The sequence below is a fragment of the Pseudomonas sp. Q1 genome, assembly GCF_009935975.1.
GTDB classification, from domain to species: Bacteria; Pseudomonadota; Gammaproteobacteria; order Pseudomonadales; family Pseudomonadaceae; genus Aquipseudomonas; species Aquipseudomonas palleroniana.
Genome location: NZ_QODI01000027.1, coordinates 1 through 57,671 on the forward strand (window position 1 = coordinate 1; position 57,671 = coordinate 57,671).

The 57,671-nt window shown below is 63.3% G+C and carries 22 protein-coding genes (1 of these 22 running past the window's edge); 10 read left to right on the forward strand and 12 right to left on the reverse strand.

Annotated features, from left to right (window positions below; translation table 11 throughout):
• The 4 genes from DK870_RS28040 to DK870_RS28055 form a co-directional block, all read left to right on the forward strand.
• Positions 1 to 9,906, forward strand: a 9,906-nt coding sequence (locus tag DK870_RS28040) for a non-ribosomal peptide synthetase (protein ID WP_161550314.1), incomplete at its 5' end; no start/stop codon positions are given.
• A gap of 309 nt (positions 9,907 to 10,215) precedes the next feature.
• A complete protein-coding gene (locus tag DK870_RS28045) occupies positions 10,216 to 31,374 on the forward strand; it encodes a non-ribosomal peptide synthase/polyketide synthase (protein ID WP_161550315.1) in 21,159 nt (7,052 codons plus the stop codon).
• Positions 31,375 to 31,495: 121 nt separating this feature from the next.
• The gene (gene macA / locus DK870_RS28050) at positions 31,496 to 32,647 is read left to right on the forward strand and encodes a macrolide transporter subunit MacA (RefSeq protein WP_060756407.1); all 1,152 of its coding nucleotides are present in this window, start codon (positions 31,496 to 31,498) and stop codon (positions 32,645 to 32,647) included.
• Between the two features lie 2 nt (positions 32,648 to 32,649).
• Positions 32,650 to 34,608 (forward strand): MacB family efflux pump subunit, encoded by a 1,959-nt coding sequence (locus DK870_RS28055; RefSeq protein ID WP_161550316.1) that lies wholly within the window; start codon positions 32,650 to 32,652, stop codon positions 34,606 to 34,608.
• 61 nt (positions 34,609 to 34,669) lie between these two features.
• On the opposite strand, the gene DK870_RS28060 is transcribed toward DK870_RS28055, so the two are convergent.
• The 4 genes from DK870_RS28060 to DK870_RS28075 all read right to left on the reverse strand — a co-directional run bounded on the left by DK870_RS28060 (position 34,670) and on the right by DK870_RS28075 (position 38,910).
• Positions 34,670 to 36,010 carry a diaminobutyrate--2-oxoglutarate transaminase family protein gene (locus tag DK870_RS28060; protein ID WP_161550317.1) on the reverse strand — a complete coding sequence of 447 codons (1,341 nt, stop codon included), beginning with the start codon at positions 36,008 to 36,010 and terminating at the stop codon, positions 34,670 to 34,672.
• A gap of 396 nt (positions 36,011 to 36,406) precedes the next feature.
• Complete coding sequence (locus tag DK870_RS28065; RefSeq protein ID WP_081087076.1) at positions 36,407 to 37,243, reverse strand: helix-turn-helix transcriptional regulator; 837 nt, start codon at positions 37,241 to 37,243, stop codon at positions 36,407 to 36,409.
• 174 nt (positions 37,244 to 37,417) lie between these two features.
• Entirely contained in the window at positions 37,418 to 38,023 is a 606-nt protein-coding gene (locus DK870_RS28070; protein WP_060756404.1) for a LysE family translocator, read from the reverse strand.
• Positions 38,020 to 38,910, reverse strand: coding sequence for a TauD/TfdA family dioxygenase (locus tag DK870_RS28075; protein ID WP_090372002.1), 891 nt, complete (start codon positions 38,908 to 38,910; stop codon positions 38,020 to 38,022). Before DK870_RS28075 ends, DK870_RS28070 begins: the two co-directional genes overlap by 4 nt.
• 188 nt (positions 38,911 to 39,098) lie before the next feature.
• Here DK870_RS28075 and DK870_RS28080 point away from each other — a divergent pair, with 188 nt between their 5' ends.
• Positions 39,099 to 40,049 (forward strand): LysR substrate-binding domain-containing protein, encoded by a 951-nt coding sequence (locus DK870_RS28080; RefSeq protein WP_060756402.1) that lies wholly within the window; start codon positions 39,099 to 39,101, stop codon positions 40,047 to 40,049.
• 16 nt (positions 40,050 to 40,065) lie between these two features.
• Here DK870_RS28080 and DK870_RS28085 read toward each other — a convergent pair whose 3' ends face one another.
• From DK870_RS28085 to DK870_RS28105, 5 genes are all read right to left on the reverse strand, one after another.
• Positions 40,066 to 41,691 (reverse strand): methyl-accepting chemotaxis protein, encoded by a 1,626-nt coding sequence (locus DK870_RS28085; protein ID WP_161550318.1) that lies wholly within the window; start codon positions 41,689 to 41,691, stop codon positions 40,066 to 40,068.
• A 123-nt stretch (positions 41,692 to 41,814) separates the two neighbouring features.
• On the reverse strand, positions 41,815 to 42,927 hold the full coding sequence (locus tag DK870_RS28090) for an alkene reductase (RefSeq protein WP_161550319.1): 1,113 nt from the start codon (positions 42,925 to 42,927) through the stop codon (positions 41,815 to 41,817).
• A gap of 47 nt (positions 42,928 to 42,974) precedes the next feature.
• Positions 42,975 to 45,212, reverse strand: a complete 2,238-nt coding sequence (locus tag DK870_RS28095; protein ID WP_161550320.1) for a molybdopterin cofactor-binding domain-containing protein — start codon at positions 45,210 to 45,212, stop codon at positions 42,975 to 42,977.
• Positions 45,209 to 45,682 carry a (2Fe-2S)-binding protein gene (locus DK870_RS28100; RefSeq protein ID WP_060756398.1) on the reverse strand — a complete coding sequence of 158 codons (474 nt, stop codon included), beginning with the start codon at positions 45,680 to 45,682 and terminating at the stop codon, positions 45,209 to 45,211. The genes DK870_RS28095 and DK870_RS28100 overlap by 4 nt, the downstream gene beginning before the upstream one ends.
• Complete coding sequence (locus tag DK870_RS28105) at positions 45,679 to 46,923, reverse strand: cytochrome c (RefSeq protein ID WP_372241742.1); 1,245 nt, start codon at positions 46,921 to 46,923, stop codon at positions 45,679 to 45,681. Before DK870_RS28105 ends, DK870_RS28100 begins: the two co-directional genes overlap by 4 nt.
• Positions 46,924 to 47,179: 256 nt before the next feature.
• On the opposite strand from DK870_RS28105, the gene DK870_RS28110 reads away from it, so the two are divergent.
• The 3 genes from DK870_RS28110 to DK870_RS28120 all read left to right on the forward strand — a co-directional run bounded on the left by DK870_RS28110 (position 47,180) and on the right by DK870_RS28120 (position 50,925).
• Positions 47,180 to 48,076, forward strand: a complete 897-nt coding sequence (locus DK870_RS28110; RefSeq protein WP_104993289.1) for a LysR family transcriptional regulator — start codon at positions 47,180 to 47,182, stop codon at positions 48,074 to 48,076.
• Positions 48,077 to 48,299: 223 nt separating this feature from the next.
• Positions 48,300 to 49,250, forward strand: a complete 951-nt coding sequence (locus DK870_RS28115) for a GlxA family transcriptional regulator (RefSeq protein WP_161550322.1) — start codon at positions 48,300 to 48,302, stop codon at positions 49,248 to 49,250.
• A 178-nt stretch (positions 49,251 to 49,428) separates the two neighbouring features.
• Complete coding sequence (locus tag DK870_RS28120) at positions 49,429 to 50,925, forward strand: winged helix-turn-helix domain-containing protein (RefSeq protein WP_161550323.1); 1,497 nt, start codon at positions 49,429 to 49,431, stop codon at positions 50,923 to 50,925.
• Here DK870_RS28120 and DK870_RS28125 read toward each other — a convergent pair.
• Positions 50,872 to 53,667 (reverse strand): winged helix-turn-helix domain-containing protein, encoded by a 2,796-nt coding sequence (locus DK870_RS28125; RefSeq protein WP_161550324.1) that lies wholly within the window; start codon positions 53,665 to 53,667, stop codon positions 50,872 to 50,874. The genes DK870_RS28120 and DK870_RS28125 overlap by 54 nt on opposite strands.
• A gap of 320 nt (positions 53,668 to 53,987) precedes the next feature.
• Here DK870_RS28125 and DK870_RS28130 point away from each other — a divergent pair, with 320 nt between their 5' ends.
• The gene (locus tag DK870_RS28130) at positions 53,988 to 54,563 is read left to right on the forward strand and encodes a flavodoxin family protein (protein ID WP_060756392.1); all 576 of its coding nucleotides are present in this window, start codon (positions 53,988 to 53,990) and stop codon (positions 54,561 to 54,563) included.
• A gap of 32 nt (positions 54,564 to 54,595) precedes the next feature.
• On the opposite strand, the gene DK870_RS28135 is transcribed toward DK870_RS28130, so the two are convergent.
• Positions 54,596 to 55,030, reverse strand: coding sequence for an AraC family transcriptional regulator (locus tag DK870_RS28135; protein ID WP_161550325.1), 435 nt, complete (start codon positions 55,028 to 55,030; stop codon positions 54,596 to 54,598).
• A gap of 328 nt (positions 55,031 to 55,358) precedes the next feature.
• Here DK870_RS28135 and DK870_RS28140 point away from each other — a divergent pair, with 328 nt between their 5' ends.
• A complete protein-coding gene (locus DK870_RS28140) occupies positions 55,359 to 56,282 on the forward strand; it encodes a LysR family transcriptional regulator (RefSeq protein WP_060756390.1) in 924 nt (307 codons plus the stop codon).
• A gap of 18 nt (positions 56,283 to 56,300) precedes the next feature.
• On the opposite strand, the gene DK870_RS28145 is transcribed toward DK870_RS28140, so the two are convergent.
• A protein-coding gene (locus DK870_RS28145) for a mechanosensitive ion channel family protein (protein WP_161550326.1) crosses the window boundary here: on the reverse strand, positions 56,301 to 57,671 show its 3' portion. The gene runs 57 nt beyond the window's last position; only the last 1,371 of its 1,428 coding nucleotides appear in the window; the start codon falls outside the window, past its right edge — the gene reads right to left on this strand; it ends in the stop codon at positions 56,301 to 56,303.

The window sequence follows — 57,671 nt, forward strand, 5'->3', positions numbered from 1 at the left end:
CCACAAGGAGAAGTGGAAACCGTACTGGCGCAGATCTGGGCCGACCTGCTCAAGGTCGAGCAAGTCGGTCGTCACGATAACTTCTTTGAACTGGGCGGCCATTCGCTGCTGGCGGTCAACCTGATCGAACGCATGCGCCGCGCCGACCTCAGTGCCGACGTGCGCGTGCTGTTCAGCCAGCCGACTTTGGCAGCGCTGGCCGCTGCGGTGGGCAGTGGGCGTGAGGTAGCCGTACCGGCCAACCTGATCACGCCCGATTGCGTACGCATCACCCCGGACCTGCTGCCCCTGGCGGACCTGGACCAGGCGGCGATCGACCGCATCGTCGCCAGCGTGCCGGGCGGCGTGGCCAACGTGCAGGATATCTACGCCCTGGCACCGTTGCAGGAAGGCATCCTGTACCACCACATCGCAGCGGAGCAGGGCGATCCGTACTTGCTGCAGTCGCAGCTGGAATTCGACGATATCGAGCGTCTGCAGGCGTTTGCCCAGGCCTTGCAGGCGGTGATCGAGCGCCATGACATCCTGCGCACCGGCGTGGACTGGGAAGACCTGGCCATTCCCGCCCAGGTCGTCTGGCGCAAAGCCGAGTTGCCAGTACAAGCAGTGGACCTGGACCCGGCCGATGGCGATATTCTCAGCCAACTGCATGAGCGTTTTGATGCCCGGCATTACCGCCTGGAGGTCAGCCAGGCGCCGCTGGTTCGTCTGGTGTACGCCGAAGACCGCGCCAACCAGCGGATCGTGGCGATCCTGTTGTTCCATCACCTGGCGCTGGACCATACGGCCCTGGAGGTCGTCAGCCAGGAAATGCAGGCCAGCCTGCTGGGACTGTCCGAGCCATTGGCGGCGCCGATCCCGTATCGCAACTATGTGGCTCAGGCGCGCCTGGGGCTCAGTGAGCAGGAGCACGAAGCGTTTTTCCGCGACATGCTCGGCGATATCGAGGAGCCGACCTTGCCGTTCGGTTTGCAGGACGTACAAGGCGAAGGCCATGCCATCCGTGAAGCCTCGCTGGCTCTGGACGCCGATTTGAGCCGGCGCCTGAGGGCGCGGGCGCGGCTGCTGGGGGTCAGCGCCGCGAGCGTGTTCCATCTGGCGTGGGCGAAGGTGCTGAGCAGCGTGTCCGACTCGCGGCAGGTGGTGTTCGGCACCGTCCTGATGGGCCGCATGCAGGGCGGGGACGGCGCTGACCGGTCGCTGGGCATGTTTATCAACACCCTGCCATTGCGGGTCGATACCGAAGGCTTGGGGGTGCAGGCCGCCGTCAAGGCGACCCATGCACGCCTGACCGGCCTGTTGGGGCATGAACATGCCTCGCTGGCCCTGGTGCAACGTTGCAGTGGGGTTGCGCAGTCGACCCCGCTGTTCAGTGCGCTGCTCAACTATCGCCATAGCCCGGCGGCCCATGCCGGCCTGACGGCCGAGATGGAGCAGGCCTGGCGCGGCATGCGCTTCCTGACGTCCGAGGAGCGCACCAACTACCCGGTCAGCCTGAGCGTCAACGATCTGGGCGAAGACTTCAGCCTGGATGCACTGACGGTTGCATCGGTCGATCCGCAGTTGATCTGCGGTTACCTCGTGACCCTGCTTGAACAGCTGGTCGATGCTCTGGAGCACGCGCCACAACGGGCGTTGGAGCAACTGTCGATCCTCTCGCCGGCCCAGACCCGCCAGTTGCTCGCGGATTTCAACGCCACCGACGCGGATTACCCACGGGACCTGACCGTGGTGCAGATGATCGAAGCGCATGCCTTGCACACGCCACATGCCGTCGCGGTGGTGCTGGGCGACCAGGCGTTGAGCTATCGCGAACTGAACGAACAGGCCAACCAGGTCGCGCATCACTTGCGCAGCCTGGGTGTGCAGGCCGATGCACGCGTCGCCCTGTGCATGGAGCGCAGCCTGGCGATGATTGTCGGGCTGCTGGGCATCCTCAAGTCGGGGGCTGCCTATGTACCGCTCGACCCCGAGTACCCCGCGCAACGCCTGGCCCTGGCGCTGCAAGACAGCCAGCCGCTGGCGGTGCTGGTCCACGCAGCCACCCGGATGGTGCTGGAGGATTCGGGTGTGGCACAGGTCGACCTGGACGCACTGTCGTTGACCGCACAGCCACGCCACAACCCGGTCGCGGTGGCCGGGCCGAATGACCTGGCCTACGTGATCTTTACCTCCGGCTCCACCGGCCGCCCGAAAGGGGTGATGGTGGAGCATGGTTCGCTGGTCAACCACATCACCTGGCAGACCCGCACGTTTGGTTTTGATGCCAACGAACGGATCTTGCAACGTACCTCGGTGGCCTTCGACGCCTCAGTCTGGGAAATCTGGACGCCGTTGGCGATTGGCGCACGCCTGGTGCTGTTGCCGGCGCAAGCCTCGAGGGACGTCGAGCAAATGGCGCAGACCCTGGTGGAACACCAGGTCAGCGTTGCGCAATTTGTGCCAAGCCTGCTGCGCCTGCTGGTGCAACTGCCGGACAGCGGCGTGCGCTGCCGTTACCTGTTCAGCGGCGGTGAAGTGCTGGAGCCGCAACTGGCAATGCAGGCCCGGGCGCTGACCACTCACGGGATCGTTAACCTGTATGGGCCGACCGAAGCCACCATCGACAGCACGTCGTGGACCTGCGACGGCAGTGCGCCGGTCGAGTCGGTGCCGATTGGCAAGCCCATCGCCAATGCCCGGGCCTATGTGCTCGACGCACGCCTTGAACCGGTGGCGCTGGGTGTGGTGGGCGAGTTGTACATCGGCGGTGCCGGTGTGGCGCGTGGGTATTTGGGCCGCGATGACTTGACGGCCGAGCGCTTCCTGGCGGACCCCTTCACCGGCAACGGGCGCCTGTACAAGACCGGCGACCTGGTGCGTTACCTGGCCGATGGCACGCTGGAGTACGTGCGACGCAATGACGATCAGGTCAAGTTGCGTGGTTTGCGTATCGAATTGGGCGAAATCGAAGCGCACCTGGCGGCGCATAGTTCTGTGCAGGAGGCCGTGGTGTTGGTGCGTGATGAGCGCCTGGTGGCGTACTGCACGCGGCGCGATGCGCAGTCGCAGATCGATATCGAAGCCTTGCGTGAGCATGTGCAGCAGTCTGTGCCGACCTACATGGTGCCGCAGGCCTATGTGGTGCTGGAGGCACTGCCGCTGAGCCCCAACGGCAAGCTGGACCGCAAGGCGCTGCCGGAGCCGGGCATGGAAGCGGTGATTGCACGGGGTTATGAAGCACCCAGCGGTGCGGTCGAGACCCTGCTGGCACAGCTCTGGGCCGATGTGCTGAAGGTGGACAAGGTCGGTCGCCACGACCACTTCTTCGAACTGGGCGGGCACTCGTTGCTCGCCGTCAGCCTGATCGGACGCATGCGCCAGGCCGGCCTCAACGCCGACGTGCGCGTCCTGTTCAACCAACCGACCCTGGCGGCGCTCGCCGCGGCCGTGGGCAGCGGGCGCGAGATCCAGGTGCCGGCCAACATCATCCCGGCCGGGTGCACGCACATTACGCCGGACTTGCTGCCGCTGCTGACCCTGGATCAGCCGAGCATCGACCGTATCGTCGCCACCGTCGTCGGCGGCGCGGCCAACGTGCAGGATATCTACCCGCTGGCGCCGCTGCAGGAAGGCATTCTTTACCACCACATCAGCGCCGAGCAGGGCGATCTGTACGTGCAGCAGGGGCAGTTCGCGTTTGCCGATCTTGCACGCCTGCAGCAGTTTGCCGAAGCCTTGCAACGGGTTATCGACCGCCACGATGTGCTGCGTACCGGGTTTGTCTGGGAGGGCCTGGAGCAACCGGTGCAGGTGGTCTGGCGCCAGGCGCGGATGGTCACCCGCGCGGTGCAGTTCGATCCGCGCGGCGGCGATATCGCCGCGCAACTGGCGGCGCACGTCGACCCGCGCCGCCATCGTCTGAACGTGACCCAGGCGCCACTGATGCAACTGGTATACGCCGACGATGAGGCCGGCCAGCGCATTGTCGCCACGCTGCTGTTCCACCACACAATCATGGACCACATGGCGATGGACGTGGTGTGGCGGGAAATGGAAGCGTTCCTGCTCGGCAAGGGCGATGAATTGATCGCCTCGGTGCCTTACCGCAACTACGTGGTGCAGACGCGCCTGGCCAGTCGCGAGCAGGAACACGAGGCGTTCTTTCGCGACATGCTCGGCGATATCGAGGAGCCGACCCTGCCGTTCGCACAGCAGGACGTGCGCGATGACGGCTACGATATCGAAGAGGTCGACCTGACCCTGGACGCCGGCTTGAGCCGACGCTTGCGCGTGCTGACTCGCCAAAATGGCGTCAGCCCGGCCAGCCTGTTCCACCTGGCCTGGGCACGTGTGCTGGGGGTGGTTTCCAGCACTGAGCGGGTGGTGTTCGGCACGGTGATGATGGGCCGCTTACAAGGCGGTGAGGGCGCCGACCGGGCGGTGGGCATGTTTATCAATACCTTGCCGCTGCGCGTCGATATCAGCGGCCAAGGCGTGCAGGAGGCCGTCAAGGCCACCCATGCGCGTCTGTCGGGCTTGCTTGCCCATGAGCTGGCCTCACTGGCCCAGGTCCAGCGTTGCAGTGCTGTGCCGCAGTCCATGCCGTTGTTCAGTGCGTTGTTCAACTACCGCCATACGCCGGACAATGCTGCTGAAATCACCGAGGCGTCGCGTCGTGCGTGGCAAGGCATGGAGTTGTTACAGGCGCGGGAGCGTTCCAACTACCCACTGACCTTGAGCGTCAACGATTTGGGCGAGGCTTTCAGCCTGAGCGCACTGGCGCTGGCATCGATTGGCGCGCAACGCCTCTGCGAGTACGTGAACCGGGTCGTCGAGCAACTGGTCGAGGCGCTGGAACACGCCCCGTACACCGCGATGAACAGCCTGTCGGTGCTGCCCGCCGAGGCGCGTCGGCAGTTGCTCGAAGGCTTCAACGCCACCCGTGTCGACTATCCCCACGGCCTGACCATTCACCAACGCTTCGAGCAGCAGGTCGAGTTGTACCCGCATACGCTGGCGGCGGTGTACCAGGGCCAAAGCCTGACCTACGTCGAACTGAACCGCCAAGCCAACCAACTTGCGCACCAGTTGATCGAACTCGGGGTGCAACCCGACGATCGCGTGGCGATCTGTGCGCAGCGCAGCCTGGAAATGCTGGTGGGCCTGGTCGCAATTCTCAAGGCCGGTGCGTGCTATGTTCCGATTGATGCGGCGCACCCGGCCGAGCGCCTCAGTTACCTGCTCGGCGACAGCGCACCGGTGGCCGTGTTGATCCAGCCGGCGCTGGCGCAGCGTCTGCCGACCCTGACCGTGCCGGTATTGGAACTCGACAGCCGTCTGTGGCAAGGCCCGTCCAAAGGCAACCCACAGATTGCCGGCCTGACCCAGGCACACCTGGCGTACGTGATCTATACCTCCGGTTCTACCGGCCTGCCCAAAGGCGTGATGGTGGAGCATCGCACTTTGGAAAACCTGGTGAGCTGGCACTGCGATACGTTTGAACTGGGGCACGGCGGCAAGACGTCGAGCGTCGCCGGTTTTGGTTTCGACGCCATGGCCTGGGAAGTCTGGCCGGCCTTGTGCGTAGGGGCGACCCTTTATATGCCGCCGGCCCATGATGGCGGTGAAGACATCGATGCGCTGCTGCAGTGGTGGTTGGCGCAACCGCTGGATGTGAGCTTCCTGCCCACCCCAGTGGCCGAATATGCCATCAGTCAGGACCTGCAACACCCGACCCTCAAGACCCTGTTGATCGGCGGCGACCGCTTGCGGCAGTTCAACAAGCCGCAGCGTTTCAACCTGATCAACAACTACGGCCCGACCGAAGCCACGGTGGTGGCGACCTCCGGGCGCGTTGACGCCGGGCAGGTGCTGCATATCGGCAAGCCGGTGAGCAATGCCCAGGTGTATCTGCTCGATGAATACCAGCAGCCGGTCCCCCTGGGCGTTGCGGGAGAGTTGTACGTGGCAGGTGCCGGGGTGGCGCGGGGTTACCTGAACCGCCCAGAGATGACCGCCGAGCGCTTCCTCAAGGATCCGTTCAGTGCGGATCCGCAGGCGCGCATGTACCGCACCGGCGACCTTGCGCGTTGGTTGGAAGACGGCACCCTGGAATACCTGGGCCGTAACGATGATCAGGTGAAAATCCGCGGCGTGCGTATCGAGCTGGGTGAAATCGAAACCCGCCTGAGCGAACAGGCCGGCGTCCGCGAAGCCGTGGTGCTGGCCCGTGACGGACGCCTGGTGGCGTATTTCACTGAACAGTCGGCGCTGGATATCGACACCCTGCGCAGCGGTTTACAAGCTTGCTTGCCGGAGTACATGGTGCCGGTCGCCTATGTGCGCCTGGACCAGCTGCCGCTGACCGCCAACGGCAAGCTGGACCGCAAGGCGCTGCCGGAGCCGGATCAGGACGCGATGCTCAGCCGCGGCTATGAAGCTCCGCAGGGCGAGGTGGAAACCACCCTGGCGCAGATCTGGGCCGAGATGCTCAAACTGGAACAGGTGGGTCGCCACGACAACTTCTTCGAGCTGGGCGGGCACTCGTTGCTGGCCGTGGGCCTGGTGGAACGTATGCGCCAGGCGGGCTTGCAGGCGGATGTGCGCGTGCTGTTCAGCCAGCCGACCCTGGCCGCCCTCGCGGCGGCGGTGGGCGCCGGCAACGAAGTGGCGGTACCGGCCAATCGCATCGACATCGGTTGCACCCGGATCACTCCGGACCTGCTGCCCCTGGCCACGCTGGATCAGGCAAGCATTGACCGGATTGTCGCCAGTGTCCCGGGCGGAGTGGCCAACGTGCAGGACATCTATGCTTTGGCGCCGTTGCAGGAGGGCCTGTTGTATCACCACATCAGCGCCGAACAGGGTGACCCGTACCAGCAACATGCGCTGTTCGCGTTCGACAGCCGCCAGCGGCTGGACCGGTTCGCCCAGGCGCTGCAACACGTGATCGGTCGCCACGACATCCTGCGTACCGGGCTGTTCTGGGAGCAACTGGAGGTGCCGGTGCAAGTGGTCTGGCGCGAGGCCCCGCTGACGATGGACGAACTCGTCCCGCAGGCCGGCGAGGTGCTGACGCAATTGCGTGAGCATTTCAGCCTCGGCCGTCATCGCATGGATATCCGCCAGGCACCGATGATGCACCTGGGCTTTGCCCATGACCCGCAGCATCAGCGCTGGATCGGCATGCTGTCCTTTCACCACCTGGTCAACGACGCGACCTCCATGGGCGTGCTGGTGGCGGAAATCGAAGCGCACATGAGCGGGCGCGAGCAGAAACTGGGCGCTTCGGTGCCGTACCGCAACTATGTGGCGCAGACCCGCCAGGGCAAGGACCGTGCGGCCCATGAAGCGTTTTTCCGCGAGATGCTCGGCGACGTCGACGAACCGACGCTGCCGTTCGGCGTGCAGCGCATCGACAGTGAGCGGGATGCCACCGAGGAGGTCGATCACTGGCTGGGCGCTGCGTTCAGCCAGCGTCTGCGGCGCCAGGCACGGCAGTTGGGGGTGAGTGCCGCCACGCTGTATCACTGGGTCTGGGCCCAGGTCATCGGCGCGGTGTCAGCCCGTGATGACGTGGTGTTCGGCACCGTATTGCTCGGCCGCCTGCAGGCCGGTGACGGCGCCGAGCGTTCGCTGGGGATGTTCATCAACACCTTGCCGCTGCGCGTGCGCCTGAAAGATGAAAGCCTGACGGCGGCGGTCAAGAACACCCATGCGGCCTTGAGTCAGTTGATGGCTCACGAGCATGCGTCGCTGACGTTGGCGCAACGTTGCAGTGGCGTGGCCGCGCCGGCACCGTTGTTCAGTGCCTTGCTCAACTACCGTCATGCCTCGGCCAGCGTCAGTGAGGCCAGCCGCGTCGCCTGGGACGGCATCGAGATGCTCGCCAACGAAGGGGTCAACAGTTATCCGCTGATTCTCTCGGTGGATGACGTGGGCGAGGACTTCCGGGTCAGTGCCCTGGCGCCGCGCTCAGTGGGTGCGCAGCGGGTCTTGGGTTACGTGTGCACGACGTTGGCCGGGCTGGTCGAGCAGTTGGAACAGGCGCCGCATTCGGCAGCCAATCGCCTGTCGATCTTGAGCAGCGATGAGCGCCGGCAGTTGTTGCAGACGTTCAACGATACGGCGCGGGGCTACCCGCAACTGCAACCGCTGCATCAGGTGTTTGAGGCATGGGTACAAGCGCATCCGCACGCCCTGGCGGCGTCGCACGGCCAGCAACAGGTCAGCTATGCCGGGTTGAACGCACGGGCCAACCGCCTGGCCCATCATCTGATCGGCCTGGGGGTAGTCCCCGGTGACCGCGTGGCGATCCTGCTGGAACGCTCCGTGGACCTGCTGATCAGCCAGCTGGCAATCAGCAAGTGTGCGGCGGTGTATGTGCCGCTGGACGTCAACGCGCCGTTGGACCGTCAGGGCTTCATGATCTCGGACAGCGGGGCGGCTCTGCTGCTGACGGCTGCCTCGATCAAGGTGCCGGAGGGTGCTCGTCGCTTGGACCTGGACAGTCTGGATCTGATTCTCGAGCCGGATCATAACCCGGCGTTGGAACAGTCCGCCGAGACGGCGGCGTACATCATGTACACCTCCGGCTCAACGGGTACGCCGAAGGGCGTGCTGGTGCCGCACCGGGCGATCACGCGCCTGGTGATCAACAACGGTTATGCCGATTTCAATCAGCAGGACCGCGTGGCGTTTGCTTCGAACCCGGCGTTTGACGCCAGTACCCTGGATGTATGGGCACCTTTGCTCAATGGCGGCGCAGTGGTGGTGGTCGATCAGGACACATTGCTATCCCAGGCCGGCTTTGCCGCGCTGTTGCAGGAACAAGCAGTCAGCGTGTTGTGGATGACTGCCGGGTTGTTCCACCAGTACGCCGAAGGGCTGCTGCCGGTTTTCCCGCAACTGCGTTACCTGATTGTCGGTGGCGATGTACTGGATCCGAGCGTTATCGCTCGGGTCATCAAGGATGGCGCACCCCAGCATCTGCTCAACGGCTACGGCCCGACCGAGGCGACGACGTTCTCGACTACCCATGAGATTACGCGGGCAGACGAGGGCAGCATTCCGATTGGCCGTCCGGTGGGCAACAGCCGTGCCTACGTGCTTGACGCCCGTCAACAACCGGTGCCGGTCGGTGTCACCGGCGAGTTGTACATCGGTGGCCAGGGGGTTGCCCTGGGCTACCTGAACCGCGCTGACCTGACGGCGGAGAAGTTCCTCGCCGACCCGTTCAGCGACGGGGCGCTGATGTACCGCACCGGCGACCTGGTGGCCTGGCGTGCCGACGGCACCTTGCAGTATCAGGGCCGTAACGACCAGCAGGTGAAGATCCGCGGTTTCCGCATTGAACTGGGCGAGATCGAAACGCGCCTGAGTGAGCACCCGCAGGTCAGGGACGCGGTGGTACTCGCCCGTCAGGACGAGCCTGGGCACAAGCGTCTGGTGGCCTACTTCACCGAACGTGAAGCGCTGGATATCGAAGTGCTGCGCGCCTATCTGCAAGCGCAGTTGCCGGAGTACATGGTGCCGGCGGCCTATGTGCGCCTGGACAGCCTGCCGCTGACCAACAACGGCAAGGTCGACCGCAAGGCCTTGCCGGCACCGGACCAGGAGGCGTTGCTCAGCCGCGTTTACGAGGCACCCCAGGGGCCGACGGAAGTGGCCCTGGCGCAACTGTGGGAGAAGGTACTCAACGTCGGGCAGGTGGGGCGCCATGACCACTTCTTCGAGTTGGGTGGGCATTCATTGTTGGCGGTGAGCCTGGTCGAGCAGATGCGCAAGCAAGGGATGGACGCTGACTTGCGCGTGTTGCTCGCTCAACCGACGCTGGCTGCAATGGCCGCGGCGGTGGGGCAGGTCGAGCATGTGGTCGTGCCGCAATCGAGCGTGCCCACGTTCGAGCGCAAACGTCGGATCTGATCGACGCACGCCTGGCAGACCGACGCGGGTGAACCGCGCCGGTCTGTCGGGCGTGCGCGTTTTTGACAGTCACGTGTCACCCCTACGTTGTCCCTGCTTCCTATGACATACACCTTTCCGTGGATGTTTTAGTTTTCCAGCCCTGTGGGAAGCCCTGGGGCACGCATTCAACCCATCACTTTTTGAACCTGACGGCGACAGCGTCGAGCCCATGCCGGGCCGCACGCTGCTGTTTGACGCCAGGTGCTCAGGTTGTAATTGAAACCGGACTTTCTCGTCACTGTTTTCGAATCTTAAGCAGGTCACACCATGCACTTCAGCGAATTGATGGCAGTTCTTTCGACTCACGCGATCCACCTGCAACGTGAAGAGGATGACCTCGTCATCCTGGGCGACGATGAGGGGCTCGACGATGGGTTGATCGACCACTTGCGCGGACACAAAGCGCAATTGCTGGAGTTGATCGCGCGCAATGGGGGGGACTGGTTGAGCCCGGCCTACCGCATTACGCCGCAGATGCTGCCGTTGACGACCCTGGACCAGGCGACCATTGACCGGATTGTCGACGCCGTGCCGGGCGGCCTGGCCAACGTCAAGGACATCTACCCGCTGGCGCCGCTGCAGGAAGGCATGTTGTACCACCATTTGACGGCGGAGCAGGGCGACCCCTATTTGCTGCAATCGCTGTATGCCTTCGACAGCCGTGCGCGGCTGGAGCACTTCACCCAGGCGTTGCAGTACGTGATCAAGCGCCACGACATCCTGCGCACCACGGTGGTCTGGGAAAGCCTCGATGAACCGATGCAAGTGGTACTGCGCAAGGCCACGTTGATCAGTGAAGAGCTGCATCTGGACCCACGCGACGGCGATGTGCTGGGCCAGTTGCGCAGCCGCTTCGATGCGCGTCACTACCGCCTGGATATCCGCCAGGCGCCGATGATGCGGGTGGCCTTCGCGCTGGATTCGCCGAACCAGCGCTGGGTGGCGGTGCTGTTGTTTCACCATATGGCCCTGGACCACACGGCAATGGAGGTGGTGCAGCACGAAATGCAAGCCTTCCTGCTGGGGCAGACCGAGCACCTGGGCGAGCCGGTACCGTATCGCAACTATGTGGCGCAGGCTCGCCTGGGCGTCAGTGAACAGCAGCATGAAGCGTTCTTTCGCGAGATGCTCAGTGACATCGATGAGCCGACGCTGCCGTTCGGTCTGCAGGACGTGCAGGGTGACGGTCATGGCATCGAAGAAAGCCATCGCATGCTGGATAACGCCTTGAGCCAACGGCTGCGCGTGCAGGCCCGGCAGTTGGGGGTGAGTGCGGCCAGCGTGATGCACCTGGCACTGGCCCAGGTACTGGGTAAAGTCTCCGGCCGCCAGGAGGTGGTGTTCGGCACCGTATTGCTGGGCCGGATGCACGCGGGCGAGGGCTCGGACCGTGCCCTGGGGATGTTCATCAACACCCTGCCGCTGCGTGTGAGTGTGGGCGAGCAAAGCGTGCGCAGTGGCCTGAAACTGACCCACCAGCGGTTGACCGCATTGCTCCAGCATGAACACGCCTCGCTGGCCCTGGCTCAGCGTTGCAGCGCCGTGGCGACGCCGACGCCGCTGTTCAGTGCCATGCTCAACTACCGCCACAGTGCAACCGGCGGCAGTGCCGAGGCGCAGACGGCGTGGGCCGGCATCCAAGCCCTGGGCGCTGAAGAACGCACCAACTACCCGCTGACCGTCAACCTCGACGACCTGGGTGAAGATTTTCATATCACGGTGCTTGCGGATGCCGGAATCGGCGCGGCGCGGATCGCGGATTATCTGCATGCCGCCCTGGAAAGCCAGGTGGCCTCGCTGGAGCACACGCCGCAGGCGGCGCTGCAAACCCTGGGCATTCTGCCGACCGCCGAGCGCCAGCACCTGTTGCACCACTGGAACAGCGGCGATGGCGTATTTGCCGACAGCGCCTTGATCCACCAACAGGTCGAAGCCCGGGCAGCGGCCGAACCCGACGCTACGGCGGTGCTGTTTGAAGACCAGCGCCTGAGCTACGGCGACTTGAACCGCCGCGCCAACCAGGTGGCGTATCGCTTGCTGAGCCTGGGCGTGCGCCCGGATGACCGGGTGGCGATCTGCGTCGAGCGCGGGCTGGACATGATCATCGGTCTGCTCGGCATCCTCAAGGCCGGCGCCGGTTACGTGCCGATCGACCCGGCGTATCCGCAGGAGCGCATCAGCTACACCCTGCAGGACGGTGCGCCGATGGCGGTACTGGTGCAGCAGGCAACCCGTGCCCTGGTGACTGAGTTATCGGTGCCGGTGCTCGAACTGGACGTCGGCGATTGCCAGGCCGAATCCACCCGGAATCCTGATGTACCGGGCCTGACTTCGGCCCACCTGGCCTACGTGATCTACACCTCCGGCTCCACCGGCTTGCCCAAGGGCGTGATGATCGAGCACCGCAACGTGGCGCGCCTGTTCAGCGCCACCGAGAGCTGGTTCCGCTTCAGCGAGCAAGATGTGTGGGCACTGTTCCACTCGTTTGCGTTTGACTTCTCGGTCTGGGAAATCTGGGGCGCGCTGATGCATGGCGGGCAGTTGCTGGTGGTGCCGCAACTGACCAGCCGTTCGCCGGACGCTTGTTATGCGCTGTTGTGCAGCGCCGGGGTGTCCATCCTCAACCAGACGCCGAGTGCCTTCCGTTCATTGATTGCGGCCCAGGGCCAGAGCGAACTCAAGCACTCCCTGCGCCAGGTGATCTTCGGCGGCGAGGCCCTGGAACCGGGGATTCTCAAGCCCTGGTACGCACGCCCAGGCAACGCCGGTACGCAACTGGTGAACATGTACGGCATCACTGAAACCACTGTGCATGTTACGTATCGTGCGCTCGAAGCGGCGGATGCGCAGTTGGTCGGCGTCAGTCCGATTGGCGGGCGCATTCCGGACTTGCAACTGTATGTGCTCGACGAGCAGAACGAACCCGTGCCGGTGGGCGTGGTCGGCGAGTTGTACGTGGGTGGCGCAGGGGTTGCCCGTGGCTACTTGAACCGGCCAGAGTTGAATGCCGAACGGTTCATTGCCGACCCGTTCAGCGGTCGTGCGCAGGCGCGCCTGTACAAGACCGGTGACCTGGCGCGTTGGCAGGCGGACGGCAGCCTTGACTACCTGGGGCGCAACGACGACCAGGTGAAGATCCGTGGCTTCCGTATCGAGCTGGGCGAGATCGAAGCCCGCCTGGCCGCCTGTGAAGGCGTGCGCGAAGCGGTGGTGATTGCCCGCGAAGATGAGCCGGGAGACAAGCGCCTGGTGGCCTATGTGATCGCCGCCGAGGGGGCCGATCCGTCGGCCGCCGAGCTGCGTGCGCAGTTGCTGGTGTCCCTGGCTGACTACATGGTGCCCGCTGCGTTTGTGCGGGTGGCGCAGTTCCCGTTGACCACCAACGGCAAGCTGGACCGCAAGGCGTTGCCGGCGCCGGATGCCGACGCCTTGGCGCGTCGCCAGTTCGAAGCCCCCGAGGGCGAGGTGGAAACCACGATTGCCGCGATCTGGCAGGATTTGCTCGGTGTTGAACACGTGGGCCGCCAGGATCACTTCTTCGAGTTGGGCGGCCATTCGCTGCTGGCGGTCAAGCTGATCGAGCGCATGCGCCAGGTCGGGCTGGGCGCCGATGTGCGTGTGCTGTTCGGCCAGCCGACCCTGGCCGCACTGGCGGCCGCCGTGGCCGATGCGAGCAAGGACGTGGTGGTGCCCGCCAATCGTGTCCCAGAAGGCTGCGCACACATCACCCCGGAAATGCTGCCCCTGGCCACGCTGGATCAAGCCGCCATCGACCGCATCGTCGCAACCGTGCCGGGCGGCGCGTGTAACGTCCAGGAAATCTACAGCCTGGCGCCGCTGCAAGAAGGGATTTTGTACCACCACCTCGCGGCGGCCCAAGGCGATCCGTACCTGCAATACATCACCTTCAGCTTTGACAGCCGCGAGCGCCTGCAACGCTTTGCCGCAGCTCTGCAAGGCGTGATTTCGCGACATGACATCCTGCGCACCGCCGTGGTCTGGGAGCGCCTCGACGAGCCGGTACAGGTGGTCTGGCGCGAGGCGCAACTGGGGATGGATGAGATTCACCTGGACCCGGCCGCCGGGGATATCGCCACGCAATTGACCGAGTGCCTCAACCCGCGTCACCACCGCCTGGATATTCGCCAGGCGCCCATGATGCGCATCGGTTACAGCGAGGATGCGCCCAACCAGCGCTGGGTCGCGGTGTTGCTGCTGCACCATCTGGTGGATGACGCCACGTCGCTGCGTATGCTCATCTCGGAAATCGAAGCTCATACCCGTGGCGAAGAGGCCCTGCTGCCACCGTCGGTGCCGTACCGTCATTATGTGGCTCAGGCGCGCCAGGGCGTGAGTCGCGAAGAGCATGAGGCGTTCTTCAGCGAGATGCTCGGGGACATCGATGAACCGACCCTGCCTTTCGGTCTGCAGGACGTGCAGGGTGAGGGCCACGGTGTCGAAGAGGTCGTCCTGATGCTCGATGACCGCCTCAGCCAGCGCCTGCGCGCGCAGTCCCGCCAGTTGGGGGTGACGCCGGCCAGCCTGTATCACCTGGCGTGGGCACGGGTGCTGGGTGGTGTGTCGGGGCGCACGGATGTGGTGTTCGGCACCGTGTTGCTGGGGCGCTTGCAGGGCGGCGAAGGCTCAGACCGTGCCCTGGGGATGTTCATCAACACCTTGCCGCTGCGGGTCAGCCTCGCTGAAGCCGGCGTACGCGCCATGGTCAAGAGTACCCATGCGCGCCTGACCGGCTTGCTCGGTCATGAGCACGCCTCGCTGGTGCTTGCGCAACGCTGCAGCCAAGTGGCGGCGTCGACGCCGTTGTTCAGTTCGCTGCTCAACTATCGCCAGCTCGGTGGCGCGGACGTTTCGGCACAAGCGCAGACGGCCTGGGAAGGCATTGCCGTGCTCGACAGCAAGGAGCGCACCAACTACCCGCTGACCCTGTCGGTCAACGACATGGGAGAGGCGTTCAGCCTGTCGGTCATGGCCGACGGTTCGATTGGCGCGGCGCGAGTGTGCGGCTACATGCAATGCGTCCTGGAGAATCTGGTCCAGGCCCTGGAACAGACCCCGCAGGCTTCGCTGCAAGGGTTGGCGATGCTGCCGGCGGGCGAGCGCGAACAATTGTTGCAACACTGGAACGCCACCGACAGCCTGTTCGCCGATACCGCATTGCTTCATCACCAGGTCGAGCTGCAGGCGGCTTTACGACCTGAGGCTACGGCGGTGCTGTTTGAAGACCTGCGCCTGAGCTATGGCGACTTGAACCGCCGCGCCAACCAGGTGGCGCATCGCTTGTTGAGCCTGGGCGTGCGCCCGGATGATCGGGTGGCGATCTGCGTCGAGCGCGGGCTGGACATGATCGTCGGCCTGCTCGGCATCCTCAAGGCCGGCGCCGGTTACGTGCCGATTGACCCTGCGTATCCGCAGGAACGCATCAGCTACACCCTGCAAGACAGCACGCCGGTAGCGGTGCTGGTGCAGCAGGCGACCCGTGCCCGGGTGGCCGAGGTGTCGGTGCCGGTGCTCGAACTGGACGGCGGCGATTGCCAGGGTGAGTCCACTCAGAATCCCCACGTCCCGGGCCTGACTTCGGCCAACCTGGCGTACGTGATCTACACCTCCGGCTCCACGGGCCTGCCCAAGGGGGTGATGGTCGAGCACCACAACGTGGCACGCCTGTTCAGCGCCACCGAGGGCTGGTTCAACTTCAACGATCAGGATGTCTGGGCACTGTTCCACTCGTTTGCATTTGACTTCTCGGTCTGGGAAATCTGGGGCGCGCTCATCCACGGTGGGCAGTTGCTGGTGGTACCGCAGCTCACCAGCCGTTCGCCGGACGCCTGTTATGCGCTGTTGTGCAGCGCCGGGGTGACCATCCTCAACCAGACGCCGAGTGCCTTCCGTTCGTTGATTGCGGCCCAGGGCCAGAGTGCCCTGAAGCATTCCCTGCGCCAGGTGATCTTCGGCGGCGAGGCCCTGGAACCGGGGATTCTCAAGCCGTGGTACGCACGCCCAGGCAACGCCGGTACGCAACTGGTGAACATGTACGGCATCACCGAAACCACCGTGCATGTGACGTATCGCGCCCTTGAAGCGGCGGATGCGCAGCGGGTCGGCGTCAGCCCGATTGGCGGGCGCATTCCGGACTTGCAACTGTATATTCTCGACGACCAGCGCGAACCGGTGCCGGTCGGCGTCGTCGGCGAGTTGTACGTGGGGGGCGCGGGGGTTGCCCGTGGCTACTTGAACCGGCCGCAGTTGAACGCCGAACGGTTTATCGCCGACCCGTTCAGCGGTCGTGCGCAGGCGCGCCTGTACAAGACCGGTGACCTGGGACGCTGGCTGGCGGACGGCAGCATTGACTACCTGGGCCGCAACGACGACCAGGTGAAAATCCGTGGTTTCCGTATCGAGCTGGGCGAGATCGAAGCCCGCCTGGCCGCCTGTGAGGGCGTGCGCGAAGCCGTGGTGATTGCCCGTGAAGACGCCCCCGGTAACAAGCGCCTGGTGGCTTATGTGATCGCCGCCGAGGGCGCTGAGCCGTCGGCCGCCGAGCTGCGTACGCAGTTGCTGGTGTCCCTGGCCGATTACATGGTGCCCAGTGCGTTCGTCCTGCTTGAGCGCTTGCCGCTGACCACCAACGGCAAACTCGACCGCAAGGCCTTGCCGGCCCCCGATGGCGATGCCCTGGCCCGTCGCGAATACGAGTGCCCTGAAGGCGAGATGGAACTTACCCTTGCCGCGCTCTGGCAAGAATTGCTCGATGTGGAGCGGGTGGGTCGCCACGACAACTTCTTTGAACTGGGTGGTCATTCGCTGCTGGCGGTCAAATTGATCGAACGCATGCGCCAGATGGACTTGAGCGCCGATGTGCGCGTGCTGTTCGGCCAGCCGACCCTGGCGGCGCTGGCGGCGGCGGTCGGCGGGCATCAGGCACTGGAGGTGCCGGCCAACCGCATTGAGCCGGACTGCCAGCGCATCACCCCGGACCTGTTGCCCCTGGCCGACCTAGACCAGGCCGCTATCGACCGCATCGTCGCGAGCGTGCCGGGCGGCGTGCGCAATGTGCAGGATATCTACGGCCTGGCGCCGCTGCAGGACGGCATGCTCTACCACCATCTGGCGGCGCCGCAAGGCGATGCCTACCTGCTGCATATGTTGTTCACCTTCACCGGGCCTGAGCCGGTGAACCTGTTCGCCAAGGCGCTGCAAAGCGTGATCGAGCGGCACGACATCCTGCGCAGCAGCATCGCCTGGGAAGGACTCGAGGATCCGGTACAGGTCGTTTGGCGTCAGGCAACCCTGGGACTGGAAGAGGTGGTGATCGACCCGGCGGACGGTGACGTGCTGACGCAGTTGCACGAGCAGTTCGACCCACGCCATTACCGTCTGGACCTGAGCCGTGCGCCGTTGATGCACTTGGCCTACGCCCAGGACAGCGCCCATCAGCGCTGGGTCGGCATCCTGTTGTTCCATCACATGGTGCTCGACCACACCGCGCTTGAGGTGCTGATCGAAGAAGTCCAGGCCAGCCTGAAAGGCCACACCGAAAACTTGGCGCCGTCGATTCCCTATCGCAACCATGTGGCGCAGTCGCGCCTGGGCGCGGATCGACAGGCCCATGAACGCTTTTTCGAAGGCATGCTCGGTGACATCGATGAACCGACCCTGGCCTTCGGCCTGCGCGATGTGCAGGGCGATGGCAGCGGTGTCGAAGAAGCCCACCTGATGCTCGACAGCCAACTGAGCGGGCGCTTGCGCGAGCAGGCGCGCTTGCTTGGCGTCAGCGCCGCCAGCCTGGTGCACCTGGCCTGGGGCCAGGTGTTGGCGCAGGTCGCGGGGCGTGACGATGTGGTCTTCGGCACGGTGTTGCTCGGCCGCCTGCAAGGCGGTGAAGGCGCCGGCCGTGCCTTGGGCCTGTTCATCAATACCTTGCCGTTGCGTGTGAGCATTGGCGGGCAGGGCGCCCGCGAGGCCGTGCGTGTCACGCATGAGCGGCTGTCGCAATTGCTCGCCCATGAGCACGCGTCATTGTCCCTGGCCCAACAGTGCAGCGGCCTGCCGGCGACGCAGGCGCTGTTCAATACATTGCTCAACTACCGGCACAGCGCGCCGGTCGAGGCCTCTAGCGCGGATATCGCCGCGTGGGACGGTATCCAGGCGGTGAGCATGGAAGAGCGCACCAACTATCCGCTGGTGTTGAACGTCGATGATTTTGGCGCCGGCTTCCAGCTCAACGCCCAGGCGCTGGTGAAAATCGGTGCACAACGGATTTGCGGCTTTATGCAGGTGGCCCTGGCACACCTGGTCAGCGCGTTGGAGCACACGCCACACCAGCCGTTGAGTCAGTTCTCGGTGCTGTCGGCCGCCGAACGGGATGCCGTGCTGGTTGACGTCAACGCCACTGCCGTCGATTACCCCGAGGCGCAGACTATCCACCGCCTGTTCGAGGCTCAGGTCGAATGCCAGCCGGATGCCACGGCCGTGCGCCAGGACGACCAGCACATCACTTATCGCCAGCTTAATCAGCGCGCCAATCAGTTGGCCCACCGCCTGCTCGAAGAGGGTGTGCGTCCGGATGACCGGGTGGCCATCTGCGCGCGTCGCAGCCTGGAAACCCTGGTCGGCCTGGTGGCGATCCTCAAGGCCGGTGCGGCGTATGTGCCGATCGATCCGGCGCACCCGCAGGAGCGCATCAACTACCTGTTGCAGGATTGCGACCCGGTGCTGGTGCTGGCGCAATCGAGCACGCGCTCGCTGCTCAGCCACACCGAACGGCCGGTGATCGAGCTGGACAGCGACCAGTGGCACCGTCGTCCGACGCTCAACCCGAGCGTGGCGGGCCTGACGCCGGCGAACCTGGCTTATGTGATCTACACCTCCGGTTCCACCGGCTTGCCCAAGGGCGTGATGGTCGAGCACCGCACCCTGGAGAACCTGGTGCACTGGCATTGCCAGGCGTTCGATCTGCACGCGGGTGGGCACACTTCCAGTGTCGCCGGGTTCGGTTTCGATGCCATGGCCTGGGAAGTCTGGCCTGCCCTGTGTGTGGGCGCGACGTTGCACCTGCCTCCCGCCAAGCAGGGCAGCGAAGACATCGACGCGCTGTTGCGCTGGTGGCTGGCGCAACCGCTGCACGTGAGCTTCCTGCCGACCCCGGTGGCGGAGTACGCGTTCAGTCAGCAGTTGCAACACCCGACCCTGAAAACCTTGCTGATCGGCGGCGACCGCCTGCGTCAGTTCAGCACGCCGCAGCGCTTCGATGTGGTCAACAACTATGGTCCGACCGAAGCCACGGTGGTCGCGACCTGCGGCCTGATTGAGGCCGGCAAGGCCCTGCACATTGGCAAACCCATCGCCAACACCCAGGTCTATCTGCTCGACGAGCACCTCAAACCGGTGCCGCAGGGTGTGGCCGGTGAGCTGTACGTCGGGGGGGCCGGTGTGGCGCGCGGTTACCTGAACCGTGCGGAACTGACCGCCGAACGCTTTTTGCAGGACCCGTTCAACCAGGACCCGCAGGCTCGCCTGTATCGCACCGGCGACCTCGCGCGTTGGCTGGAGGACGGCACGCTGGACTACCTGGGGCGCAATGACGACCAGGTGAAGATCCGCGGCGTACGAATTGAACTGGGTGAAATCGAAACCTGCCTGGCCGAGCACCCGGACGTCAGCGAAACCGTGGTGCTGGCCCGTGACGGGCGCCTGGTGGCGTATTTCACCGAACACCAGGCCCTTGACCGCCAGGCCCTGCGCAGTTGGTTGCAGGCGCAATTGCCGGAGTACATGGTGCCAGCGGCGTATGTGCGCCTGGACAGCCTGCCGTTGACCGCCAACGGCAAACTCGACCGCAAGGCCCTGCCGGTTCCCGATCAGGATGCCGTGCTCAGTCGCGGTTACGAAGCGCCCCAGGGCGAAGTGGAAACCGCCCTGGCGCAGATCTGGAGCCAAGTGCTCAAGGTCGAGCAGGTCGGGCGTGAGGATCATTTCTTTGAGCTGGGCGGGCACTCGCTGCTGGCCATGCGCTTGATCTCCCAGGTGCGCCTGCACCTCGGGGTGGAACTGGACCTCGCGGACCTGTTCGCCCATCCGCAACTGACCGCGCTGGCGCAGGTGGTGGCCAAGGCCGGGCGCAGCAGCCTGCCGCCGATTGTACCGGTGTCCCGAGAAGAGTCCTTGCCGCTGTCGTTTGCCCAGCAGCGCCTGTGGTTCCTGGCGCAAATGGAGAATGCCGGGGCGGCTTACAACATGCCGGTCGGCCTGGGCCTGCGCGGCGCGCTGGATATCCTGGCGCTGGAGCGTGCACTGGCGCGAATTGTCAGCCGCCATGAGGTGCTGCGCAGTGTCTTCGTGATGGATAACGATGAGCCGCAACTGCGGATCACACCTGTCGAAGGTTCATTTGTACTGGAACAGGCTGACCTGCGCGGGCAGGCCGATGCCGCGCAGCGCTTGCAGGTGTTGACCGAATATGAAGCGTCGACACCGTTCGACCTGGTCAACGGGCCGCTGCTGCGCGCACGCCTGGTACGCATGGGCGACGAGCACTCGGTGTTGCTGCTGACCCTGCACCACATTGCCTCTGACGGCTGGTCGATGGGCGTGCTGAGCCGCGAAATGGTGCTGTTGTATGGCGCCTTCAGCCAGGGCCTCGCCGATCCATTGCCACCGCTGACGCTGCAATATGCCGACTTCGCCGTCTGGCAACGCCGCTGGTTGAGTGGCGAGGTGTTGCACAAGCAGAACCTGTATTGGCAGCAAACCCTGGCCGGCGCGCCGGCCATACTGACCCTGCCGACCGACCGGCCACGCCCGGCGCAACAGGATTTCTCCGGCGCGGTGCTGGCGTTGCAACTGGATAAGGCACTGACTCAGGGCCTCAAGGACCTGAGTCAACGACATGGCACCTCGTTGTACATGAGCCTGCTGGCGGCATGGGGTGTCTTGTTGGCGCGTTTGTCCGGGCAGGATGAAGTGGTGATCGGCTCGCCGGTGGCCAACCGCAACCAGCTGGAGCTGGAAGGTCTGATCGGCCTGTTCGTCAACACGCTGGCGCTGCGCATCGATACCTCGGGCGAACCGACGGTGCAAACCCTGCTGGCGCGGGTCAAGGCCAGGACGCTGGGTGCGCAGGCGCATCAGGACCTGCCGTTCGAACAAGTGGTCGACATCGTCAAACCGGTGCGCAGCATGGCCTACAGCCCGGTGTTCCAGGCCATGTTGACCTGGCAGGGCAGTGAAGGCGGCGGCGCACCGGTCGTCGGCGACTTGATCATGGAGGACGGCGGCCAAGTCAACACATCGGCGAAGTTTGATCTGTCCCTGGAGTTAAGCGAAGCCCAGGGCCATATCATCGGCTCTTTGAGCTATGCCACGGCGCTGTTCGACGAGGCGACCCTCAAGCGTCACCTGGGCTACTTCGAGCGCCTGCTGCACGCGATGGTTGCCGACGATCAAGGCGTGCTGGCCCGCGTGCCCCTGCTGGATGAGCGGGAGCGCCAGCAGCAGTTGGCCGGCCTCAGTGGCCTGCACACGCCGCTCCACCCCGGCACCGTACACAGCCTGTTTGAAGCCCAGGCCATGCGCACCCCCGATGCGCTGGCGGTGCAGACGGCGGCTGTGACGCTGACTTACCGTCAGCTTAACGAGCGGGCCAACCAGTTGGCCCATCACCTGCGTGAGCTCGGCGTGGTGCCGGATGCCCGCGTGGCGATTTGCGTGGAGCGCAGCGCCGAGCTGATCGTCGGGTTGCTGGCGATTCTCAAGGCCGGAGGCGCCTATGTGCCGATCGACCCGAACTACCCGCTCGAACGCATTCATTACATGCTCAAGGACAGCGCCCCGGCGGCGTTACTGGTGCACGCTGCGACCGCGCAACTGGCCGCTGCGGGCGGCCTGCCCGTGGTCGACCTCGACCGTGAGGCGTGGCGCGGGCAAGCGCTGGACAACCCACAGGTGCCCGGGCTGAGCGCGAAACACCTGACCTATGTGATCTATACCTCGGGCTCCACCGGGCAGCCAAAAGGCGTGATGGTCGAACACCAGGGCGTGGTCAACATGCTCCACTGGTACCTCGAAGACGTCGGGCTGGACGCCGACGACGCGGTGTTGTTGCTGACGTCGCACAGCTTCGACCTGACCCAGAAAAATATCTTCGCCAGCCTGGCCGTCGGCGCTACCTTGCACCTGGCCGACAGCCCGTTTGATCCTGCGAGCATCGTGCGCCAGATCGACGCGCAGGCGATCACCCATATCAACCTGGCCCCGAGTGCGTTCTATACGTTGATCGACGCCGATCAACAGCACGTCTTGAGCCGCCTGCGCCGGGTCGTGCTCGGCGGTGAGCCGATCAAACTGTCGCAGTTGGAGAAACTGCGGGCGCCGCGTCCGCAATTCATCAACAGCTATGGCCCGACCGAGTGCAGCGACGTGGTCGCCTGGCACGGCATCAATGCGGATCTTGCCAGCTATGGAGCAGGGGATATTCCGCTCGGCCAGCCGTTGCGCAACCTGACGCTCTACGTGCTGGACGCCTACGGGCAACAGGTCCCTACCGGCAGCGTCGGCGAGTTGTACATCGGTGGCGCGGGCGTGGCACGCGGTTACCTCAATCGCGAGGACCTGACGGCCGAACGTTTCCTCGACGACCCGTTCACCGCCCAAGGACGCATGTACCGCACGGGCGACCTGGCGCGTTACCGCGCGGACGGCACCCTCGACTACCTCGGGCGTAATGATGACCAGGTCAAGATTCGCGGCCTGCGCATAGAACTGGGTGAAATCGAAGCCTTGCTCGCCGCCCATCCCGAGGTGCTTGAAGCAGCCGTACTGGTGCGCGACGAGCGCCTGGTGGCTTACTTCACCGCGCACGTGGCGGGGCAGGCGCCTCAGATCGAGGACCTGCGGACTTACCTGCAAAACGAACTGCCGGACTACATGGTGCCGTCGGCCTATGTTCAGTTGCCGGCACTGCCGTTGAGCCCCAACGGCAAGCTGGATCGCAAGGCGCTGCCGGCACCGGGGCTCGATGCGGTGGTCAGTGGGGTGTATGAAGCCCCCGAGGGCGACATTGAAACGACGCTGGCGCAGATCTGGCAAGACCTGCTGGGGCTTGAACAGGTCGGTCGCCACGGGCATTTCTTCGAATTGGGCGGGCACTCGCTGCTGGCGATGCGTTTGATTTCCCAAGTGCGCCAGCGCATGGGGGTGGAGTTGGCCCTGGCCGAGCTGTTTGCCCATCCGCAGTTGGCGGCGTTGGGCCAAGTATTGGCCCAGGCGGCACGCAGCACCTTGCCGGCGATCTTGCCGGTGCCACGGGACCAGGATTTGCCGCTGTCGTTTGCCCAGCAACGCTTGTGGTTCCTGGCGCAGATGGAAGGCGCCAGCACCGCCTACAACATGCCGATCGCCCTCGGGCTGCGCGGTCAGCTGGATGCCCAGGCGCTGGAGCGCGCACTGACAGCTATCGTGGCGCGCCATGAGGCGCTGCGTAGCCGGTTCGTGCAGCACAACCATGAGCCGCTGGTGCGTATCGAGCCGGCCGAGCGGGCGTTCGCGCTGCTGCGCCTGGAAGTGGACAGCGATGCCGATCTGCAGGTGCACGTCAGCCAAGAGGCGCTTGAACCCTTCGATCTGGAGCAAGGCCCGCTGATTCGTGCACGCCTGGTGCGGCGCGCCGACGATCACCATGTGCTGTTGTTGACCATGCACCACATCGTTTCCGATGGTTGGTCGATGGGCGTACTGACCCGTGAGTTGATGGCGCTGTATGAAGCGTTCCGTCTGGGGCAGGCCGACCCGCTGCCACCGCTGGCCCTGCAATACGGCGATTTTGCCGTGTGGCAACGGCGTTGGTTGAGCGGCGAGGTGTTGCAGCAACAGAGCCAGTACTGGCAGCAGGCGTTGGCGGATGCGCCCGCCTTGCTATTGTTGCCCACCGACCGCCCACGGCCGGCCCGGCAGGACTACAGCGGTGCGACCTTGAGCCTGTTGCTCGATGTCAACCTGACCGCCGGGCTCAAGGCCCTGAGTCAGCGTCATGGCACCACGCTGTACATGACCATGATGGCCGCGTGGGGCGCGTTGCTCTGCCGTCTGTCCGGCCAGGATGAGGTGGTGATCGGCTCGCCGGCGGCCAACCGCATGCGTGCAGAAGTCGAAGGGCTGATCGGCCTGTTCGTCAACACCCTGGCGGTGCGCATAGGGGCCGGCGAAGAGCTGACCGTGGCTGCGCTGCTGGCCCATGCCAAGGACCGCACCCTGGCGGCGCAGGCCCATCAGGACTTGCCGTTCGAACAAGTGGTGGAAGTGCTCAAGCCGGCGCGCAGCCTGGCCCACAGCCCGGTGTTCCAGACCTTGCTGACCTGGCAGAGCAGCGATGCGCCGAGCCTGGTAATGGGTGATCTGCAGTTCGAAGGGCTCGGTGAGGCCGGCAACTTTGCCAAGTTCGACCTGTCCCTGGACCTCGGCGAAATGCAGGGACACATCGCCGGGACCCTGGAGTACGCCACGGCGCTGTTCGACGAGACCACCTTGCAACGTTACCTGGGGTATTTCGAGTGCCTGCTGCAGGCCATGGTTGCCGACGACCAGGCCGTGCTGGCGCATATTCCCTTGATCGATGAAGACGAGCGCGACTACCTGTTGCACGGCCTCAACGACACCCACGTGGCCTATGCGCAGGACAGCACCATTCACCAACTGTTCGAAGCCCAGGTCGAGGCGCATCCGGATGCGATTGCCGTGGCGTTCGAACAGCAGCGCATCAGTTATGCGCAGTTGAACCGTCGGGCCAACCGCCTGGCGCACCACTTGATCGGCCTGGGCATCGGCCCGGATGACCGCGTGGCGATCTGCGCCGAACGCGGCGATGAAGTATTGGTGGGCTTGCTCGGGGTGCTCAAGGCCGGCGGCGCGTATGTGCCGCTGGACCCCAATTACCCGCCGGAGCGCCTGGCCTACATGATCGCCGACAGCGCACCGTCGGCCGTGCTGACCCAGCGCGCGTTGCAGGATCGGCTGCCGCCCCTGGCGATTGCGCAGGTGTTGCTGGACGAGCCACACAGCGGTGCCGAGCACAACCCGCAAGTGCCGGGGCTGACAGCCCGCCACCTGGCGTATGTGATCTACACATCAGGTTCCACCGGCAATCCCAAGGGCGTGATGATCGAACATCGCGGGCTGGTCAACTACAGCCTGGACGCCGCGCGCCTGTTCGGCCTGACCGCGCAGGACACGGTTTTGCAGCAGAACACCCTGAACTTCGACCTGTCGGTGGAGGAAATCTTCCCAGCCTGGCTGGCCGGCGCGACCCTGGCGCCAAGCCGTTATGTGTTTGGTACCGAGGCCGCACGGGACCCGGCGATCACGCCGACCTTCCTGCACTTGACGGCGGCGCACTGGCACACCCTGGCCGCCGAATGGCACCACAGCCCGGAGCAGGCGCAGGCGCATTTGCGCCATGTACGGTTGATCAACGTGACCGGTGATGCACTGTCGGCGCAGAAGTTGAAGCTGTGGGACGAGGTTCGCCCGGCCCATACCCGGCTGATCAACACGTATGGCCCGACGGAAGCGACGGTGTCCTGCACCACCGCTTATGTGACCCACACGGGCGATACCACGGGCAATACCACCATCGGTAAACCGATGGCCAACACCCGCATCTACCTGCTCGATAGCCAGCAGCAACCGGTACCGTTCGGGGTGGCGGGAGAGATCTTCATCGGCGGTGACGGTGTGGCACGGGGGTACCTGAACCTCGACCAGATCAGTGCCGAGCGCTTCCTCGCCGACCCGTTCAACGACGCCCCGGGGGCGCGGATGTACAAGACCGGTGACCTGGCGCGCTACCTGGCGGATGGTTCCCTCGAGTACCTGGGCCGCAACGATTTCCAGGTCAAGGTGCGCGGCTTCCGGATTGAACTGGGCGAGATCGAATCGCGCCTTGGCAACTGTGCCGGGGTCAAGGAAGCGGCGGTGATCGCTCGCGAAGACCGTCCTGGCGAGAAGCGCCTGGTGGCCTACGTGGTGCCGCACGCCGGGGTCAGCTTGACGGCGGCCGGTTTGCGCAGCTACCTGGCGCCGTTGCTGGCCGAATACATGATCCCGTCGGCGTTCGTGAGCCTCGACGCGTTGCCGCTCACGCCCAACCGCAAACTGGACCGCAAGGCCTTGCCGGCGCCGGATCAGTCGGCGGTGGCCAGCCGCGATTACCAGGCTCCCGAGGGGCGCATTGAACGCAGCCTGGCGCTGATCTGGGCACAGGTGCTGCAACTGGAGCAGGTCGGTCGGCATGACAACTTCTTCGAGCTGGGCGGCCATTCGCTGCTGGCGGTCAAGTTGGTCGAGCGCATGCGCCAGGACGACCTGCGGGTCGACGTCGGTGCCTTGTTTACCCACCCGACCCTGGCCGGCCTGGCCAAGGTCGTGGGCAGCCGCCGTGCGCTGGAGGTGCCGGCCAACGGCATCACTGCCGAGTGCCAACGCATTACGCCGTCGATGCTGCCGCTGGCCAGTCTCAACCAGGACGAAATCGACAGCCTTGTCGCCGGCGTGCCGGGCCAATTGGCCAACGTGCAAGATATCTACGGCATGACGCCGTTGCAGGAAGGCATCCTTTATCACCACTTGCTGGCCGATGAGGGCGACCTTTACCTGGAACAGGCCTCGTTTCATTTCGACAGCCGCGAGCGTCTCGAGGCATTTGCCCAGGCCTTGCAGGGCGTGATTGAGCGCAACGATATCTTGCGTTCCACGATGCGTTGGGAAGGCTTGAGCGAGCCGGTACAGGTGGTGTTGCGTCATGTGCCGTTCGCACTGGAAGAGATCAGCCTGGAAGGCGAGGAAGAGGCCGGTGCGCAACTGCGTGAGCGTTTCAACCCGCAGCATTTCCGCATGGACCTGCGTGATGCACCGTTGATGCGCCTGGTGTGCGCCTACGATCGGTCGCAACAACGCTGGGCCGCGTTGCTGATGTTCCATCACATGCTGTTCGATCACGTCGCCATGGACCTCCTGCAATACGAGTTGCAGGCCTTCCTGGCGGGTGAGGAAGCCCGCCTGAGTGCAGCGGTGCCGTATCGCAACTATGTGGCCCAGGCGCGCCTGGGGATGACCGAACAGGAACATGAAGCGTTCTTCGGCGCGATGCTGGCCGATATTGATGAACCGACCCTGCCGTTCGGCCTGCACACAGTGCAAGCCGGTGGCACGCTGGAACTGGCACGACTGCCTGTGGAAGAGGGCCTCGGCCAGCGCCTGCGCAGCGCTGCCCGGCAACTGGGGGTGAGTGCCGCAAGCCTGATGCATGTGGCTTGGGCTCAGGTGCTGGCGCATGTCTGCGGCCAGGATGATGTGGTGTTCGGCACCGTGCTGATGGGTGGCATGCAGGGCGGTGAACGCGCCCTGGGGCTGTTTATCAACACCTTGCCGTTGCGCATCAGCGTCGGTGCCGAAGGTGCACAGGCCGGGGTCAAGGCCACGCATGCACGCTTGAGCACTTTGCTGAGCCATGAGCATGCCTCCCTGGCGTTGGCGCAGCGTTGCAGCGGCGTGGCCGCGCCGGCACCGCTGTTTAGTGCCTTGCTCAACTACCGTCACAGCGCGGGCACTGCCTCCAGTGAGGACATGGCTGTATGGAGCGGTATCCAGGCCCTGGGCGGTGAAGAACGCAGCAACTACCCGCTGTCGCTGGACATCGATGACTTCGGCCAGGCGTTTGCGCTGACCGTCCAGGTCAGCCCGGACGTCGGTGCGCAGCGTGTGTGTGCGTACATGCACGCTGCGCTGGACAGCCTGGTGGACGCCCTGGAGCGCACGCCGCAGGCGTCGCTGAGCAGCCTGGAAGTGCTGCCGCTGAGCGAGCGCCGCCAAGTGTTGCTGGACTTCAACCAGACCCGCACCAGTGATCCGCAGGACCAACTGATCCATGAGCTGTTCGAGCAGCAGGTGCTGCGTAACCCCGACGCGGTTGCGCTGGAGTTCGATGGCCAGTCGCTGAGCTACGCCGAGCTCAATGCCCAGGCCAACCAGTTGGCCCATCATTTGATCGCTCTTGGCGTGCAGCCTGATGACCGCGTGGCCATCGCCCTGGAGCGCGGTACGCAGATGATCGTGGCATTGCTCGCGAGCCTGAAGGCCGGCGCCGCGTATGTGCCGCTCGACCCGGCCTACCCGGCGCAGCGTCTGGCGTTCATGCTGGCCGACAGCGCACCGCGTGTGTTGCTCAGCGAGTACGCGGTGCTGCCGTTGCTCGGTGCGCTGCCGGAAGGCTTGCAGGTGGTGACCTTGAACAGTGCGCTGCAACCGTGGCGTGAGTTGAGCGAGCACAACCCGTCGGCGACTGAGCTGGGGCTTGGCGGCGAACATCTGGCCTACGTGCTCTACACCTCCGGGTCCACGGGCACGCCCAAAGGTGTGATGATCGAGCATGCCGGGTTGTGCAACGAGATCCGCGCAATCAGCGGCTTGACCGGCCTGACGGCGGGCGATCGTGCGCTGCAATTTGCGACCATCAGCTTCGATGCGTCCATCGAGGAGATTTTCGCTGCGCTGACCTGTGGTGCGACCCTGGTGGTGCGCAGTGCCGCCTGGTTGACTGATGCCGCTCAATTCTGGGCACTGGCGGCGCAGGCGCGCTTGTCGGTGATCAGCCTGCCGACGCGCTTCTGGCAGGGCCTGGCGGACGATCATGCGAGTGTCATTCCGGCCTCGGTACGGGTGATCGTGGTCGGTGGTGAAGAACTGAGCCCGGAAGCGGTGCAGCACTGGTTCCTGCGCAGTGGGCACACGCCACGTTTGCTCAATACCTACGGCCCGACTGAAGCCACGATTATCGCCACCGCCAACGAGGTGTGCGCGGCCAACCCGCATCCGCGCGCAATCGGGCGCCCGATTGCCAACACCCGGGTGTATGTGTTGGATGCCCATGGGCATCCGACCGGGTTGGGGGTGGCCGGCGAGATTCATATCGCCGGTGCCGGTATCGCCCGGGGTTATCTCAACCAGCCGCAACTGAGCAGCGAGCGCTTCCTGGCCGACCCGTTCAGCGAGGTACCGGGGCGCCTGTATAAAACCGGCGATCTGGGCCGCTGGCTGCCGGACGGCACCCTGGAATACCTGGGCCGTAACGACGACCAAGTGAAAATCCGCGGCTTCCGCATCGAGCTGGGTGAAGTCGAGAGCGCGCTGCTGGCCTGTGAAGGGGTGCGCGCGGCGGTGGTCATGGCGCGTGACGACAGCGAAGGGCAGGTCAGCGGCAAACAGCTGGTCGCCTACCTGTGCGGTACGCCGGGTTCGGTCGAGCAGTTGCGCGAAGAGCTGCTGACCCACCTGCCGCAGTACATGCTGCCCAGTGCCTATGTACAACTGGACAGCCTGCCGGTGACGCCGAACGGCAAGCTGGACCGCAAGGCCCTGCCTGCACCTGAGCAGGTGATGCTCAGCCGCGACTATGAGGCACCGGCCGATGCGCTGGAAGAACGCTTGGCGGCCCAATGGGCGTTGGCGTTGAAACTGCCACGGGTTGGGCGTCACGACAGTTTCTTTGAAATGGGTGGGCATTCCCTGCTGGCTATCCGTCTGGTCAGCCTGTTGGCTCAGGTCGAGGTCCAGGTGACGCTGGCGGAGTTGTTCCAGCATGCCAGCGTCGCGTCGATGGCTGCGCTGTTGCGCTTGCGCACCGAGGTACCGGTGGCGGAGCAAGGGCTTGTCACCGTGCGTGCCGAGGGGACGCAGGCACCGTTGTTCCTGGTGCATGAGTTCAGTGGCTTGAACGTGTATTTCCCAGCGCTGGGCCAGCATCTGGATGCTGATATTCCGGTGTACGGGCTCGAGGGCGTGGCCTGGGGCGAGCCGCAATTGCGCACCCTGGAATGCCTGGCGGCGCGGCATATCGACTTGATGCGCAGGGTTCAGCCGCACGGCCCGTACCGCCTGGCCGGCTGGTCGTTCGGTGGGGTATTGGCGTACGAAATCGCCGCGCAGTTGATCGGTATGGATGAGGAGGTCGCGTTCCTCGGCCTGCTCGATACCCACGTGCCGCGCCTGGTGGATCAGGGCAGGGCACGCTGGTCGGTGGCCCATGCCCACCAGTTGCACCTGCTGGAACAATGCCGCGCCTACTGCCAGGCCCAGGTGCCGGTGGACGGTCACGCACTGGCGAGCCTGGAGCAACTGGAGTCCGAAGCCGAGCACATGGCCTTTGATGAGCTGTGGCAGCGCGTCCGTGACGCCGGTTGGCTGCAGCCGCAGTTGGCGGCGCTGTCGCGTGAAGCGCTGTGGGCCTACCTGGACCGTGAGGTTGCCCACGGCCATGCACAGGCGCATTACAGCCTGTTCCCATTGAACCTCCCGGTGTATCTGTTTACCGCCGAACAGCGCATGGACGAGGCCTCGCGCAGCAGCGAAAGCCTGGGCTGGGAGCAGATCGTGCCGGCCGCGTTGCTGCACCGCATCGATGTGTCGGGCGATCACCAGAGCATGATGCAGGCGCCGCATATCGCGGCGTTGGGCAAGGCCATCGGTACGGCGCTGAACGCTACACCGCCGGCGCCGACGCAGGCGGGGTATCAGCCGGTGTTGACGATCCAGAGCGGGCAGGCGGGGCGAGCACCGATCTTCTGTATTCCCGGCGCCGGTGACAGTGTCACCGGGTTTATCGGCCTGACCGATGCGTTCGGACCGGGCTGGCCGATCCATGGCCTGCAGCCTCGTGGGCTGGACGCCAAGGCGGTGCCGCATAGCCGCGTGGAATCGGCGGCGCGCGCCTATCTGGTGGCGCTGGAGCAGCACTGCCCAAGCGGGCCGGTGCATCTGCTCGGGCATTCCTTCGGCGGCTGGGTGGCGTTCGAGATGGCCCTGCGCCTGCAGGCCCAGGGGCGTGAAGTGCTGTCCTTGAGCCTGATCGACAGTGAGGCCCCTGGCGGCACGGGTGTGGCGGGCCAGCCCTACACGGCGACCGGCGTATTGCAGCGCTTGATTGAAACCATGCAACTGGCGGCCGGCAAGCCTTTCGGGATTGATCCGCAGGTGTTTGCCGGCCTGGATGAAGCCGCCCAGTGGGTCGCGTTGCACCGTGCCATGGTGCAGGTCGGCATGCTTTCCGCGCGTTCGACGCCTGATGTGATGTTCGGACCGGCGCGGGCTTTCGGTGCCGCGCTGCGCACGGTTTACCAGCCACGCCAGCGCTACAACGGCCAGGTCCGCCTGGTGCTGGCCGATGATCCGAGCCTGGATGCAGAGGGCAATCAGCGTGAGCAGGCCGGCATGATCGAGGGCTGGAGCCGGTTCACCGATCACCTGGAAACCTGGTACGGCCCAGGTAACCATTTCACCCTGCTCAAGGCGCCGCATGTCTACAGCCTGGCGTCCTGGTGGCATGACGGGCTGGCCGTATCGGTCGGCAAGGTGACCTCATGAGGTGTGACAGAGGGGGAGTCGGCACGGGCGCTTGCGCCCTAACCTGAAGCGAACATTCACGCAATTTAGTGCGAACCCGGCCACCGGTCGGGTCTACCTTTCAACGTATTAGTGGTCATCTATGGAAAAGTCGAAGTTTCGCAAGGTTTTTTGGGGCGTGGGGCTGGCGGTCGTGGCTGGGATGATTGTCTATTCGGTGCAATCACCCGCCGAGCCACCCGAATATCTGACCGCCAAGGTCGAGCGCGGCGAGATCGAAAACTCAGTGCTGGCCACCGGGATTTTGCAGGGGGTCAAGCAGGTCGATGTCGGTGCGCAAGTCTCCGGCCAGTTGAAGTCACTGAAGGTCAAGCTTGGCGATAAGGTCAAGAAGGGCGAGTGGTTGGCGGAAATCGACCCCTTGGTGCTGCAGAACACCCTGCGCCAGGCCCAGGTCAATGAAGAAAATCTGGAGGCCCAGCGCAAGGCGACGGCGGCGCAGGTTGCCCAGACCAAATCGGTCTGGGAGCGTTACACCCAACTGCAATCGGACGCGGCCATTTCCCGGCAGGATTTCGAGACCGCCGAATCCAACTATCTGGTACAGAGCGCCAATCTGGTCGCCCTGGATGCCCAACTGAAAAATGCGCGTATCCAGATCGACACCGCCAAGGTCAACCTGGGCTACACCCGTATCGTCGCGCCGATTGACGGTGATGTGGTCGGCATCGTCACCCAGGAAGGCCAGACCGTGATCGCCGAGCAACTGGCGCCGGTGCTGCTGAAACTGGCCGATCTGGACACCATGACCATCAAGGCCCAGGTGTCGGAAGCCGATGTGATTCATATCCGGCCGGGCCAGGAGGTGTACTTCACCATCCTGGGCGAAGCCGACAAACGCTACTACGCCAAACTGCGCGGCACCGAACCCGCACCGCAGAACTACCTGGACACCCAGGCCGCGGGCACCCCCAAGCAGAACACGGCGGTGTTCTACAACGCCTTGTTCGATGTGCCCAACCCGGAACATCGCCTGCGTATTTCGATGACCGCCCAAGTGCGCATCGTGCGTGACATCGCCAAGGATGTGCTGATGGTGCCGGTGGCGGCACTGGGCAAGCGCAATGGGGACGGTTCGTACGTGGTGCGGGTGATCGACGAGACCGGTCACGCCCAGGAGCGCAACGTGCAGGTGGGGATCAATAATAACGTCAAGGCACAGATCAAGGATGGCCTGGCAGAAGGCGACAAAGTCGTCATCGGTGATCCTGCGCCTGCCGTGGCGGGGGTCTGACAATGACTCAAGCCTTGTTGGAGCTCAAAGGCATCAGCCGCAGTTTTGTGGCCGGTGAGAAGGCCTTCATGGCCCTCAAGAATGTCAACTTGACGATCAACGCCGGGGAAATGGTGGCAATCACCGGCGCCTCGGGGTCGGGCAAGTCGACATTGATGAATATCCTGGGTTGCCTGGACTACGCCACTGAGGGCAGCTACACCATCAACGGCCGTGAAACCCGCGACCTGGAAGACCATGAACTGGCGGAACTGCGCCGTGATCACTTCGGTTTCATCTTCCAGCGTTACCACCTGCTGCCGCACTTGAGCGCCATGCACAACGTCGAGATGCCGTCGATCTACGCCGGCGTCACGGAAGCCCAGCGCCACAGCCGTGCCAAGGAACTGCTGGCGCGCCTGGGCCTGGCCAATCACCTGGTCAACCGTCCCAGCCAGTTGTCCGGTGGTCAGCAGCAACGGGTGAGTATTGCGCGGGCCTTGATGAACGGCGGTGAGGTGATTCTGGCCGACGAACCGACCGGCGCCCTCGACACCGCCAGCGGCAAGGAAGTGATGAACATCTTGCTGGAGCTGCACGCGGCGGGGCACACCGTGATTATCGTGACCCACGATGCGAAGGTCGCGGCGAATGCCGAACGTATCATCGAGATGCGCGACGGCGAGGTCCTCAGTGACCGGGCCAATGAACGCGTCGGGATAGAGGCGGCAGCGCCGGCGGCCACCCAGCTCAAGGCCAGCCCGGGGCGGCGCCTGGTGGCGAGCCTGGGGCTGTTCAAGGAAGCCTTCGTGATGGCCTGGATCGCGTTGATTTCGCACCGCATGCGCACGTTGTTGACCATGCTGGGGATCGTGATCGGCATCACCTCGGTGGTGTCGATCGTGGCGATCGGCGAAGGGGCCAAACGTTACGTCCTCAGTGATATCCAGGCGATCGGCAGCAACACCATCGATATCTACCCGGGCACCGACTTTGGTGACAGCCATGCCTCTGCCATCCAGACCCTGGTGCTGTCCGATGTAACCGCGCTCAGTCAGTTGCATTACATCGACAGCGCAACCCCCAACGCCGGGCGCAACCTGCTGCTGCGCTTTGGCAATATCGACGTGGATGCCACGGTCAACGGCGTGAGTGCCAGCTCGTTCCAGGTGCGTGGGATCAAGATCGCCGAAGGCATCACCTTCAGCCAGGAGGATGACACTCGCCAGGCTCAGGTCGTGGTAATTGACCACAATACCCGCAACCGTTTGTTCGGCCCGAATGTGGAGGCACTGGGCCAGATCATCCTGGTGGGGAACTTGCCGTGCACGGTGATCGGGGTGGCGGCGGAGAATAAAAACATCTTCAACACCAGCAAGGCCCTGAATGTCTGGGTGCCGTACGAAACCGCAGCCGGCCGCCTGTTGGGCCAGCGTTACCTGGATAGCATCACGGTGCGGATCAAGGACGGGCAGCCGAGCAAGGTGGTGGAAGCCAACGTGGTCAAACTGCTGGAACAGCGCCACGGCACCAAGGACTTCTTCACCTACAACCTCGACAGCATCATGCAGACGGTGCAAAAGACCAGTCAGTCGCTGGCGTTGCTGCTGTCGCTGATCGCCTTGATTTCCCTGGTCGTGGGCGGCATCGGTGTGATGAATATCATGCTGGTGTCGGTGACCGAGCGCACACGGGAAATCGGCATCCGCATGGCGGTGGGGGCACGTCAGTCGGATATTCGCCAACAGTTCCTGGTGGAAGCGGTGATGGTCTGCCTGATCGGCGGAGTCATCGGGATCTCGTTGTCGTTCGGGATCGGCTTTGTGTTTTCCCTGCTGATCAAGGAATGGCAGATGGTGTTTTCCCTGGAGTCGATTGTCACCGCGTTCGTGTGTTCAAGCCTGATTGGCATCATCTTCGGCTTTGTACCGGCCCGCAATGCGGCGCGACTGGACCCGATCGAAGCCCTCGCACGGGACTGAGGCACCCGTTAAAAAGCCCGCCACCGGTGACGGTTGGCGGGCTTTTTTTTGCGGCCGGTGGTCAGGCCGACTGACTAACGCTGTGCAAGCGGTGCGCGGTGGCGGTGCTGACGGCGTCTTCGAAGCGCTCGAGCACGCTGCCTACCTGGGCTTCGGTGATGGTCAGGGCGGGCAGGAAGCGCAGGACCGAACCGTGACGACCGCCGGTTTCGATAATCAGGCCGTTATCGAAACAATTGAGCTTGATCGCCCGCGCCAGGGTGCCATCACCCAGGCCCGCCCGGCCGTCCACGCGTGACTTGGTGACCTCGACCCCGATCATCAGGCCACGTCCGCGTACATCGGCGATCGGGTCATATCGCCCGGCGATCTCCTGCAGGCCGGCCAGCAGTTGCGCGCCACGTGCCGTGGCATTTTCAACCAGGTTGGCCTGGCGGATATGGCGCATGGTGGCACGCCCGGCGACCATGGCGATCTGATTGCCGCGGAAGGTGCCGGCATGCATGCCCGGGCCCCAGGTGTCGAGGTGTTCGGCGTAGACAATCACCGACAGCGGGTAGCCGCCGCCGATCGCCTTGGACAGCACCAGGATGTCGGGCACGATACCGGCATGTTCGATGGCAAAGGTGCTGCCGGTACGGCCCAGGCCGGTCTGCACTTCGTCGATGATCAGCACAATGCCCAACTCGCGGGTGATCTCGCGTAACCCACGCAGCCACTGGGCCGAGGCGGGAATACAGCCACCTTCACCTTGCACCACTTCGACGAGCACGGCGGCGGGGCGGGTGACGCCACCTTCCGGGTCGCAAAGTACGGTGCGGATGTAGTCGATTGACAGTTGGTCCGTCTGCTCGCCATCGGTGCCGAACGGGCAGCGGAAGCGATAAGGGAAGGGCAGGAAGTGGGTGTTTTGCGCGGTGACGCTGGGGATGTTTTTGGGGTTGAGATTGCCCATGGCCGACAGGGCGCCGGCGGTCATACCGTGATAGCCGCCGTGAAAGGCCATCAGCGCCGAGCGTTTGGTGTAATGACGCGCCAGTTTGATCGCGGCTTCCACCGCATCCGAGCCGCTGGGGCCGCAGAACAGAATCTTGCTGGAGTCACGCATGGCGGCCGGCAATTGGGAAAACAGTTCCTGTACAAACGCCTGCTTGGCGGGTGTGGCCAAGTCCAAGGCTTGTTGCAGTTGGTCGGTGCCGAGGAAATCCAGCACCGCTTCTTTGACGACGGGCGGATTATGCCCCAAGGCCAGGGTTCCGGCGTTGGCCAGGCAGTCGAGGTATTCCTTGCCTTGGGCATCCTTGACCCACACGCCTTTGCCGCTGACGAACAGGCGCTGGAACGTGGCGGCATAGGTGCGTGCATTCGATTCGACTTTCTTCAGATAACTTAGCTCTTCCATAATCATGCACTCATCGGCTGCGGCAAAGCGCAGCGCTGGATAGTTGATGGAACAAGAGACGGCGTGTCGTTAATAACGAGCGTTATTCAAGGCAGTAAACGGTGGGCCGGTTATATGACCGTATGACGTTTGTTGCTGGAAAATAAACGCAGCCGTAAAGTTAGCCGAACAGCCTGTAAAGTGAGCACTGTCAAGTTAACTTATGACCCGGTTTAGTTTGAAGGAAGGCGGCAACGGCCGCTATCGGTTCAGGCGCGGGATGTCCCCGGAATCTCTGTCAATCAGGTGACAATAAGAGTAATAACCCGCGCCTGCGCTTGAACCGTGAAAGTTGTGCGTGCTTGCACGAAGAAAGTGTCAGTGATTCTGCTGTTAAATGAATAAACAGGGTGTTTTTTATTGCAGGCGTGTCACCGTCGGGTTACCGGGATTGGCATGCATCCAACGGATCAGCGAATGGCGCCCGCTGATGCCCATCTTGATCACCGCGCGTTTCAAGTAGCTTTCCACGGTATTGACTTTGAGCTCCAGCGCTTCAGCCAGCTCAGGCGCGGTACGCCCCGCCAGCAGGCCGGCGCAGATTTCCTTTTCGCGGTTGGACAGCCTCAAGCCTGATTGCACCAGGCGAGCCTCAAAACGCTGGCGCAGGGAATCCATGTCCCGGTTTTGTGGGACAAGCCCATCAACGGCGATATTTTTGTCCGGCATGCCTTGAGAATTTATCGCATTAATGTGCTTCTCTACCAACGCCAGCAGGAGCAAGGAGAAATCCTTGAGGATTATCTGCTCCTGCATCGAGAAGTCATCGATGTGTTCGCGGTAGAACGAAATTATATAAAAGTATTCTTTTTTCCGGGATTTGAGATGCAGCTGGGAGCTGAAGGGAATGGGCGTCAACGCCGGTTTTGAAGACGCGCCGGCCGACGCTGAAAAGCTCGCCACGGATTGCGCGAGGACGGGCTTTGCCACCTGTAGGGCGGTCGGTGATTCAGGTGTTCTGGGTTGAGCGGACTTGATCAACGAAGACATGTGCTCCGGGCTGAGGATCTCCGCGCCGGCCCCGGTGGGCTCTACGCGCGCGCCGTCAGCGCCATCGATGCGCACATGGGTGATGTGCGTGGCATCCACGGGCACCTTGGTGAGTACCAGATCATGCAGAAATCGCGAGAAGTGGCGGCTGCCCGTACTGGCGATGACTTTACCGATGAGAGGAAACAGCGTTTGAGCGTTCATTATTTCACCGTCATGTTTCGGTTGATGACTGTCACAGCGGTTGGGTCGGTTGAAGAGCAAGCCTCACGGGGTAAAGCGGCAAGAAAGCCCGAGCTTTGGTTGCATGTTTTTAAACGGTGACCTAGCATCATTTTTGAATGATGGCTTAATGATATTATTTGGCGTTGCACGTTTTCATCCCTGCATCAGCCGTTGTGTGCCCATCACTCCGGACAGCAGGCCGATCCCCAGCAGAAATACACTGGGGGCCTTGGCCATGACTTTCTGGGCCACCGCGAAGGACAGCATCTGGCGCGAGATGGCGCCATAGATCAGCAGGATGGTGATATCGATTACCCCCCAGATCAGGGCGAGGATCAGTCCCTGTTTAATGAAGTCGCCATTGGGTTCGATGAACCCAGGCAGGAAAGCGAGGAAAAACAGGATGTCTTTCGGGTTGGACAACCCCACTTTCAGGGCGCGCCAGAAAAAATGACGCTGGCTTTTTTGCACCGTGGCAACGCTGTCCGAACTGGCCAGGAGGCTGGACACCCCCAGCCAGGCCAGATACAGCCCGCCGACCACTTGGCCCCAGTTCAGCAGCACCGGGCTCACATCCAGCGCGGTATAGATGAGCGTCAGGGTGATCAGCAGCAAGAGTTGGGCGGACACCACGCCGCCCGTGATCGTGGCCGCAGGCCAGGCTTGCCTGGCATCGGAGATGACCAGGGCCACCACCGGGCCGGGCGAGGCAATCAGGAAAAACACGGCCAGGGCAAAGGTCAGGTGCAGCATGCTCATAGGGTGGTTACCAGGTCCAGGACACGTTGGTTTTTGCCCAGGCGTTGCGCGTAGTAGCGATAGCCGGCGACCGCGAACGTGCGTTGGATCCAGCGATCGCGGCCATCCAGGCCAGCTGAGAACGCACTGCGGGCATGCGCGGTTTTACGGTTGTCGATGATCAACAGGTCACCGGCCTTGAGGTGCACCGGGTGGGCGACTTCCCAGGCGGCCTTGCGCAGGAGTTCAAGCTTGAGTTGCGCGTGCTTGCTGCTGGCCACCATGAATTGAGGGTCAAAGCGGAAATAGGGCGACTCGGGGTCACCGTATAGAACCGTTTGTTTTTGGTTTATATCAATGCGGCAGTTTTTTTCTGTGGCGCAGTAGTCCGACAGAAAGTTGTATTTTTCTTCATGGAAATAATTCAGGTCATGCGGGGTAATAATGTCGCGAATGCCATCGATGGAGCTGATGAAGGTCGCGGCCTCGGCGCCGGGGTCCTGGCGCAGGCAGAAAAGCACCAGATAATCCGGAGACACGGCATGAAAGGCATTTTCGGTATGCAGTTCCAACTCACAGTCGTAGCTGTCCGAGTTGGCACCCTTGGAGTACTTTTTATGCGGGAAAAAGTTATTGATGATATCGCCGTTGGATTCCTGGATATAACCAATTGGATCGCCCAGCATGGCCGTGGCTTTCAGAATGATCTGCTCACTGATCGTGCACTCTTTTTGCAGGCTGGCGCGGTCGCTCGGTGTTGGCGGAATTGTGCCGATGGGCAGGTCTTTTAAATGCAGGAAGCCTTTTTTATTACCAAATAAACGAAAATTCAATATATCGGATTCGGTCGCCTGGTCGAGTTTCGCTTGCTGGATACTGGAAGACAGGAGTTGATTGAAATTAGGCATGGTGAAGGATCTGCTGTGTGTTTAAAAACTATTAAAGGCCGCAGAGGTTAGGCGCATGCCAAGCATGATTGGATTTTTTATAGGGTTCGGTTGCGCTTGAAATGACTAATAAGTCTGTCGCTTATTTGTACGGTTGATTATTTGTCAATCGCACGGTATTTAAAAACGGAAAAAAATGATGGGTAAGGATGAGTATGAATCATGATGCGCTTGATCAGGGCGCGCGCCGGCTGCCGCCGCTCTACGCATTGCGGGCCTTCGAATTGGCTGCGCGTTTCAGTTCTTTTACCCAGGCTGCCGACACCCTCTTTATCACCCAAAGCGCCGTAAGCCGGCACGTCAAGGCCTTGGAGGAGCATTTTGGCTGCGCATTGTTCGAGCGCAAAGGGCCGAAAATTTTCCTCACCCAGACCGGACGATTGTTGGCTCAAGAATTGAAAGTCGGCTTTCGCCTGATCGAAAATGCCTGCACCGTCACCAGCCGCAAGGAGAAAACCCTGAGGGTCAAGGCGCCTTCCACCTTGACAATGCGCTGGTTGCTGCATGTGCTGGATGAGTTCAATGCCGTGAACGGTATAGAGCAGGCGCAATTGTCCAGCGAGTGGATGGACGTCGATTTCGTCAACTTCGATGTCGAGCCGTTCGACTGTGCCGTGTTGTTGGGCAACGGGCGTTTTTCCGATGACCTTGAGTTTATCAAGCTGTTTGATGAATGGCTGATACCGGTCTGCTCGCCGAGCCTGCTGGAGCAGCACAACCTGAGCGGTGAGGGGATATTCTCCGCGGAATTGATCCACCCGTCCCGAGACCGGCGCGATTGGCAACGCTGGCTGGAGCGTGTGGGCTTGATGTCGGCGGTTTCCTGGCAGAAAGGCAAAATTTTCGACACCCTGGAACTGGGTATCTCCGCCGCGATCCAGGGGCGCGGCGTTTCCATCGGTGACCTGGCGCTGGTCGGTGACGAATTGGTCAAGGGCTCACTGGTACTGCCCTACAACAAGGCGGTCAGTACCGGTGACAGCTACTACCTGGTATGGCCCGCACGCAGCAATCACAACGCCGCGCTGGAGAGCTTCAAGCGTTATTTGCTGGAAACCGTGCCGGTGATTGACGAGCGCGGATTGGAATTCTTGAGTTGACGCGGCCCTGGCAACGTCAGGTTCGAAAGCGTCCCACCAGCGTGCTCAACCCCGCGGCCAGCGTTGCTAGCGCCTGGCTGGCCGCGCGGGTCTGCAAGGCGCCTGCCGCAGACTGCGCCGACAGGTCGCGGATCGCCAGCAAATTGCTGTCCACCTCACGGGCAACCTGAGCCTGCTCTTCGGCTGCACTGGCAATCACCAGGTTGCGCTCATTGATCTGGCTGATGGCCGCGAAAATATCTTCCAGCACGGCCCCCGACGCCTGGGTGATACCCAGTGTGTCTTGCGCCCGCGCCGTGCTGCTGCGCATCGAACCCACCGCCTGTTCGGCCGTGCTTTGCACGTTCGCAATCATCTGTTCGATCTCGCGGGTCGATGTCTGGGTACGGTAGGCGAGGGTGCGCACCTCGTCGGCCACGACGGCAAACCCTCGGCCTGCTTCACCTGCGCGGGCCGCTTCGATGGCCGCATTGAGGGCCAGCAGGTTGGTCTGCTCCGAGACCGAGCGGATCACGTCCAATACCTTGCCGATGTTGCGCACTTCATCGGCGAGGTGCTGGATATGCGTTGCGCTGCCCTGAATCTCGGCGGCCATCGATTGCGTGCCGCTGATGTTCTCGCGTACTTGCTGGCGGCTTCTTTCCGACAGCGTATGGGAGGCGGTGGCCGCCTGCGAGGTAGACACTGCGTTGCGCGCCACTTCTTCGACCGCGCTGGTCATCTGGTTGACGGCTGTCGCTGCCTGTTCCAGTTGCATGTCCTGCTGTTGCAGGCCACGGTTGCTTTCTTCGGTGACGGCATTGAGTTGTTCAGCGGCTGAGGCCAACTGCGTGGCGGAGTCAGCGATCTGGATCAGTGTTTCGCGCTGGCGGGTCTGCATGCGTTGGAGTTCAACGAACAACTCGCCGATTTCGTTGCGACCAGGCGAGACGACCTCACAGGTCAAGTCGCCCCCGGCAATGCGTTTGAAGTGTTCGCCGGCCTCGCGCAATGGCCGCAGGACCCTGCCGGCAATGAATGTCCAGCAGACGAGCGCGAGTGCCAGGGTCGACAGGGTCAGGGCGATAGCCAGCGTTTGCGCAGTCTTCAGCCGCGCAGCCGCTTGCGTGTTGATCTCTTGGGCGCGGGCATTCAAAGCGTCGACCAGCTTCACGCGGATTTCCTGCAGCTTGGTCATGCTATTGCCGGCAGCGATATTGACCTGGAAATACTGATCGGCCGAATGCGCACGAGTGGCGGCGCGCTGGCCGGCGATGGCCGTACCGTATTCGGCGAATGCCTCTTTGAGAGTGTCGGCGAGCGCTTTCAGCGCCGGCTCACGCAAGTCTGTGGTCGAGGCATCGAGCTTGGCGATGGCCTCGCTCCAGATAGCCTCGCTGCGAACCAGCCGTGCCTGCGACTCATCAAAGCGTGCGCCGACGGTCTCGATAAACGCCGAGGACACATTGGCGCTGGTGCGAATGGCCAGTAGCAATGCGTTGTTGATCCCGTCGATTTGGCGTGAAGTGCGCCCCAACTCGTCAATCTGGTCGTGACTGCGTTCGGCCGACCACCAACCGTTCAGGGCCGAGAACAGCAGTGCAATGACGAACAGCAGGAGCACCCCGAACATACCGGTGCGAATTTTCAGATGGGCGAGCATGAGGCCACTCCGTGAACGACTGGATAATAGTGACCGAGCTATCCGCCGCCGCTTCAGGAACTTAAGCGGCAAAAGTGGGAACTCGTTCGATTACCGGACGTTAAATGCGGCGCGGGTTGAGGCTTATGGATGAGCGGGGTAATCAGTGTATCCGCGCTGGTCGCCACCAAAGAATGTACTGGGGTCTGACGCATTGAGCGCCAGTCCCTCACGGATGCGCCGTGGCAAGTCAGGGTTGGCCAGGAACGGCCTTCCGAAGGCAATGATGTCAGCGCGGTTGGCGGCCAGGGCATGTTCTGCGGTTTTCGGATCGTAACCACCGGCCACCATCAGCACGCCTTTCCATTGCGTACGAAGTTGGCCGATGATTGCGTCCCAGCGCGGATCGAAATGCTCGTCCTTGACGGTGCCGACCACGGCAGGTTCCACAAGGTGCAGGTAGGCCAGGGGCCAGCGGTTCAGGGCGCTGACGATATGGCCGAATGTGGCTTCGGGAGTCGCATCGCCCATGCCCATGAAGCGGCCCATCGGTGTCAGCCGTACACCTACGCGCTCCGCCCCGACCTCATCGGCAACCGCCTCGACGACTTGCAACAACAGGCGCGCGCGATTTTCCACACTGCCGCCGTAGGCGTCTTCACGCTGGTTGCTGTTGCTATTGATGAACTGGTCGAGCAGATAACCGTTGCCCGCGTGGATTTCAATGCCGTCCATCCCGGCTTTCAAGGCGTTGCGCGCGGCGCGACGGTAATCCTCGATGATCTGCACAATCTCCGCAGTTTCCAGGGCACGTGGTACGGGTACATCCCCCCAGACGCCGTTGCCATTGTCATCGACGATAAATGTCTTGCCTGGCACCGGCAGTGCGCTGGGGGCAACCGGCAGGGCGTTATCGGGTTGGAAGCTGGGGTGAGAAACTCGCCCTACATGCCACAGTTGCATGAAGATCAGTCCCCCGGCTTCGTGCACCTGTGTACTCACCTGGCGCCAGCCTTGCACCTGTTCATCACTGTAAATCCCCGGGGTCCAGGCGTAGCCCTGGCCTTGACGGGAAATCTGCGTGGCTTCGGTGATGATCAAGGCGGCACTGGCGCGTTGCCGGTAATACTCGGCGTTCAGGGCGGTCGGAAGATCGCCCGGCTGGCCGGCTCGGGAGCGGGTCAGAGGGGCCATGGCCACACGATGAGCCAGTGTGTAGGGGCCAACGGCGATAGGTTGAAACAGGTGCTGAGTCATGGGTAGTTCCTTTGCGTCAAACGCAATGCGTTGAAGGGGGCTTGGGGCTATGCCTGTTGCACTGAGCGGGTCAGGGGCAGGTTCAGCCAGCGGCGGCCGGTGGCGTTCGCGACGGCGTTGCCGATGGCGGCGGCCATGGGGCCCTGGACGATCTCGGCCGCGCCAAGAAAGGGTTGCCCGGGCTGATCGAGCAAATGTACGTCGACCTGCTTGGGTAACTGAGGAAAGCGCAGGATCGGGTAACCGCTCCAGTCGTAGCTGCGGACTCCGCCCGGGTCGTAGCCGACTTTTTCATACAAGGTCCAGCTGGCGGACTGCACGATGCCTCCCTCCACCTGGTTGCGCAGGCCATCGGGGTTGACGATTTGCCCCACGTCCACGGCGGTTATCACTTGGTCGAGCTGAATCTCGCCGGTTTGCGGATGCACGTGCAAACGCACGGCGAGTGCGCAGTAGCCCATGATGTTCTTGTAGCGGGCAAACGCGAAGCCAATGCCGGAGCCCGGTTGATTGCCTTTATGCGGCCAGCCGCTGGCATCCCGGACGCGCTCGACTACCGCACGGGCTCGCGGGTCTGCCAGATGGGCAAGGCGCAAGGCAACCGGATCGGTGCCGGCCTGGATGGCCAGTTCATCGATGCAGGCTTCGATGGCGAAGATATTGATGTGGGCCCCCAGCGAACGCATGGCGGATGTGCGAAACGGCATTGTGGTCACGAAGTTCATGTCGATGCGCGTAGAGGCCAGGGTGTACAGCGGCACCGCATTCCGATCGCCATCCCCTTCGGGCTGGGCGATTGGAACCGACGGCGCGGAGACGAACGGACGGGCCAACAGCCGAGCGGGGATCAGTCTGCCGGCATTTACGATGCGTTCGTTGTGTGGCGTGGTCCACAGCTCATAGGCCCAGTCCTGCAATTTGCCCTGTGCATCGAGGGTGGCCCGGACCTCGGTGAGCATGGCACTGCTGTAGGACTCCCAGAGGTTTTCCTGCTCGCGCATCCATTGCACACGCACGGGCGTGCCTGCGACGCGCATTGCAATCAGCGCGGCGTCGGCTGCCGCGTCGTCCGCGCCATTGTGGCCGTAACAGCCGGACCCCTCGACATGGATGCAGCGCACCTGCGCCGGTGCCAGCCCCAGCATCTCGGCGATCCCGGTGCGAAGAGGGTAGACACCTTGCGTGTGGGTCCACACGGTGAGCATGCCGTCCTTGAACCAGGCCACGGCGCAGGACGGGCCAATGGACCCGTGCATGAGGTACTGCTTGGTGACGCGCGCGTGATAACTCGCGCCGGCTACGGCGGCCGGGTTACCTTCATGGCTGATGGGATAGCGATGGGCGGGCAGGCGGGTCAACAACGAGTGGATGTCATCCGCGTCGGGAATCGCCTCTGCACCGCTCCAGCGGGCCAGCGCATACCCGCTGCGCATCGCTTTGATGGCTTGCCATTCATCTTCGGCCACCACGGCCAGGTAGTTGCCGTCGCGCACCACCTGTACGACGCCGGGCAGGTTTTTGACTGACTCGGTATCGAACGCTTCAAGCAGGCAACCAGGACGTGGTGGACGGATGACGCGGGCATGGAGCATGCCGGGCAGGCGCAGATCCTGGACGAACGCTGCGCCACCACTGACTTTGGCCGGGATATCCAGGCGTGCAAGAGAATGGCCGATCAGCTTGAACGCGGACGCCGGCATCGAGGGTGATTGCGCCTTCGCATAGTGGTGCAGGTCAACGCCCTTGACGGCTTCGGCATAGGTCATGCGTTGCCCGTTTGGGCCCTGGATGATGCCCTCCTGAGTGGTCAGCAAGGCGGTTTCGACTTTCCAACGGCGTGCCGCCGACTCCAACAGCAACTCGCGAACCTGAGCCGCCGCATTGAACAAGGCCGTGCCGCTGTCGAAAATACTGTGGCTGCCGGCGGTGTAGCCTTCGTCGGGCGTCAGGGCGGTATCCGCAGTGAGCAGACGGATCGCGGAGGGTGAGATATCCAGGCGTTCGGCGGCAATCTGCAGGAGGGCGGTTTTCACGCCTGTCCCCAATTCAACCTTGCCGGTGTAGACGGTGATGCCCTCGGCATCGACGCGGATCCAGGCATCGAGGTAGGGATTGGTGCGCAGGCTTCCAGGAAGATCGGGTGCCAGCACCACCGTGCCGAGCGTATCGACTTCGCTGTCGGCCAGTGCATGCCGCGCTGCCGGTAAAAGGGTGAATGTCAGGACCAGCGCGCCTGCGCGCAGAAAAGCGCGGCGCCCCTGATCAACCTCAGGCTGAAGGGTCATACGGCGCTCCTGTCTTGCCTGGCGACACGGCTGATGGCCTCGACGATCCGCAAGTGGGTTCCGCAGCGGCACAGGTTGCTCGCCATATGCTCGCGAATGGTGTCTTCGTCTGGATGGGGAGTGTGCTCAAGCAACGCCTGGGCGCGCATCAGCATGCCGGCGATGCAGTAACCGCATTGCGCGGCCTGGGTCTCGATAAAGGCCTTTTGCAAAGGGCCTGGACGCTCTGCCGTGCCCAGGCTCTCGACCGTGCGGATGGCCTTGCCCTCCAGGCCCGTGCAGGGGGTCAGGCAGGAAAATACCGGCTGGTCATCCACCAGCACAGTGCAGGCACCGCACTGTCCCAGACCGCAGCCGTACTTGGCGCCGTTAAGCCCCAGATGATTGCGCAGCGCATACAGCAACGGCATGTCGGGCGCGAGCTCCAGCGAGTGGGGCGAGCCGTTGACGTTGAGGGTCATTTGGGTCATTGCGCCTCCTGGCGTAACTCGTGAAGGGTGGAAGAAAGGTCTGTCCATGGCTGGCCCGGCTTCGCCTGCTCGCGAAGAAATGCAGCCAGTGCCGCGATCTGCTCGTTGTCCAGGCTGGCAACGAACGGTGGCATGGCCGGCCCGGGTTGCCCTGGGGTGGCCGGCACGCCTTCGAGCACCGTCTTGAGAAAGTTGCGCGCGCTCACTGCCTGCAGCGCTGAGGTCTGGCCCAGGGCGGGGCGCCCGTCGATCTCGCGCATCGGCGCGGCCGGGCCATGGCAGCCCGCACAGGCGCCTTCGAACAACAGGGCGCCAGACGCCTGCTCGGCTGCCCCGATGGGGCGTGTGACCGCTGGGGCGGGGGAGGGAGATGCGGCGCTCGTGAGGCTCAGCAGGTATTCGGCAATGGCTTCGGCATCGCCGGCGGGCAGCTTGGCCAGGCCCAGGCTGACCGGGCGCATCGGCCCGGCCGCGGTACCATGGCCTGCCACGACTTCCGCGCGCAGATAGCTCACCAACTGCTCGCTGCTCCAGGCAGGGGCACGGTTGGCCAGGCCCAGCAGGGAAGGCGCGTCCCATCCGTCGACCCGCCCTCCCGCAAGGTGCTCAGCGGTTTTCTCGGCGCCCAGCGGGTCAAGTGGAGAATGGCAGCCGGCGCAGTGGCCTGGACCTTCGACCAGGTAGCGGCCACGGTTCCAGCTTGCCGATTGCTGCGCCACGGGCGTCAAGGGTTGGGTATGCAGGAACAGCAGATTCCAGAACGACACCAATGGCCGGATGTTCATCGGGAATTTCATCTGGTTCGGTACGGCTGGCGAGTGCACGGCGGGGCCACTCATCAAATAGGCGTAGACGTCCTGGATATCCCCTTGCGTCAGGCGGCGGTAGTGCACGTAGGGGAAGGCGGGATACAACAAGTGCCCATCGCGTGAGACCCCTTCGCGCATGGCTCGCTCAAAGGCCGGTAATGACCATTGGCCAATACCGGTCTCGGCGTCCGGTGTGATATTGGTGCTGTAGAGCGTGCCAAACGGTGTTACCAGAGCCAATCCACCCGCCAGGTATTGGCCGCCGGGACGTGTATGGCAGACTGCGCAGTCGCCGGCTTCGGCTACCCGCGCGCCCTGTTTTACCTGAACGGGATCGAAGTGCCGTGGCGGTTCGGCCGGTGCGATCGCCGGGCGCCACATCAGCAGCACCGCGCATATTCCACCGGCCAAGGCGAGAACTGCAGCGCCCACTCCTAGCTGCCTGGCTTGCATGACATCACCCTTCATTCGTCCGTGAACCCGCAAGGGATTCGTATCGCCGAGGGTAGAGAAGAGACGCACGCGGCGGTATTGCCAAACCGCGCAACGGCGCTTTGCGTCATACGCATCGCTCAGTTGGCCCAGCATCGGATTTTCCTCGGCGCCGGTGCCTGAGCACACGTATGCAAGACACTCCATGCACGCTTGGGCATAGTGGTTCGCTTGTTTTTTTGTTCGGAATTGGCTGATGGACAAATTGCTGGCGCTGAAGATGTTCGTTGAAACCGTGCGGTGTGGCGGCTACTCATCAGCGGCGCGCAAGCTTGGTCTCTCGACGTCTTCGGTGACGCGCCAGGTGGCCGGCCTGGAAAGTGCCTTGGGCGCCAGCCTGCTTAATCGCACCACACGCAACACCAGTGTCACGGCTGCGGGGCAGGCTTATTTCGAAAAGGCCGTGGTGATTCTCGACGCCGTCGACGAAGCCGATGCCACCGTCGCCGACCGTGGCACCGAGATCCAGGGGCACCTGCGTGCCAGCGTCCCGGTGGAGTTCGGGCGACGCATTATCGCGCCTCACCTGGGGCGTCTGCTTGAGCGTCATCCGGGCCTGGAGATCAGCCTATCGTTGAGCGATCGGGTCAGCGACCTGATCAGCGAGCGCATCGACGTGTCTGTGCGCCTCGGTTCTTCGATGGTCAACGAGGACGTCGTCAGCAAGAAGATCGGGGATTTCCAGCGTTGGGTCGTGGCCAGTCCCGAGTACCTGGCGCAGGCCGGTCTGCCGCTGCATCCCAATGACCTGCTCAACCATCAGTGCCTGCGGTTTGACTATGGCGCGGCGCACCACGACTGGACGTTCCAGGGCGACGAGGACACCTTGCGCCTGAGCGTGCAGGGGCGCTTGCAAAGCAACAACGCCGACATCCTGCGCGAAGCGGCACTGGCGGGTGGCGGGGTGGCGCTACTGGCCGACTGGCTGGTGCGTGACGATGTCGGCCGGGGCCATCTGACCCGCGTGCTGGAACAGTATGAAGTCAATCCCGGCACCGCCAGCACCGGCATCAATGCGCTGTACCTGCCTAACCACCGTGGCTCGCGGCGTATCAATGTGTTTATCGCATTCCTTGAGGAAATCCTCGGCTAACGCCCTTCATCTGGCGTACGGTTTCTGCCAGCCAGCGCAAGACTGGCGGGTGGGTTGCGCGATTGCGCGAGCCGTTTACGATCAAAGCCGAAATCGAAATACTGTCTCAACAAGGTTGACAGTAGTGTGCGTGGGTTCACGTTTCCTTCACGTTGCAATTGGCCATAATGGTCAGCACTGCCCCACGTCTCCTATTTCCTTTGACATCAGTGATTTCCAACCCATGAAAACCGTGGCAATGGTGCTGTTTCCAGACTTTCTCCTGCTCGATATGGCCGGGCCCATGGAAGTGTTTTCCATCGCCAATCGTTATCTGGCGGCGGCCGACCATTATCAGCTGTTGACGATCGGCACCGAGCATGGCGCCTTGCGCGCCTCCAATGGCGTCAATGTTCAGGCCGACGTGCACATAGACCAGGCCGGCGACAGCTATGACCTGTTGCTGGTGCCGGGCGGCCCGGGGGCCTACAACGGGAAACACCTGCCGTTGCTCGACTGGCTGCAGGGCGCGGTCGGCCGGTCGGCCAGGTATGGCTCGATCTGCACCGGGGCGTTCATATTGGGGCATGCCGGTTTGCTCGACGGTTATCAGGTGACGACTCACTGGCATTACACGGAGCGGTTGATTCGGGCGTTCCCCAAGGCAATCGTCAAGACCGATCAGATTTACGTGCAGGATCGCAACCTGAACAGTTCCGGCGGGGTCACCGCCGGCATCGACCTGGCACTGGCGCTGGTCGCCCAGGACCACGGCAAGAAAATCGCCCAGGACGTGGCCAAGGTCTTGCTGGTGGTGATGAAGCGCCAGGGCGGGCAAGCGCAGTTCAGCCCGTTGATGCCTGCCGTGGCGCCGCCGGAAACGCCGGTAGCCCGGGTGCAGAACTATGTGCTCGAACACATTGATGAGGCCTTTAGCGTCGAACGCATGGCCAGCCTGGCGAATATGAGTGCGCGACATTTCGCCCGGGTGTTTGCCCGTGAAGTGAACATGACGCCCATGGAGTTTTTGCAAAGCGCGCGTATCGACTGGGCCCGCAGCCTGCTGGAAACCAGCGACCTGCCGCTCAAGACCGTCGCCTACAAGAGTGGTTTCGGCAGCGTGCGGCACATGCGTTTTCTGTTCGGTGAAAAACTCGGCTTGACCCCCGCCCAGTACCGCGAACTGTTCAACTGAGGCGTGGTTGTCCGTCCTGCGCACCGGGATGGCCGTGACGCTCCCTCCAGGGCGGTTGTCCCGTCACGGGTGTCTGCCAAGATGTTTATGAATTCTTGGCAATGGAGATGCGAGAGCCTGGGCGAACTCGTGCAATGCGCTACCTCGAGTCGGGCCAGGTTTTGCGCACTGAATGTGCATGAACAGACTCAGCGATTTAAACAACAGTGCGGTGTTGCGGTTTGGTCCGTATGTGTTTCACACGCGTCAACGGCTGATCCTGCACGGTGATCGGCCGCTGCGTATGGGCGGGCGGGCCCTGGATATCCTCCAGGTACTGGTCGAACACGCAGGCGACGTGGTCAGCAAGGAGGCATTGATTGCCCAGGTCTGGCCGACTTCGGTGGTCGAGGAAATCAACCTGCGTGTGCACATAGCCGCCCTGCGTCGGGCCCTCAACGATGGCCAGGACGGCTGTTGCTACATCGTCAATGTTCCCCAGCGCGGTTATTGCTTTGTCGCCCCGGTGCAACGCGAGCCGGACGGGCTGCCGGTTTCGATCGAGACCGTTGAGCAACCCCGACACAACCTGCCGGTACGGATCACGCCGGTAATCGGTCGGGATTCGCTGGTGGGCAGCGTGGTCCGGCAGTTGCCGGTGTGCCGTTTCATGACACTGGTCGGCCCCGCCGGCATTGGCAAGACCACGGTGGCTTTGCGCGTGGCCGAACTGTTGTTGCAGCACTATGACGATGGCGTCTGGTTGGTGGATCTGGCGGCACTCGATGATCCGGCGCGGCTCGTCGATTATCTGGGTCAGACGCTCGAACTGGACGTGGGTGGGAAGGCGCTGGCGCAACGGCATGCGTTGCTGGTGCTCGACAATTGCGAGCACTGGCTCGAATGCTGCCGAAAGCATGTGGAGAGCCTGTTGGCTGCGGCGCCACGGTTATCGATCCTGGTCACCAGCCGCGAGCCGCTGCGGGCTGCGCGGGAGACGGTGCAGTGTCTGCCGGCCCTGGCGGTGCCGCCGATGTCGGCGCTGCACAGTGTCGGCGAGACCCTGAGCTATTCGGCGGTGCAGTTGTTTGTCAGCCGTGCCCGTAGCCGCCAACAGGGCTTTACTCTGCGTGAACAGGACCTCCCGGCCGTGCGGGAAATCTGTCGGCGCCTCGACGGTCTGCCGCTGGCCATCGAGCTGGCGGCGGCGCAGATCGATGCGCTGGCACTGGTTGGGCTGCGCGCGCAACTGGATAACTGTTTTCAATTGCTGACCCAGGGCCGGCGCACCGCCGTCGCGCGACATCAGACACTCAAGGCTGCATTGGACTGGAGCTATCAGCGCCTGAGCCCGTTGGAACAGACCGTTCTGCAAGGGCTGGCGGTGTTCAAGATAGCCTTTACGTTGGACGCAGCCATCGGCGTCATCAGCTGTGCGGTGCTGCGGCCCGCCAGCCTCGTCGAAGTGATAGACCGGCTGGTGCATAAATCGCTGTTGTCCGCTGAACAAAGCAATGGCATCACCCGTTACCGGTTCCTCAACACCACCCGCACTTACGTACTGGAAAAACTGGAACTGAGCGGGCTGCAGCGCGTGTTTGAAGTGCGTTATGCCGGCTACATCAGCCGGGCACGCTGGGTCTCAGGCAAGCCGGTGTTGTTGCAACTCGTCAAGCAAGCGACGGACTTTGCTTAGGTCCGGGGTGGCAAAGCCTTCGGTAAACGCGTTGTAGAGGGGCGCCAGCAAATCATGGGCTTGTTGCTGGCGTCCTTGACGCTGCCAAAGCTCGGCCAGGGATGTCGCCGTACGTAGTTCCCACGCCCGTGCCCCCTGGGCCCTGGCAATTTCCAGGGCTTGGAGCAGCACCGTCTCGGCAGCACTCTGGCTGTTTTGCGCAAGCAGGGCATTCGCTCTGGCCCGCAGGATTTCCGCTGTGCTCCAGCCGGCAGCGCCGTTTTCGGCGCGTGCCAGCAAGGCGTCATCGACGAAACCGCTATCCAGGGTGACCATGATTTCATGGATCAGCCCGCTGCCGGCTGTCGCGGGCGGATGTGCGCCCTCGGCATCGAGCACCTGCGCATACTGCCGGGCCCAGTTATAGAACAGCAGCACCGAGTGCTTTTGTGCCTGTTCGAGCAGCAGGCGCAACAGCTCGCGGGCCGTTTGGCGGTCACCGTTGTAGTGCGCGATCAGACACCCGGACAGCGCCAGCGTGTAGCAGATGGACGTGCCGTGGTCGATCTGGACGGCAATGTCCAACGCCTGCCGGGCAGTCTTCCAGGCCTTTTCGGGAAGGCCCTGTAACCAGAGGATCCGCGCCAGAATGGTCAGGGACGCGACGCTCTGGTCGTACTGGATGCCAAAGCCATGGGTGAAGCGATTGAGGTGCCCGCTCTGGGTCATGCACTGGAGGACCTGTTCGGCGCGCTGGCGTGCCTGGTGCTGGTCACCGGCAAAGTGCAGGGCCAGCACTTGCAAACGCTGGGTACTCAGGGAAACGGCGGCGTTGCCTTGCACGCCCAGGCGATCGAATTGCAGGCTCTGTTCCAGGGCCGTTTGATAGTTGCCGCAACTGAGGTTGACCGCCATGTGCCCGGACACGGCCCGGAGCTGGCCGGCCAGGTCGTTGTTGCTTTCGGCCAGGGTTCGGGCGCTTACAAAGGCTTCGACGGTTTCGGCGGTGCCCCCTTGGGTGTGGTAGCAGGCACTGCCGAGGGCGAGGTTGAGGGCCGTTTTCAGGCGGGGGCAGGGTGCGGGCGTCAATTGGAGCAGGGCCAGGGCCTTGCGCACGTAGACACCGTGCTCCTTGAGCAGCGACAGTTCCTGCCAGAGTGGCGTCGATACCGAAGCCAGCTGGATCGCCAGGGCCTGTGGCCCTTGCGCGTTAAAACCCCAATCCAGGGCCGCGCGGATGTCTTCCAGGTGGCGCGCGTAGCGCTCGATCCAGACCTCGGTCTGGACCTGCTCCCAATCGTTGCCGGCCTGGTGCATCAAGGCCAGGCAGCTCTCGGCGTGGCGTTGCAGAGTGCCCTGCAAATCATTTGCCTGGTCGAGTTTTTCCAGGGCATAGCTGCGGGTAGTGTCGAGCAGACGGTAGAACACCTGCTCGTCACCCACCTCCACGTTCAGCAGGGACTTGGCCACCAGTTGCGTAATCGCGCCTAGCACCGCGTGGGGTTCGAGGTGCTCTCCGACAATCACCGTCGCTGCGGCCTCCAGCGTGAAACTGCCCCTGAATACACTCAGGCGGCGCAGGCTGATCTGTTCACAGGGCGTCAGCAGCTCGAAGCTGCAGTCGAGTGTTGCGCGCAGGGTCTGATGCCGGCCCAGGGTCGTCTGGCCGCCCTGTGCGTACAAGCGAAAACTGCCTTGCAGTTGCTTCAACAGTTCGCTCAGGCCGAGGCTGTTCACGTGTGCGGCGGCCAGTTCGATCGCTAACGGAATACCGTCCAGGCGGCGGCAGATCTCGATCGCCAGAGGCAGTTCGTCATCGCTCAGTTCGAAACTGTCATGGCTGGCCATTGCCCGTTCGACGAACAGTTGCACCGCCGAAAAGCCCAGGGCCTGGGAGCGCTCCAGCGCAGCGATGGGCGGCGGGCAGTCGAGTGTTTCCAGGCGCTGCACGAATTCGCCTTCGGCCCGCAGGCTCTCGCGGCTGGTGGCCAGAATGTGCACATCGGGCGCCCCGCGAAGGAGGCTTTCGCTGAGTAGCGCAATCGCGTCGATCAGATGCTCGCAGTTATCGAGGACCAGCAACATGTGCCGTTCATGCAGGAAGGTCGTCAGAGCGCTCAGCGGCTCGGCGTCGTGCAACGACAGCTCCAGCAGGGTCGCCAGGTGGTTGGCGATCATCGCGGGATCGCTGATCGAGGCCAGGTCCAACAGGCGAATGCCGTCCCGGTAGTGACCGATCAGCTGTTCCGCGACGCGCAGCGCCACGCTGGTCTTGCCGATACCCCCAGGGCCGACAAGGGTGATGAAACGCTGGCGTGGCAATTGCGTTACCAGACTGTCAACCAGGGCCTGGCGACCCACCAGGCGCGTGTGACGAATCGGCAAGTTATGCCCGCGCTGCCCCTGGCCGCTGCTCGGCGGGCGTTGTTCGGCAGGCGCCAGCGAATACGGCGCGACAAAGCTGTAACCCCGCTGGGCCACGGTGACGATATAGCGCTGGCCGGCTTGACCGTCGCCGAGGGCTTTGCGCAGCGCCGCGATATGCACACGCACATTGATGTCTTCGACAACGCTGTTGGGCCAGACCCGTGCGATCAACTGCTGCTTGCTGACCAGATCCCCGGCGTGCTCCAGCAGGATCAACAGAATGTCCATGGCGCGCCGGCTCAGGCGCAGGGGCTGGTCGGCCTCCAGCACCAGGCGTTGTCCGGGGTAGACCCGGTAAGGGCCGAAATGTACAGCCTGTTCGGGGGAAAGGGTCAACGGGTCACTCCTGCCTGCATGCGTCTATCACGGGGTATCCGAGCATGTTCCTGAGTTTTTTCCGGCAGCGCAACGCGACGGTACCGGGTATACGTTGCCGGCGGCGTTTGTGGTGCCGTTCACCCGTGCCGTATTGACTGGGGCTGCGCTGACAAAAGGCTGAGTCGCGGCTTTTGGCGCACCCCTGAGAATTAACAACGTTTAACTCGTCCTGCGTCTGGTTTACACCCAAAAATCCAAGGCTTCCAGTCCATCAACCGAAGGCACTGGTTTTTGTGCTCGTGCAGCAAAAGGGATGGACACTTCAGGAGAAGGCTGGAATGAGCGACGTGGTGGTGGTCTATCACAGCGGTTATGGCCATACGCGGGTTATCGCCGAAGCTGTGGCTCAGGGGGTGGAGCGGCACTCGGGCAGTACGTGCCGGCTGATCCCGGTCGAGGAGGTGGACGAGCAGTGGGACTGCCTGCACCGCGCCGACGCGATCATCTTCGGCGCTCCGACTTACATGGGCAGCGCATCGGCGTCCTTCAAGGCCTTCATGGAGGCCACCGCGTCGTTCTACCTGGCGCAACCCTGGCGCGACAAGCTGGCAGCCGGGTTCACCAATTCCGGTTGCCTGTGTGGCGACAAGCTCAACACCTTGCTGCAGATGGCCGTGTTCGCCGCCCAGCACTCGATGATCTGGGTCGGCCTCGACCTGTTGCCGGCGCGCTCCAGCGTTGGCCGGTTCGATGGGCAATTGAATCGTCTGGGCAGCTCGCTGGGGGTCATGGCTCAATCAAATGTCGAGCAGTCCCCGGACCATGCGCCACCTGCCGAAGATCGCTGCACCGCCGCTCACCTGGGGGAGCGGGTGGCGCGCCTGGCCGAACGCATGCACCCTGCGTCGGGTTGATGCATCGCGTCCCATCCCTCACAAGGCTCAGCTCAGCAGTGAGCGGCTTGCGCTGCTGAAGAGGCAGGCAGGGCCCGTACGGCCTGGCAGCGCCAGGCGAACGGGGTGATGCCTTCGCTGCGGGTGAACATGTGGCAGAAGTGCGCCTGATCGCAGAAGCCACACTCCAGGCTGATTTGCGTCAAGGTCAGGTCGGTGTCCTGGATCAGTTGTTTGGCGCGCAGGATGCGCTGGCAACGAATCCAGTCCTGGGGCGACAAGCCGGTGCTGGACTTGAAGGCGCGAGAGAAATGACTGCGAGACAGGGCGCAGGCCCGAGCGAGTTCGGTGACTTCCAGCGTTTCACTCAACCTTTCGAGGATCAATTTCTTGACCAGGCTTTCCCGCCAGGGAGAAAGGCCTCCGGTGGCCGGGACGCGCGTTTGAGTGGTTGATACACGGACGGCGTTGTACTGAGCGTGGGCCATGGCAAATATCCGTATCGATGGGAGCGCGCTGGCGCACTGCGCGATGGCTCAGCAGCTTCCCGCGTTAGAAAACAGTCCTGCACAGAGGGCTTCATTTTTGGGCGCGGGTTGGTGGTTGGCGAGTTAAACGTTGTTAATTCCCTGCCTGTGCAACAGCATCCATTGAGCACATTGCTGCAATTTCTTGCGCTGAAAACGCGTGCATAATTGCGCGTATTTCGCCGGAGCCTATCGAACGCGGGTTTTACCGGCGGGCGGCAAGAGCGCCGATGCTCGAGTGAAGTTCGACTGAGGCGTACCTGGCTCAACACACAATGGGACTGTGCCTATGAACCGTAATGATCTGCGCCGCCTGGACATGAACCTGTTGGTGATTTTCGAGGCCCTGATGTTCGAAAAGAACCTGACCCGTGTGGCTGAGAAGCTGTTCATGGGGCAGCCTGCGGTGAGTGCTGCGCTGGGGCGCCTGCGCGATTTGTTCGACGACCCGCTCCTGTTGCGCAATGGTCGCGGGATGGAGCCGACGGCGCGAGCGTTGGCGATTCTTAAAGAGCTGCAACCGGCGATGGACATCATCTCGGGTGCCGTCAGCCGGGCCAAGGAGTTTGACCCGGCGACCAGCTGCGATGTGTTTCGCATAGGCCTTTCGGACGATGCCGAATTTGGTCTGTTCCCGCCGTTGCTGCGCCAGTTGCAGCAGGAGGCGCCGGGCATTGTCGTGGTGGTGCGCCGGGCCAATTATCTGTTGATGCCGGCCTTGCTCGCCTCGGGGGAGATCTCCGTGGGGGTCAGCTACACCACCGACTTGCCGGCCAATGCGAAGCGCAAGCGGTTGCGTGATATTGCCTGCAAAGTGTTGCGCGGGGATGACCGGCCTGGTGAGCTGACGCTCGATGAGTACTGCCAGCGCCCCCACGCGATGGTGTCGTTCTCGGGCGACCTGAGCGGCAACATCGACCTCGACCTTGCCAAGGTCGGGCGTGCCCGGCGCGTGGTGCTGGGGGTTCCGCAGTTCAGTGGCTTGCGGGCGATGCTCGCCGGTACCGAAATGATCGCCACCGTGCCCGACTACGCGGCGTGCGCCTTGGTCGAAGGTTGCGCCCTGCGAGCCGAAGACCCACCGTTTCCCATCGATGCGGCGCAACTGTCGATGGCCTGGAGTGGCGTTCACGACAACGATCCGGCAGAGCGCTGGTTACGTTCGCGGATCAGTCAGTTCATGTCGCAACCCCTGGACATCGCGACCCCCTAGATCCGGCTGAAAGCGGGGTCAGCGTTTTTGCAACCAGCCCAGGAAACCGCCTTTCCTGACCGGTACGGGCTTAGCCATCAACGCCAGCCGACTGTTCTGTTGCCGTACCGCCTGCAACTTGTTCAACGCCTGGCCGACCTCGCTGCGCTGCGCCATGCACTGGCGGGTCAGCTGCTTGTCGAGACGGTAGATGATCGAGGAGGTCAGCGCGGTGAATGTCGCCTGGGACGGTGTATCGGCAAGGATGCTCTGTTCGCCCATGACCTCGCTCGGCCCCATGCGACCGGCCTCGGCCAGCCCATTGCTGTCGGACACGCTGACACTGACGATACCGGTGGCAATCACAAACAGGCTGTCCGGCACTTCGTCCAGATCCAGCACCACCTGGCCGGCGCTGTATTGTTGCGGCACCATTGATTCGGCGAGGCGGTCACGCTCCTCATGGCTGAGCGAGCGGAAAACCTTCACCTCATCGAGCAACGCACGGGCGCGGCTCGAGGGTTCGATCACACCGTCCGGATGCCGCGAGATACCTGCCGCCTCAAGATGCCGATGGGCGAGGTCGAACAACTGGTTGCGCACGTCGCCTTTCCTGGCCAGTTCGGCGATGAAACCGCTGGCCACGTATTCGGACATTTCCTCTCCCGCCTCTTTGAGCAACGCTTTCGGCGCCGGGTTGAGCAACAGGCTGCTGCTGCCTTGCAGCGTCCGGTCGAGGGCATCGAGTACCCGGCGCGGCCGCACGTGATTCGGCACCTTGATGCTGATCGACACGCCGTGCAGGTTGGTGGGGCGGCTGAGGTTGACGATCTTGGCCTTGGCCGCCACCGAGTTAGGCACCACCGCCAGGGTACCGGCGCTGGTCAGCAGATGGGTGGCACGCCAGTCGATATCGAGCACCTTGCCTTCGACGCCGTCGATCATCACGAAATCGTCTACCTGATAGGGCTTGGTGGTGTTGAGCACGATGCCGGAGAACACGTCGCTCAACGTACTCTGCAGCGCCAGGCCGACCACAATGGCGACCACCCCGGAGGTCGCGAGCAAGCCTTTGACCGGCAGCTCCAGCACATACCCGGCGGCGGCGACAATGGCCGCCAGGAACACCAACGCGCCGATCACGTCCTGCAACAACCGACCGCTGTGCCCGATGCGCCGCATCAGAATCAGGCCGACCACTTCGGTCAGCACCCGTGCGGCGTACAGCCACCAGAGAATCCCCAGCGCCGTAGCGCCCAGTTGCGCAACCCGGTCATCGGCAAACGACGGCGCCTGCAACGGGCTGACGCCGGCATTGATGACCAGCGCGCTGAACGCCACGAACAACAGCAGGCGCACGCCAATGCGCGAGGCGCGGTGCGTGAACGGGGCGAGATGCCAGAGCAACGC

Coding starts and splice junctions, on each gene's coding strand:
- DK870_RS28135 (WP_161550325.1), bottom strand. CDS start 55,030: ATGGCCCACGCTCAGTACAACGCCGTCCGTGTATCAACCACTCAAACG.
- DK870_RS28045 (WP_161550315.1), top strand. CDS start 10,216: ATGCACTTCAGCGAATTGATGGCAGTTCTTTCGACTCACGCGATCCAC.
- DK870_RS28115 (WP_161550322.1), top strand. CDS start 48,300: ATGAAAACCGTGGCAATGGTGCTGTTTCCAGACTTTCTCCTGCTCGAT.
- DK870_RS28065 (WP_081087076.1), bottom strand. CDS start 37,243: ATGAACGCTCAAACGCTGTTTCCTCTCATCGGTAAAGTCATCGCCAGT.
- DK870_RS28085 (WP_161550318.1), bottom strand. CDS start 41,691: ATGCTCGCCCATCTGAAAATTCGCACCGGTATGTTCGGGGTGCTCCTG.
- DK870_RS28095 (WP_161550320.1), bottom strand. CDS start 45,212: ATGACCCTTCAGCCTGAGGTTGATCAGGGGCGCCGCGCTTTTCTGCGC.
- DK870_RS28140 (WP_060756390.1), top strand. CDS start 55,359: ATGAACCGTAATGATCTGCGCCGCCTGGACATGAACCTGTTGGTGATT.
- DK870_RS28090 (WP_161550319.1), bottom strand. CDS start 42,927: ATGACTCAGCACCTGTTTCAACCTATCGCCGTTGGCCCCTACACACTG.
- DK870_RS28070 (WP_060756404.1), bottom strand. CDS start 38,023: ATGAGCATGCTGCACCTGACCTTTGCCCTGGCCGTGTTTTTCCTGATT.
- DK870_RS28100 (WP_060756398.1), bottom strand. CDS start 45,682: ATGACCCAAATGACCCTCAACGTCAACGGCTCGCCCCACTCGCTGGAG.
- macA (WP_060756407.1), top strand. CDS start 31,496: ATGGAAAAGTCGAAGTTTCGCAAGGTTTTTTGGGGCGTGGGGCTGGCG.
- DK870_RS28075 (WP_090372002.1), bottom strand. CDS start 38,910: ATGCCTAATTTCAATCAACTCCTGTCTTCCAGTATCCAGCAAGCGAAA.
- DK870_RS28130 (WP_060756392.1), top strand. CDS start 53,988: ATGAGCGACGTGGTGGTGGTCTATCACAGCGGTTATGGCCATACGCGG.
- DK870_RS28080 (WP_060756402.1), top strand. CDS start 39,099: ATGAGTATGAATCATGATGCGCTTGATCAGGGCGCGCGCCGGCTGCCG.
- DK870_RS28110 (WP_104993289.1), top strand. CDS start 47,180: ATGGACAAATTGCTGGCGCTGAAGATGTTCGTTGAAACCGTGCGGTGT.
- DK870_RS28060 (WP_161550317.1), bottom strand. CDS start 36,010: ATGGAAGAGCTAAGTTATCTGAAGAAAGTCGAATCGAATGCACGCACC.
- DK870_RS28120 (WP_161550323.1), top strand. CDS start 49,429: ATGAACAGACTCAGCGATTTAAACAACAGTGCGGTGTTGCGGTTTGGT.
- DK870_RS28055 (WP_161550316.1), top strand. CDS start 32,650: ATGACTCAAGCCTTGTTGGAGCTCAAAGGCATCAGCCGCAGTTTTGTG.